Origin of the sequence: Bacillus sp. FJAT-42315 (assembly GCF_002797375.1) — a bacterium.
Lineage (GTDB): Bacteria > Bacillota > Bacilli > Bacillales > Domibacillaceae > Bacillus_CE.
The window spans coordinates 2,038,731-2,080,333 of record NZ_KZ454941.1 but is presented as its reverse complement, the minus strand read 5'-3'; the positions used below and the strand labels follow the sequence as shown (position 1 = coordinate 2,080,333).

51 protein-coding genes, 2 riboswitches and 1 other annotated feature are annotated in these 41,603 nt (G+C 38.8%); of the genes, 21 read left to right on the top strand and 30 right to left on the bottom strand.

All coding sequences use genetic code 11. From position 1 onward, the window contains the following. The coding region (locus CEF22_RS10315) for a response regulator transcription factor (RefSeq protein WP_157843279.1) at nucleotides 1-181 on the top strand (181 nt) is incomplete at its 5' end. A 39-nt stretch (nucleotides 182-220) separates the two neighbouring features. Here CEF22_RS10315 and CEF22_RS10310 read toward each other — a convergent pair. From CEF22_RS10310 to CEF22_RS18695, 4 genes are all read right to left on the bottom strand, one after another. Continuing rightward, nucleotides 221-571 (bottom strand): CZB domain-containing protein, encoded by a 351-nt coding sequence (locus tag CEF22_RS10310; protein ID WP_269799381.1) that lies wholly within the window; start codon nucleotides 569-571, stop codon nucleotides 221-223. A 102-nt stretch (nucleotides 572-673) separates the two neighbouring features. Further along, nucleotides 674-757: riboswitch (cyclic di-GMP riboswitch) on the bottom strand. A 143-nt stretch (nucleotides 758-900) separates the two neighbouring features. Beyond that, entirely contained in the window at nucleotides 901-1,026 is a 126-nt protein-coding gene (locus tag CEF22_RS10305; RefSeq protein ID WP_100402795.1) for a small acid-soluble spore protein P, read from the bottom strand. Between the two features lie 15 nt (nucleotides 1,027-1,041). Further along, the gene (locus tag CEF22_RS10300; RefSeq protein WP_095479080.1) at nucleotides 1,042-1,239 is read right to left on the bottom strand and encodes a DUF3813 domain-containing protein; all 198 of its coding nucleotides are present in this window, start codon (nucleotides 1,237-1,239) and stop codon (nucleotides 1,042-1,044) included. After that, nucleotides 1,240-1,404 (bottom strand): hypothetical protein, encoded by a 165-nt coding sequence (locus CEF22_RS18695; RefSeq protein ID WP_198508054.1) that lies wholly within the window; start codon nucleotides 1,402-1,404, stop codon nucleotides 1,240-1,242. It lies immediately after the preceding gene. A 688-nt stretch (nucleotides 1,405-2,092) separates the two neighbouring features. Between CEF22_RS18695 and CEF22_RS19120 the strand changes: the two genes are divergently transcribed. The 3 genes from CEF22_RS19120 to CEF22_RS10290 all read left to right on the top strand — a co-directional run bounded on the left by CEF22_RS19120 (nucleotide 2,093) and on the right by CEF22_RS10290 (nucleotide 3,307). Then, nucleotides 2,093-2,173, top strand: coding sequence for a putative holin-like toxin (locus CEF22_RS19120; protein WP_442857405.1), 81 nt, complete (start codon nucleotides 2,093-2,095; stop codon nucleotides 2,171-2,173). Nucleotides 2,174-2,530: 357 nt separating this feature from the next. Then, a complete protein-coding gene (locus CEF22_RS10295; RefSeq protein ID WP_100403977.1) occupies nucleotides 2,531-2,866 on the top strand; it encodes an ASCH domain-containing protein in 336 nt (111 codons plus the stop codon). Nucleotides 2,867-2,872: 6 nt separating this feature from the next. Further along, entirely contained in the window at nucleotides 2,873-3,307 is a 435-nt protein-coding gene (locus CEF22_RS10290; protein WP_100402794.1) for a hypothetical protein, read from the top strand. A gap of 45 nt (nucleotides 3,308-3,352) precedes the next feature. On the opposite strand, the gene CEF22_RS10285 is transcribed toward CEF22_RS10290, so the two are convergent. Then, complete coding sequence (locus tag CEF22_RS10285) at nucleotides 3,353-4,576, bottom strand: MFS transporter (RefSeq protein ID WP_332849169.1); 1,224 nt, start codon at nucleotides 4,574-4,576, stop codon at nucleotides 3,353-3,355. Nucleotides 4,577-4,696: 120 nt separating this feature from the next. Here CEF22_RS10285 and CEF22_RS10280 point away from each other — a divergent pair, with 120 nt between their 5' ends. Continuing rightward, on the top strand, nucleotides 4,697-6,649 hold the full coding sequence (locus CEF22_RS10280; RefSeq protein WP_100402792.1) for an S-layer homology domain-containing protein: 1,953 nt from the start codon (nucleotides 4,697-4,699) through the stop codon (nucleotides 6,647-6,649). Nucleotides 6,650-6,721: 72 nt separating this feature from the next. Continuing rightward, nucleotides 6,722-6,960 (top strand) — a binding site (T-box leader). A 55-nt stretch (nucleotides 6,961-7,015) separates the two neighbouring features. Further along, a complete protein-coding gene (gene ileS, locus CEF22_RS10275; RefSeq protein WP_100402791.1) occupies nucleotides 7,016-10,105 on the top strand; it encodes an isoleucine--tRNA ligase in 3,090 nt (1,029 codons plus the stop codon). A gap of 56 nt (nucleotides 10,106-10,161) precedes the next feature. On the opposite strand, the gene CEF22_RS10270 is transcribed toward ileS, so the two are convergent. From CEF22_RS10270 to CEF22_RS10250, 5 genes are all read right to left on the bottom strand, one after another. Continuing rightward, nucleotides 10,162-10,938 carry an ABC transporter ATP-binding protein gene (locus tag CEF22_RS10270; protein WP_100402790.1) on the bottom strand — a complete coding sequence of 259 codons (777 nt, stop codon included), beginning with the start codon at nucleotides 10,936-10,938 and terminating at the stop codon, nucleotides 10,162-10,164. A gap of 27 nt (nucleotides 10,939-10,965) precedes the next feature. Then, nucleotides 10,966-11,988: an ABC transporter substrate-binding protein gene (locus CEF22_RS10265; protein WP_100402789.1), complete on the bottom strand. Its 1,023-nt coding sequence runs from the start codon at nucleotides 11,986-11,988 to the stop codon at nucleotides 10,966-10,968. Nucleotides 11,989-12,006: 18 nt separating this feature from the next. Next, nucleotides 12,007-12,816 carry an ABC transporter permease gene (locus CEF22_RS10260; protein ID WP_100402788.1) on the bottom strand — a complete coding sequence of 270 codons (810 nt, stop codon included), beginning with the start codon at nucleotides 12,814-12,816 and terminating at the stop codon, nucleotides 12,007-12,009. Next, a complete protein-coding gene (locus CEF22_RS10255) occupies nucleotides 12,788-13,078 on the bottom strand; it encodes a thiamine-binding protein (protein WP_094836338.1) in 291 nt (96 codons plus the stop codon). Before CEF22_RS10255 ends, CEF22_RS10260 begins: the two co-directional genes overlap by 29 nt. A 104-nt stretch (nucleotides 13,079-13,182) precedes the next feature. After that, nucleotides 13,183-13,292, bottom strand: a riboswitch (TPP riboswitch). A gap of 70 nt (nucleotides 13,293-13,362) precedes the next feature. Next, the gene (locus CEF22_RS10250) at nucleotides 13,363-14,484 is read right to left on the bottom strand and encodes a tyrosine-type recombinase/integrase (RefSeq protein WP_100402787.1); all 1,122 of its coding nucleotides are present in this window, start codon (nucleotides 14,482-14,484) and stop codon (nucleotides 13,363-13,365) included. A gap of 305 nt (nucleotides 14,485-14,789) precedes the next feature. Here CEF22_RS10250 and CEF22_RS10245 point away from each other — a divergent pair, with 305 nt between their 5' ends. The 4 genes from CEF22_RS10245 to CEF22_RS10230 all read left to right on the top strand — a co-directional run bounded on the left by CEF22_RS10245 (nucleotide 14,790) and on the right by CEF22_RS10230 (nucleotide 18,019). Beyond that, nucleotides 14,790-15,509, top strand: a complete 720-nt coding sequence (locus CEF22_RS10245) for a 3-ketoacyl-ACP reductase (protein ID WP_157843218.1) — start codon at nucleotides 14,790-14,792, stop codon at nucleotides 15,507-15,509. Between the two features lie 165 nt (nucleotides 15,510-15,674). Continuing rightward, a complete protein-coding gene (locus CEF22_RS10240) occupies nucleotides 15,675-16,943 on the top strand; it encodes a sensor histidine kinase (protein ID WP_100402785.1) in 1,269 nt (422 codons plus the stop codon). Between the two features lie 72 nt (nucleotides 16,944-17,015). Beyond that, a complete protein-coding gene (locus CEF22_RS10235) occupies nucleotides 17,016-17,792 on the top strand; it encodes a DUF3959 family protein (protein WP_100402784.1) in 777 nt (258 codons plus the stop codon). Between the two features lie 98 nt (nucleotides 17,793-17,890). Further along, entirely contained in the window at nucleotides 17,891-18,019 is a 129-nt protein-coding gene (locus tag CEF22_RS10230; RefSeq protein WP_095479092.1) for a YuzL family protein, read from the top strand. Between the two features lie 55 nt (nucleotides 18,020-18,074). On the opposite strand, the gene CEF22_RS10225 is transcribed toward CEF22_RS10230, so the two are convergent. Further along, the gene (locus CEF22_RS10225; protein ID WP_157843217.1) at nucleotides 18,075-18,428 is read right to left on the bottom strand and encodes a YxeA family protein; all 354 of its coding nucleotides are present in this window, start codon (nucleotides 18,426-18,428) and stop codon (nucleotides 18,075-18,077) included. Nucleotides 18,429-18,618: 190 nt separating this feature from the next. Here CEF22_RS10225 and CEF22_RS10220 point away from each other — a divergent pair, with 190 nt between their 5' ends. The 5 genes from CEF22_RS10220 to CEF22_RS10200 all read left to right on the top strand — a co-directional run bounded on the left by CEF22_RS10220 (nucleotide 18,619) and on the right by CEF22_RS10200 (nucleotide 23,139). Further along, nucleotides 18,619-18,990 (top strand): helix-turn-helix transcriptional regulator, encoded by a 372-nt coding sequence (locus CEF22_RS10220; RefSeq protein ID WP_232726100.1) that lies wholly within the window; start codon nucleotides 18,619-18,621, stop codon nucleotides 18,988-18,990. Nucleotides 18,991-19,032: 42 nt separating this feature from the next. Further along, nucleotides 19,033-19,521 carry an AraC family transcriptional regulator gene (locus CEF22_RS10215; protein ID WP_100402782.1) on the top strand — a complete coding sequence of 163 codons (489 nt, stop codon included), beginning with the start codon at nucleotides 19,033-19,035 and terminating at the stop codon, nucleotides 19,519-19,521. Nucleotides 19,522-19,786: 265 nt separating this feature from the next. Next, nucleotides 19,787-20,566, top strand: coding sequence for an LAGLIDADG family homing endonuclease (locus CEF22_RS10210; protein ID WP_157843216.1), 780 nt, complete (start codon nucleotides 19,787-19,789; stop codon nucleotides 20,564-20,566). Between the two features lie 24 nt (nucleotides 20,567-20,590). Further along, nucleotides 20,591-20,962, top strand: coding sequence for an rRNA methyltransferase (locus tag CEF22_RS10205; RefSeq protein WP_100402780.1), 372 nt, complete (start codon nucleotides 20,591-20,593; stop codon nucleotides 20,960-20,962). A 554-nt stretch (nucleotides 20,963-21,516) separates the two neighbouring features. Beyond that, nucleotides 21,517-23,139 (top strand): DUF2339 domain-containing protein, encoded by a 1,623-nt coding sequence (locus CEF22_RS10200; RefSeq protein WP_100402779.1) that lies wholly within the window; start codon nucleotides 21,517-21,519, stop codon nucleotides 23,137-23,139. A 23-nt stretch (nucleotides 23,140-23,162) separates the two neighbouring features. On the opposite strand, the gene CEF22_RS10195 is transcribed toward CEF22_RS10200, so the two are convergent. Genes CEF22_RS10195 through CEF22_RS10160 form a run of 8 tightly spaced genes read right to left on the bottom strand, consistent with a single transcriptional unit; the run spans nucleotide 23,163 to nucleotide 30,005 of the window. Beyond that, on the bottom strand, nucleotides 23,163-24,059 hold the full coding sequence (locus CEF22_RS10195) for a sulfite exporter TauE/SafE family protein (RefSeq protein WP_100402778.1): 897 nt from the start codon (nucleotides 24,057-24,059) through the stop codon (nucleotides 23,163-23,165). 27 nt (nucleotides 24,060-24,086) lie between these two features. Then, on the bottom strand, nucleotides 24,087-24,836 hold the full coding sequence (locus CEF22_RS10190) for a sirohydrochlorin chelatase (protein WP_100402777.1): 750 nt from the start codon (nucleotides 24,834-24,836) through the stop codon (nucleotides 24,087-24,089). Then, nucleotides 24,833-25,609, bottom strand: a complete 777-nt coding sequence (gene cobA, locus CEF22_RS10185; protein ID WP_100402776.1) for a uroporphyrinogen-III C-methyltransferase — start codon at nucleotides 25,607-25,609, stop codon at nucleotides 24,833-24,835. The genes CEF22_RS10190 and cobA overlap by 4 nt, the downstream gene beginning before the upstream one ends. Nucleotides 25,610-25,625: 16 nt before the next feature. Then, nucleotides 25,626-25,835, bottom strand: a complete 210-nt coding sequence (locus CEF22_RS10180) for a DUF3906 family protein (RefSeq protein WP_095479101.1) — start codon at nucleotides 25,833-25,835, stop codon at nucleotides 25,626-25,628. A 15-nt stretch (nucleotides 25,836-25,850) separates the two neighbouring features. Next, nucleotides 25,851-27,473, bottom strand: coding sequence for a nitrite/sulfite reductase (locus CEF22_RS10175; protein ID WP_100402775.1), 1,623 nt, complete (start codon nucleotides 27,471-27,473; stop codon nucleotides 25,851-25,853). Beyond that, a complete protein-coding gene (cysC, locus tag CEF22_RS10170; RefSeq protein ID WP_100402774.1) occupies nucleotides 27,463-28,077 on the bottom strand; it encodes an adenylyl-sulfate kinase in 615 nt (204 codons plus the stop codon). Before cysC ends, CEF22_RS10175 begins: the two co-directional genes overlap by 11 nt. A 12-nt stretch (nucleotides 28,078-28,089) precedes the next feature. Continuing rightward, nucleotides 28,090-29,238: a sulfate adenylyltransferase gene (gene sat / locus CEF22_RS10165; RefSeq protein ID WP_100402773.1), complete on the bottom strand. Its 1,149-nt coding sequence runs from the start codon at nucleotides 29,236-29,238 to the stop codon at nucleotides 28,090-28,092. A gap of 59 nt (nucleotides 29,239-29,297) precedes the next feature. Next, nucleotides 29,298-30,005, bottom strand: a complete 708-nt coding sequence (locus CEF22_RS10160; RefSeq protein ID WP_100402772.1) for a phosphoadenylyl-sulfate reductase — start codon at nucleotides 30,003-30,005, stop codon at nucleotides 29,298-29,300. Between the two features lie 233 nt (nucleotides 30,006-30,238). On the opposite strand from CEF22_RS10160, the gene CEF22_RS18520 reads away from it, so the two are divergent. The 5 genes from CEF22_RS18520 to CEF22_RS10145 all read left to right on the top strand — a co-directional run bounded on the left by CEF22_RS18520 (nucleotide 30,239) and on the right by CEF22_RS10145 (nucleotide 33,445). Continuing rightward, nucleotides 30,239-30,415, top strand: a complete 177-nt coding sequence (locus CEF22_RS18520; RefSeq protein ID WP_157843215.1) for a hypothetical protein — start codon at nucleotides 30,239-30,241, stop codon at nucleotides 30,413-30,415. Nucleotides 30,416-30,431: 16 nt separating this feature from the next. Continuing rightward, nucleotides 30,432-30,593: a hypothetical protein gene (locus CEF22_RS18515; protein ID WP_157843214.1), complete on the top strand. Its 162-nt coding sequence runs from the start codon at nucleotides 30,432-30,434 to the stop codon at nucleotides 30,591-30,593. Between the two features lie 121 nt (nucleotides 30,594-30,714). Beyond that, nucleotides 30,715-32,343, top strand: a complete 1,629-nt coding sequence (locus CEF22_RS10155; RefSeq protein ID WP_100402771.1) for an ABC-F family ATP-binding cassette domain-containing protein — start codon at nucleotides 30,715-30,717, stop codon at nucleotides 32,341-32,343. A gap of 305 nt (nucleotides 32,344-32,648) precedes the next feature. Continuing rightward, nucleotides 32,649-32,957, top strand: coding sequence for an arsenical resistance operon transcriptional regulator ArsR (arsR, locus tag CEF22_RS10150; RefSeq protein WP_100402770.1), 309 nt, complete (start codon nucleotides 32,649-32,651; stop codon nucleotides 32,955-32,957). Between the two features lie 62 nt (nucleotides 32,958-33,019). Next, nucleotides 33,020-33,445 (top strand): ArsI/CadI family heavy metal resistance metalloenzyme, encoded by a 426-nt coding sequence (locus CEF22_RS10145; RefSeq protein ID WP_100402769.1) that lies wholly within the window; start codon nucleotides 33,020-33,022, stop codon nucleotides 33,443-33,445. A gap of 181 nt (nucleotides 33,446-33,626) precedes the next feature. On the opposite strand, the gene CEF22_RS10140 is transcribed toward CEF22_RS10145, so the two are convergent. The 11 genes from CEF22_RS10140 to CEF22_RS10090 form a co-directional block, all read right to left on the bottom strand. Next, nucleotides 33,627-33,902, bottom strand: coding sequence for a hypothetical protein (locus CEF22_RS10140; protein ID WP_100402768.1), 276 nt, complete (start codon nucleotides 33,900-33,902; stop codon nucleotides 33,627-33,629). A 94-nt stretch (nucleotides 33,903-33,996) separates the two neighbouring features. Further along, entirely contained in the window at nucleotides 33,997-34,503 is a 507-nt protein-coding gene (locus CEF22_RS10135) for a GrpB family protein (RefSeq protein ID WP_100402767.1), read from the bottom strand. Nucleotides 34,504-34,611: 108 nt separating this feature from the next. Then, nucleotides 34,612-34,863 (bottom strand): hypothetical protein, encoded by a 252-nt coding sequence (locus tag CEF22_RS10130; RefSeq protein ID WP_100402766.1) that lies wholly within the window; start codon nucleotides 34,861-34,863, stop codon nucleotides 34,612-34,614. A 719-nt stretch (nucleotides 34,864-35,582) separates the two neighbouring features. Next, on the bottom strand, nucleotides 35,583-36,143 hold the full coding sequence (locus CEF22_RS10125) for a GrpB family protein (protein ID WP_100403975.1): 561 nt from the start codon (nucleotides 36,141-36,143) through the stop codon (nucleotides 35,583-35,585). 152 nt (nucleotides 36,144-36,295) lie between these two features. Beyond that, nucleotides 36,296-37,231: an SDR family NAD(P)-dependent oxidoreductase gene (locus CEF22_RS10120; protein ID WP_100402765.1), complete on the bottom strand. Its 936-nt coding sequence runs from the start codon at nucleotides 37,229-37,231 to the stop codon at nucleotides 36,296-36,298. Between the two features lie 51 nt (nucleotides 37,232-37,282). After that, nucleotides 37,283-37,858, bottom strand: a complete 576-nt coding sequence (locus CEF22_RS10115; protein WP_100402764.1) for a TetR/AcrR family transcriptional regulator — start codon at nucleotides 37,856-37,858, stop codon at nucleotides 37,283-37,285. 219 nt (nucleotides 37,859-38,077) lie between these two features. Beyond that, nucleotides 38,078-38,500, bottom strand: coding sequence for a DUF3995 domain-containing protein (locus CEF22_RS10110; protein ID WP_100403974.1), 423 nt, complete (start codon nucleotides 38,498-38,500; stop codon nucleotides 38,078-38,080). A 13-nt stretch (nucleotides 38,501-38,513) separates the two neighbouring features. Next, nucleotides 38,514-39,104 carry a TetR/AcrR family transcriptional regulator gene (locus tag CEF22_RS10105; protein ID WP_100402763.1) on the bottom strand — a complete coding sequence of 197 codons (591 nt, stop codon included), beginning with the start codon at nucleotides 39,102-39,104 and terminating at the stop codon, nucleotides 38,514-38,516. An 88-nt stretch (nucleotides 39,105-39,192) separates the two neighbouring features. Beyond that, nucleotides 39,193-39,747: an HPP family protein gene (locus tag CEF22_RS10100; protein WP_100402762.1), complete on the bottom strand. Its 555-nt coding sequence runs from the start codon at nucleotides 39,745-39,747 to the stop codon at nucleotides 39,193-39,195. Between the two features lie 119 nt (nucleotides 39,748-39,866). After that, entirely contained in the window at nucleotides 39,867-40,451 is a 585-nt protein-coding gene (locus CEF22_RS10095) for a CGNR zinc finger domain-containing protein (protein ID WP_100402761.1), read from the bottom strand. Between the two features lie 118 nt (nucleotides 40,452-40,569). Then, complete coding sequence (locus tag CEF22_RS10090; protein WP_100402760.1) at nucleotides 40,570-40,992, bottom strand: DUF2935 domain-containing protein; 423 nt, start codon at nucleotides 40,990-40,992, stop codon at nucleotides 40,570-40,572. Between the two features lie 134 nt (nucleotides 40,993-41,126). Here CEF22_RS10090 and CEF22_RS10085 point away from each other — a divergent pair, with 134 nt between their 5' ends. Continuing rightward, nucleotides 41,127-41,294, top strand: a complete 168-nt coding sequence (locus tag CEF22_RS10085; RefSeq protein ID WP_157843213.1) for a YozQ family protein — start codon at nucleotides 41,127-41,129, stop codon at nucleotides 41,292-41,294. The last annotated feature ends 309 nt before the right edge of the window (nucleotides 41,295-41,603 follow it).

Below are 41,603 nucleotides of genomic sequence, written 5' to 3'. Positions count from 1 at the left end.
GAGAGAAAAAGATGTATTAGCTCTTGTGGCTGACGGGAAAAGCACAAAAGAAATTGCCACAGAGCTTCATATTACGACAGGGACGGTTCGGAATTATATTTCAACTATTTTTGATAAGCTAGAAGTGAAAAATCGAATTGAAGCGATCTCCCAATCAAAGGAGAAGGGCTGGTTTAAATAAGCAGAGGGCTACATGAAGAAGTAGCCCTTTTATTAATGGTTAGATTTCTTTTTCTAACTGAGATAATAAATCCATTACGTGCTCTGATGCCTTTTGCAGCTCTTCAAAAGCAGATTGAGCTTCATCATTATTGCCTTGTTCATAATGTTCCACGGCTAATTTTGCATAATGATGAACTGCTTGATGAGGCTCTTCTAGTTGTTGAAAAGCTGGTTTCTTTTTGATCGATGGATGTAAGTCACTATAGTACCATGCCCCAAGTCGACATGATTTATAGGAAGTGACTTGTTTAGAATCAATCTCTTCTAAATTGAGAAGCATATTATATATTTTCCATTTCCAAAGAAGATGATCGGTTTTGGCTACTTTAATGATATCTCTAGCCGTCAATAATGAAATTTATTTATTTGAATATATAGAATTTTTAAAATGATAAATAGGAACTAATGTCTTATCACTTTTTTATAGATAAAAGATTAATAAAAAACCGACTCCAAAAAGAGTCGGTTGCACTAGTAGCTCCGAGTCATTCAAGTGCCCAAATACAAATGACTGTTCATTGCTTCCATCATATGATTAGTATAAAAAGTGATAAATGACTGATTGAATATTGTTGTTATAAAGTGATTGTAGTCATTTTTACCTATAATGTCAATAAGGAAATGTCGTTCATTTAATATGAAGAGAAAGCCACTCGTCCATCACGAGTGGCTTGTATTTTACATATCGTGGCTACTGTGCTTCTTCTGTCGGGAGTGATTTTTGTTTTTTACTTTGTGGGAGCCACTTAACGGTTGAGGTTGAGTGGATTCCGTTTTTTCTAACTTTGAGGCACTTTTTGTCATGCTTCCTTCGCCCCTTTACATAGTTTGATGACTGTCATCTTCAACTTGCCTTAGATCTTCTTGCATTTGGCTTAACTGTTCTTGCTGGGCCAATGTAGAATTGGCAAAAGCGGAGACGAGACTATTTTTCGCCGTTGCGATATTTTCTTCTGTTGAGTCCGTCAGTGCTTGATTAACAAATCGCCTCGCTTCTCGAAAAAGCTTTTGTCCCATTTAAAATCCTCCAAGTGTTAGATCAGGATTTTCTTCTGTCTGTTCATTCGTATAACGAGCCTCTGATTCCGAGAAGGTTGTCCGATAAGGGAAGCGTTCATCATGTTTAGAAACGGCATCCTTTCCTTGTTGGACAAAACGTTTCGATTTGCTGTTTTTTCCCATTATGAATCCCTCCGAATAATGAGTTCACAGAAGATGTCTGTGTCCTTATTATTGTGACTTTAAATGAATGGATTATGAACAAAAAAATTTTGTTTTTTACGTATAAATGTTGAATCAAGTGGCTATTATAAATAAGGCAAGGGACGAAAAACTCCAAATGGGGTGATGGCTTTGGACAAATATTGTGCTAACCCAGATTCGGGAATCTCGCTATACATCATCATGTAAATGAGGTGTTTGTCGGAGAGCAGGTACATGTTGTAGAAACCATTTGAATTTCTTGCATAATGACGGTGCGCCGAGTGGCGTGCCGTTATTTTTAATTTAGAGTAATCATTTTTTGTATAAAATTTTTAAAATGGAGCATGATAAATAAGGCAAGGGACGAAAAACTCCAAATGGGGTGGTGGCTTTGGACAAATATTGTGCTAACCCAGATTCGGGAATCTCGCTATACATCATCATGTAAATGAGGTGTTTGTCGGAGAGCAGGTACATGTTGTAAAAACCATTTAAATTTCTTGCATAATAACGGTGCGTCGAGTGGCGCACCGTTATTTTTTAACGAAAAAAGCGAACTGATGTACGAATTTGTGTTATAATAAAGAGACAATAGAACAGGTTTCTCAAGGGTGGTCGGCGCACTCCTCTGTAAGATGAATTTATATGAGGAGGGAGGTGCTGCCGAATGACAGTGTATGAAACATTAACGTTAATGATCTCGTTTGCGGGACTTGTTGTACTCATTCTGTCTACAAAAAAAGACTAAAACCGCCCTTGAGTTTTGGCCAGCTCAGGCGGTTTTAGTTCGTCTTTGCGTCGATCCCCGATAGGGAACCTGCTATTGTATAGCCGTTTTCGATGTTACCAGCATTGAAAACGGTTTTTTTAATATATGTTTATTTATTTGTATTATACCTGATAATGAAGGGTTTGAAAACATAAACAATATTGAATCCGTGTTTATCTGTTTCTTGAAGTGGCATTTGTCTGTATTCTTTTTACGTTGTCACTATTATTATAACATAAGAAAGGATATAATAAGGAAGCAATTTATCCGGTGTTAGTGGAGAAGATCTTCCCTCGATTGAAATTTCACTTTATAGTAAAGGTGGTTTTTATATTGATGAATGAACATGAAGTTTTGCCTCCGAAGACTTGTACGATTGAACGTCTTGTGACGATCAAAGAAGATGTAGAAAAGGTGATGAACGGACAAAAAACAGCTACACGCCGTAATGGTAGATATGCGGACGTTGGGGAGATCATGACGTTAGAAAATGTTAATTTTGTTGTTGAACGTGTGTATCGTCAGACGCTAGGGGAATTGACAGATGAGCATGCTAACCAAGAAGGATATGCAACTGTCGAGGACTATAAACAATCGATTTTAGCGATTCATCCAGGCATGCCTTGGCTTTCTCATATGAAAGTATGGGTTCATGAATTTCGCCAAGTGTAAATTTAGATGATATATCAGCTTCTCGTATATATCCATATTTTTAGTGTGATCTTATCGGTCGGTCCGTTTTTTGTATTATTTCCTCTGTTAAAAAAATTACGTCAAGCAACAACTGAGACAGAACAAGCTTGTATCGAAGTCTTTCAATCCGCGATTCGTCTCGTCAAGCATGCTGGTCATGTGCTAGTCGGATCGGGGATCTTATTAATGTTTATAGGCTCGTGGCCGTGGACCACTTCTTGGGTCGTGATGACTATTGCTGTCATGGTCAGTTCAATTTTTTTCCTAGCACGAGCCTTTACGCCAACATTAAAACAGTTTAATAAGCCATCAGCTAAAAAGCAGATGCTTATCGACAAACTTTATCGCTCGGTCTGGATTTATATTACTTTATTAATGATGATGTTATGGTTTATGGTTGTGAAACCGGTGTTATGGTAATAGATTCATAGAAAAAAGCAGGCATATGTCGCCTGCTTTTTTCATTCATTCAACTTGTTTTTCTTTCATTACAGGTGGCTCTACTAAAAGACTGCCAGCCGCTGCAATGATTAATAAAACACCAGTAAAGAGAAAGCCTTGCAATGGAGTGAAAGCGAATAAGCCTGTTAATCCCGATCCGACCACGACACCTAAAGAGAAAAAGGCATAGAAGTAACCGTATGCTTTGCCTCGGTGAGCGGGAGCAATTGCTTGAACGAGTAACGAATTGAGCGATGGAAAAAGAAAGGCAAATCCAACGCCATATAAGATCATGCATGCATATAGAAGAGACGTAAGATCCAATTGACTTAGTAAAACTAAACTTAGTCCCATCGCGCTCATACCAAATGCTAACGTCCATGTCGGTTTAATTAGATCAAATAACCGATTGGTTGGTAACAAGAAAATAAGAATAGCCGTTACACCAAACGTACTTAATAGCATCCCGCTTGTTCGCGCATCGAATCCTAGGTGGATCACTTTCAGCGGTAACATATAAGCAAGAACACCTTGAGAGAACATCAGCAAAAAAGCGCCAATAAAAGCCTTTACCACGTTTGCTTGTTGAAAAAAAGCACGTATAGGCATTGTTTGCTTTCCTTCTCCCTCTTCAAGTGAAGTGGGGACATTATTTCGCAAAAGAAAGAGGGAAACCATAGCTAAAATGAGCATACAAGCAGCTGTTACTGTCAATACCGTCACTTCGTTTGTTTTGCTAGCAACAATCCCACTAAAAGCAGGCCCAATTACAGCGGCCAATCCCACGAAAGCTCCAGAAATTGCGGAGCTTTTTCCTTTTTTCCCTTCTGTCGCTACATTTGCCAAATAAGTAAACGCAGCAGGGACAATCAATCCGGCAAGAAAACCATGTAAAAATCGAATAGCTAGTAACGACCAAGCATCGACAGCCAATCGATAAAATAAAAGCGAAACACCCGTTAAGATTAAACCGATCACTAAAATTCGAAAGGGTCCTCTTCTATCTGTGAGAAACCCAGAGATTACATTTCCAATCGTGTTAGAAAAGGAATAGATGCCAACGACCAAGCCGGTTAATAAAGGTGTGGCCCCTAGCGATTCCGCAAACGGACTCATAATCGGTAGCTGAGTAAATAAGTCAAAAAAAGAGAAAAATACAATCAAAAACACAAGAGCGCGCATATGAGTTAATAGCCTCCATCTAGTTGTCTTGCTTTCTATTGTTTGTTTTATTGAAGCATTTGTCAACGACGATTCGGTGAATAATCATGGATTATTCATCCATTTAAAAAGATTGTCAATAGAAAGAACCTATAATACTATTAAATTAACAGGTATTTTCCTGAAATAGAAGAGTGGAGGAAAAATATGAAGAAACAAAGAAGTTGGAAAAAAGTTAGCCCTGCTTTGTTTGCTGTGTTGATCGGTGTAAGCGGAATCATGGTACCGACCGATCATGTGTCTCATGTACAAGCACAAGAAAAAGTGAACACTATTGCTCCTGTGAATGCTGAGCAAGTAGCGGTTTCATTTATGACAGCGGTTACTAATGAAAAGTGGGCTGAGGCGTATGAGTTATTAAATGAGAATTTGAAAAAGCATATATCTCAAGAAGAGCTTTCACAAATTTGGAAAGCAAAAATCGCTGCATTTGGTAACATCGGAAAACAGTTGACCACAAAAAAAGTGGTGAATAGTGTTCATACAAATATAGTGATGACCTATGAAGGAACCATTTCCCCGATGGATATTACAATTAATTTAGATCAAACAGGAAAAATTGATGACTTCTTTATCCCTTTCTATTATTCGCCACCGAGCCAATATAAGAAACCTACATATGAGAAAGAAGACAATTACATCGAACAACAAGTGAAAATTGGCGAAGGGGAATTGGCTTTACCTGGAACTCTAACTATACCAAAAGGAAAAGGACCATTTCCGGCGGTCGTTCTTGTCCATGGATCAGGACCGAACGATCAAGATGAATCATTATATTCTACGAAAGCTTTCCGTGATATTGCTGTCGGTTTAGCCAATGAAGGAATCGCTGTTCTTCGCTATGAAAAAGTGACGAGAGAGCATCATTTAAAAACAGGAATGGATTCGAAATTTAGTATTCAAGAAGAAACGATTGATGATGCAGTGAAAGCCGTTCAGCTTTTAGGAGATCACCCTGAAGTGAGTAATCAAATTTATGTATTAGGCCACAGTCAAGGTGGATATGCAATGCCGCGTATTTTAGAAGCAGATAAACAGAAGCAAATTAAAGGTGGTATTATCGTATCAGGACCAAGTGGGAAATTTCAAGATTTAATGTTAAAGCAGCAACAAGATGGATTGGAAAGAGCGAAGGAACAAGGTCTGCCTCCAGAACAACTAGAAGCAGCTAAAGCGAACCTAGCCTTTTGGGAACAGCAAATCGCTTTAATTAATAATCCTGCTTATTCGAAAGATAATATCCCAAAAGAATTTCAACTTCCAAATGCGTATTGGTGGTTTGAACTTCGTGATTATGTACCAGCCCAACTAGCGGCTAAACAAAATATTCCGCTGTTAGTCATGCAGGGAGGGAAAGACTTGCAAGTACCACCTTCTGATTTACAGGATTGGAAGGCTGCTTTATCGAATCGGAAAGATGTTTCCTACAAAATGTATCCTGATTTGATTCATTTGCTTGTTAACTACAAAGGAGAACCGAACTTTTCTGAGTACGCCATTCCAGCGAATGTGCCAGAAGAATTCATTAAAGATATCGGTAATTGGGTGGGAGATGGAAAAAATCCTGTGAACTTTACGGATGTAAGGTCTGATTTTTGGGCTTATAAAGAAATACAATTTATCGCTGACAAAGGATATATTAATGGCTACAAAGATGGAAGTTTTCAACCGAATAAAGTGGTCACACGAGCGCACGCTGCTAAACTTTTAGCCAACTCCTTAAATTTTGATCACAAGCTAGTAAAGGATTCTACAGAATTTAAGGATGTAGCACCCGACAATGAGTTTTTACCCTATATTCGCTTTTTAAAACAAAAGGGCGTGCTGTCAGGATTTAAAGATGGAACATTTAGACCGAATGACGAACTCACTCGCGCTCAATTAGCCAAACTATTGTCAATAGCCTTTGATTTAAAAGGTCATTCTCCAAAACCATTTAAAGACGTAAGTAAGAATTATTGGGCCGCTCCATATATTGATGCTCTCGCAGCTAACGGCATTACCATTGGAAATTCCAATGGCACATTCGCTCCAGCACAAAAAGTAACCCGTGCACAAGCGGCTGTCTTTTTATATCGGACGGTTAAGCTAGAAAACTAATTATCTTGATAATTTTCCAATTAGTTTGACATGTGATTTTATTCAAGTTATAATTATTTCCAATTAAAGCACACAAATTCGATGAAGAGAAAAAGTAATTTATGTCGCTGTTCCACAGAGAGCCGGTGAGTGCTGAAATCCGGTGTTCAGTTCATAAGTGAAAATCATCTCTGAGAAGTCAAGCTGAACAGTAGTAGGCTTGAACGGGTGTCTACCGTTAAAAGGAACGCGTATGATTGTACGTGACTAAGTGCTATTGAGAAGTGTTTCAATAGAATTAGGGTGGTATCGCGGTTAAACCCGTCCCTTTCTTTAGGGGCGGGTTTTTTGTGTGCTTTAATAAAAACTATTAGGGGCGATATCATTATGAAAAAAGAACAAACAAAAGAATTGGTTCATCAACGTGAAGAACGGATTCGAGAACAATGGTTACAAGATCACACATTTCAACAATCGATTACAAAAAGAGAAGGTAGTCCTTCATTTGTCTTTTATGAAGGTCCACCGACAGCCAACGGGTTGCCTCATGTCGGTCATGTATTAGGTCGTACGATTAAAGATGTAGTCGCAAGATATAAAACGATGACGGGACATCAAGTGATTCGCAAAGCCGGCTGGGATACGCATGGATTACCTGTAGAACTCGGGGTAGAAAAGCAATTAGGAATCTCTGGGAAAAGTGGAATTGAGAACTATGGTGTAGAGGCTTTTATTGAGAAATGTCGTGAAAGTGTATTTATATATGAAAAACAGTGGCGGGAATTTACAGAGCAGCTAGGCTATTGGGTAGACATGGATGATCCTTATGTTACATTAAATAATTCGTATATTGAAAGTGTGTGGCACATCCTTGGTACGATTCATGAAAAAGGGTTGCTCAATAAAGGTCATCGTGTGTCTCCTTATTGTCCGAGTTGCCAAACGTCTCTTAGTTCACATGAAGTGGCTCAAGGGTATAAAACAGTCAAAGATTTGTCTGTCACAGCAAAGTTCAAAATTCAAGATCGTGACAATGAATATTTTCTTGGTTGGACGACAACGCCTTGGACTTTACCTGCGAATGTGGCATTAGCTGTTCATCCAGAAACGATATATGTGCGGGCGAAGCAAGGAGAAGAGATCTTTGTTGTAGCTGAATCATTAGTAGAGGCTGTTTTACAGGCGGATTACGAAATTTTGTCTGTTCATCAAGGAGCGGACCTGATCGGTCTTTCTTATGTGTCTGTATTTGATTTTGTTGAAGTAGAGAAGGGACATCAAGTTGTCGCTGCTGATTATGTAACAGACAATAGTGGAACAGGTATCGTTCATATTGCACCAGCATATGGTGAAGATGATTATAAGGTCGTACAAGAGAACGGTTTATCGTTTGTCAATGTTGTCAATGAAAAGGGAGAATATACAGAAGAAGTACCGCTATTTCAAGGGCGCTTCGTCAAAGATTGTGATGTCGATATTATTCGTGTGCTTGCTGAAAAAGAGTTACTATATAGCAAAGAAAAATACGAACACAATTATCCTCACTGTTGGCGTTGCGATTCACCGCTTTTATATTATGCGAATGAAAGTTGGTTTATTAAAACAACTGCATTAAAAGATCAATTCATCAAAAATAATGAAGAAGTTACTTGGTATCCAGATCATATTAAACACGGTCGCTTCGGCAATTTTTTAGAGAACATGGTTGATTGGAACATTAGTCGTAAGCGCTATTGGGGCACGCCGCTGAATGTGTGGCAATGTGACGCATGCAGTCATCAACATGCACCAAAAAGCATAAATGAATTAAAGCAATTATCTATCCATCCGACTAATGAAGACATTGAATTGCATAAACCTTATGTGGATCGGGTGAAACTTCGTTGTTCCGAATGCGAAGGAACGATGACACGAACACCAGAAGTGATTGATGTTTGGTTTGATAGCGGGTCGATGCCATTTGCTCAGTATCATTATCCATTTGAAAATCATGAGTTTTTTGAAAAGCAATTCCCGGCAGATGTTGTTATCGAAGGAATTGACCAAACGCGTGGCTGGTTTTACAGTCTACTTGCTGTATCAACGTTATATACAGGAAACGCGCCCTATAAACGGGTGTTATCCCTTGGGCATGTGTTAGACGAAAAAGGACAAAAAATGTCTAAAAGTAAAGGGAACGCACTAGATCCAATGGATTTAATGAAAAAATACGGAGCGGATGCGTTACGATGGGCGCTATTAGTGGATAGCTCTCCATGGAACCCAAAACGTTTTTCGGAACGAGTGGTGCAAGAAGCCAAGTCGAAGCTAATCGATACGTTTATGAATGTTCATAGCTTTTACAATCTTTACGCCGAGTTAGATAGTTTTGATCCAAAGCAGGAGTACACTAGCAAGAGAAACAAATTAGATGAATGGATTCTTTCTAGATTAAACAGTACGGTGAAAGTAGCAAAAGTTCATTTAGAAGATTATCAACTGACGAATGCTACGAGGGAAATCGCTAAATTAGTTGAAGAGGTTAGTAATTGGTACGTTAGACGATCTAGAGAACGTTTTTGGTCGAGCGGCATGAATGCGGATAAGGTAGCTGCTTATCAAACTCTGTATGATGTACTAACAACCATTAGTCAATTATTGGCCCCGTTCACTCCTTTCATAGCGGAAGAGGTCTATCAACATTTAACGGGAGAAAGTGTACATTTGGCAGACTATCCAACTTATGATGAAAAAATGATCAATGTACAATTAGAAAAAGAAATGGGAGCGGTTTTGCAGGTGGTGGAACTAGGGAGAAGTATTCGAAATACGACTTCTTTGAAAGTGAAACAGCCGTTAGCCAGCCTTTTCTTGTTAAATACAGGTGAAGAAATCAATTGGTCCCTCTATCAAGACATTATTTTAGATGAATTAAATGTGAAGCAGTTTCAAGAAGTGGAGAAAGAAGAGCAATTTTCAATAATCAAACTAAAATTAGACTTTAAAAAATCAGCGGCTAAGTTTGGAAAACAAGCAAATGTAGTGAATACATGGCTCCAGCAATTAACCGATGAAGAATCGAAACAATTTTTAGCAGCAGGCAGTGGAGAAATATCTCATGAAAACATTCAAGTAATGACGGAAGACGTGATCGCTGAAAAAACGACGAAAGAAGGATACGCTTCCGCTGCCAATGGAGAATATACAGTCACTTTAGATATCTCTTTAACGAAAGAGCTTATACAAGAAGGAATGGCGCGAGAATTCATTCGAGCGATACAAGATTACCGGAAAAAACTGAACTTACCTGTCAATATGCGTGTCGATATTGTAGTAGGTGCCGATGCAGAGCTAAATCAAGTGCTTCAAGTTTATCAATCGATGGTGCAAGAAAGCTTGTTGATGCGGAACTTACACTTACAAGCGGATGTTTCAGAGGGGGCAGAGGTGAAGGTAGGAGATCATATAGCAACTGTCCAACTTGTACCAACAACTTGAGTGACTGATTGTTGCGAATAGGTGAAATAAAATAAGGAGGCCAGCCCCCCAGTTCTTTAAGATACTGGAGAGTTGGCCTCTTGAAGATGTTGAAACAATGTTCGTTTCATTTCGTTAAATGTTTGTGTGGTCATGACTTCAGGATCTCTCGGCCGTGGCAAATCGACGGTTAATTCATAAATGATTTGACCTGGTCTACTAGACATGACATAAATGCGGTCAGACAATAGCAACGCTTCATCGACATCATGTGTGACGAGTACGACGGAACGCTGAAATTGTTGCCAAATCGAAAGTAGCCATTGTTGTAATTGCCTTCTCGTCAATGCATCCAATTTACCAAATGGTTCATCTAATAGCATGACTTCCTTTTGACAAAGATGAGTGCGCAAAAATGCAGCCCGTTGACGCATCCCACCTGAAAGCGTATGCGGATACGAATCCGCAAAACTTTCAAGTCCGAATAATGTGAGCAATGTTTGGGCTTGCTCTCGAGCTTCTTTTTTATTTACACCGGCTACCTCCAGCGGAATAATGACGTTATCTAGTATCGTCCGCCAAGGGAACAGCACATCACTTTGCGGCATATAACTGACATGCCCTTTTTGGTTCGTAATGTCAGTTCCATTCAACGATACTGTTCCTTCATCAGGACTCGTTAACCCAGCAGCGATATCTAAAATCGTACTTTTCCCGCAACCACTTGGTCCGATTAGTGAAATAAATTCCCCATTTTTTACTTCAATGCTCGCCGTGCGAACAGCCTCAATTGTATTTTTAGTTGTATAAAACGTTTTTGAGACATTGTTTACGAGCAACTTGGCTGTTTCCATCACACAATCTCCCTTATAGAGGTGTTTTTATTTCTTTGGCAAAAATTCGTTCGTAAAGGCATCCTCTGTCTTTAATTCTTTATCGATTAATTTTTGCTCATACATCCAATCGGCAAAACGTTGCCAAACGTCTGCTTTTTGTACGCCCCATTGTGTAGCATCTGCTTGATATTGTTCACTTACCCATTTCTGACTTGCTTTCACTAGATCAGCATTCAGTTCAGGCGCGTGCTTTAATAAAATATCTGCCGCTTCATCAGGACTTTCGATCGCAAATTCATAGCCTTTTGTTGTGGCATCCATGAATTTTTTGACCATTTCATTCTGTTCAGCTATGTGCTTTTCATTCGTGACAATTACAGGTGTGTAATAATCTAATGCAGGATCAAGATCTTTTAACATCATATAATTTACATCCATGTTGCGGCGTTCTGCTTCTACACCGTCCCAACCGTAATACACCCATTCAAAGTCAGCATCTTTGCCGATAGAAGTGAAGAAGTCCGTTTGACCTAATGTAATGTTTTCCACTTTGTTATAATCCGCATCGTTTTTCTTCATGACGGCTTTAATCACAGCTTCTTCAATTGGCGCGCCCCAACCACCGTAACGCTTACCTTCAAAATCTTTCGGTGTGTTAATGTTCGCTTCTTTTAACGAAGCGAGCGCGGATGTGTTATGCTGAATCACTGCTCCGATCGATACGAGCGGGATATCATTGACTCTTGCATAGGTCACGCCTTCTTGATAACTTACACCAAAATCAGCTTTTCCTGATGCCACTAATTGATCAGCTGTCGATCCTTCACCTGGTTGAACAATCTCGACATCTAAACCTTGTTCTTCATAAAATCCATTTTCTTTTGCTACATAAAAACCGGTATGATTCGTATTTGGGAACCAATCAAGCATTAGTGTCACTTTTTCTAGTTCTTTATTTGCCGTATCTTTCGTTTGTTTATTGTCCTTTGTTTCTTCTTGCTGTTGGTTGCAACCGACTAGCAAGATGAGTAATAACATCGATACGATTGGCCATTTTATCCATTTCATATAGTTGGTTCACTCTCCTTAAGATTCTTGTTGATAGTGCCAGGAAATCAGTAGCCTTGCGATGACTTCAATGAGAAAATATAGCAACAAACTAAGTACGATCACAACAAAAATCGTGGCGAATACTTGAGCCGTTAAAAATGATTGCGTTGATCTCGTCATTAATATTCCTAATCCTTTGCTCGCTCCTAGCCATTCACCGATCACAGCACCCATGACACTATACGTGCCGGCAATTCGCAATCCAGAAAAGAAAAACGGAAGTGCTCCTGGAAGCTTCACCATACGAAAAATTTGTCGCTTCTTTGCTCCCATCGATTCCATCAATCGAATCATATCGCGATCAACTAAACGATAACCGTCAGCTAAGTTGACGGTTATCGGAAAGAAGCAAACGAGAGCAACAACAATCACTTTCGGTAACAATCCGTAGCCGAACCACATCATAAATAACGGGGCAACAGCAATAATCGGTACGGTTTGCGAAATAATAAGCAGGGGGTAGATCGACTTTCGCAGCCAGTCATTGAGATCGATGACCGTAGCAATCGCTACACTTACGATGACCGCTACACTAAAGCCGATCATCGTCTCATAAATCGTTTGACCAGCATGCATCCAAATCAGTTCTCGTGCCTCCCATAGTGCCTGCATGACAGCGGAAGGACTCGGCAAAATCCACTGCTCAATTTGGGAGATGCGAACACCAACTTCCCATAAAAGTAGAAGGATGACAAGTGTAAGCGCAGGAAGAAATAAAGATGACCAGCGCTTGAAGAAAATGGTCACGCCTGCTCGCTTATTTTCTGTATTTTGCTGTTTTTTCATCCATTGTTACTCCTTCAGGTCGGTAATGGATTTTAATATTTGTTAGCACTTCAATCGCTCCAGCATCAAGACAGGCTTGTTGCGCTTTTTTGACAATGTCTAACAGCTCGTCTAATTGACCTTCCATTACAGTTTCCATCGGACCGACTTCATACTTCACACCTGATTGTTGAACGACTTCAATCGCCTTATCAACTAATTCATATGTATTTCGCTCCGTTGACTTAGGGATGACTTGAAACCCGACATTTGTTATAGACATAATTGTTCCTCCTCTTATGTAATGGTGTGATGAGTGATGAGTTACGCTATGAAAAACGAAAAAAGCTGCCTATTTTGGTAGGCAGCGAGTTTTTATCGAGCGTCATTCATCTTTCACTCATTCCCTACGCTGGCATTACCCAGATCAGGTTCAATGGTCGATGCGTTTGAAGCATCCTCTCAGCCGGACTGACCCAGCTCCCATATATCACTATTAAATTAACACTTATCCTACTATAGCAAACAAACGATGGAAAAGTAAATAAAAATACGGGTGGAAATTATTTATCTGAAAAGATTCACTTTCTGCAGATGAACATGCGTGTTATCTTGATTGATCCGTTCTAAGTACATATTCGTCGTCGAAATATCAGAATGTCCAGCCCAATCTTTCACAACGGCAAGTGGCACATCATTTTCAAGCAGCATCGTCACAAACGTATGCCGAAACCAGTGAGGAGAGACGAGCGAGTTTTTCCCGGCCAAATGAACGGCTTCCTTTACTATTTTATAAAGGCTTGGGTACGTTAATCTTTTTTTATTCGCATGCGGTTCTTTCTTATTATATAGAGCGAAGAAGAGCGGAGTCGTGTCATCCGGATCAATCTCTACAGACTCCCCAAGACATTTTCTATAATCGAACAATAATTCACTCGTTTCTTCTCTGACCGGAATTGTTCGTGCTTTTCCCCCTTTCCCGATGACATCAGCAAATAGAAACCCTTGACGATTGTAACGAAAACTGCCCCAATTCAAACTGAGTAACTCATTTGCACGAAGACCCGTCGTGTAGAGGAGATAACCAATCAATAGATTACGTTTTTGTAGCTGTTCGCGATTTCGCTCCGCCTTGACGATTTTAGGAAAGCAAGCCAGAAGGTTCTCTGCATCTCTCTGGTTTAATTCCCTTACTTGAACCCGCGTTTGCCTCGATTCTGGACGAGTTTCTTCTATTATATAGTGTCCTTTTTTCGCTGTTGGTTTCGAGATCCAAGTCGAAAGGTGAGCTTTGTAAAATTGCGTTTCATATCCAAAGTCTAATAATCGGCGAAAAAACTCCAATTTCCGAATCGCTGACTTAGCGGCATACTTGTCTTTAATATATTTATTGTAGGCTTTCACTTCCGGGAAGCCGATGTCTCGAAAGGAGAGAGAATGCTCCATTAAAAAGGTGAGCAGCGTTTTGGCATCTGAACGATAAGCTTTCAGCGTATGTGGAGAAAGATCCCGATCTGCCGAAAAGATTTTCTCGAGAAAAAACACTTCAATAAATTCTTGCTCCGAACAATCTGCTAAGGAAAGGTTGCGATGTTCATCCAAAAGCTGGCGCTGTTCTAATTCCGTTTTCAATTGCGATAAATATTGTTCACTCGTTATCTGATTCAAAAGGGTCAAATCATTCATCATGAAGCACCTCTATTAGTTTAAAATAATATTATTATGTATAGTAAAGATAACTACTAATTATCTTTACTTCTATTCTATCATAGAATGCTTGTTCTATATAGTGGGATAGAACATAAAAACAAGGGAATTATCGTATGCTTCTGAGAGGCTCTGTGGCACATTTAACTTTCTTTTTGTGTATGATAGGTCACTCGATTTATTGTAGAGGCTATGGCGAATGAAGTGCTAGATATAAGCATTTCAATTGTCTTTTAAATGAAATCTAGCTATAATAATCATCATCAAATAGATGAGGAGTGTTCAACTTGGCACAATCATTACAAGGAAAAAATGCGATTATTACTGGGGCAGGAAGAGGTATTGGTCGCGCGATTGCAATCGCTTTAGCGAAAGAAGGCGTAAACGTCGGCTTGTTAGGACGTTCTGAAGAAAATTTAAAAAGAGTAGCGAAAGAAGTAGAAGCAGAAGGTGTAAAAGCGGCTGTTGCTGTGGCAGATGTTGCTTCTAATGAAGATGTGGTGACAGCTGTTGCTACATTAACGAACGATTTAGGTTCAGTAGATGTGTTAATCAACAATGCAGGGATTGCAGCATTCGGTAAGTTTTTAGAATTAGATGTTAACGAATGGGAGCAAATGATTAAAGTTAATTTAATGGGTGTGTATTATGTGACGCGTGCGGCGTTACCTGGCATGATTGAACAACAATCTGGAGACATCATTAATATCTCGTCAACAGCGGGTCAAAAAGGCGCACCAGTTACAAGTGCTTACAGTGCATCTAAATTTGGCGTTCTCGGCTTAACAGAATCATTAGCGTTAGAAGTACGTAAACATAATATTCGTGTGAGCGCATTAACGCCAAGTACTGTTGCGACAGACTTAGCAATCGAGGGTGGCTTAACAGATGGCAATCCAGAGAAAGTGATGCAAGCGGAAGATATCGCAGAATTTGTTGTCGCGCAGCTGAAATTAAATAAACGTACTTTTATTAAGTCAGCTGGATTATGGTCGACTAATCCATAAAATAAACATAGCGGATAGACGTTCTTAGAAAGAGCGGATGTCCGCTATTTTTTTGTTATAACGTAGTAAGGAAATAGCAAACGGATTTTTCATACACTATCCTCATGTTTTGTGATACGATCAACATGGCATCATGATTATCTTGTTTGAAAGTCAGGTGAGTGTATGGGATTTGCATCAAAAGAATTGTTGATTAACGTTTTGTTCGTCCTGCTCCCGTTATTCTTTGTTCAAATGTTTTATTTAATAAAATATACACACCAATCGAAAAGATTGAAAAACTGGATGGTTGCGATCTTTCCAGTTATTTCTCTTGTGCTATGTATGTTATTCCCGGCGCCGCTAATGGATGGATTTGTGATGGACTTTAGGCGAATTCCTCTCGTTTTAGGGGTGTTATATGGAGGACCTTGGTTCGGATTGCTATTATTAGCCCTCATTTTAGTGATTCGTTTTTTTCAAGGGGGAGATGGCTTTGTGATTACGTCGATCATGTATCCGTTATTCACAGTCATTCTCATTTACTTATCTAAATCCTATCATATGATGTCAGTAAAAAAGCGATTATTAGTGGTCGGTCTTGTGTTGCCAGCTAGTGAAGCGGTCTTGTTATTTATGATTACTCAATTATGTCCGATCAAGATCCCTGGCACGATACAATTACAGCTCATCTTGCTGAATATGACGGCTGTCTTTATTGCCATGGTCATTTGGGAAATCATTCGTCAAAATTTTGAACTGATGCAGAAAGTCGCGAAAGCTGAAAAGTTGGAAGTAGTGAGTCATTTAGCTGCAAGTATGTCTCACGAGGTGCGTAACCCTTTAACTGTGACAAAGGGATTTATGCAGTTACTATATGAAGATTTACCTAAGGATAAACAGAAAGATTATTTAGACCTAGCCATCAGAGAGTTAGATCGTTCAGTTGAAATCATTAATGACTATTTAATGTTTGCTCGACCATCCGTTGAAAAAATGGAGAAAATAGATATACGTCTGGAGACACAAAACTCGCTGAATATCATGACTCCCCATGCGAATATGCACGGGATTACAATCGTGTCTGTTATCCCGCCAGCTCCTATTTATGTAATGGGGAAAACATCGCAATTCGAGCAGTGCCTGGTAAATATCATCAAAAATGCGATTGAAGCTATGCTTGACGGTGGTGAAATAAAGGTCACCATCCAAAGTGATCGTTCGACCGTCTCCTTAATGATAGAAGACAGCGGGGAAGGGATGACGATGGAACAAATCAACCGCTTAGGTGAACCTTATTTCACGACAAAAAGTAAGGGAACCGGCCTAGGAATGATGGTTTCTTACAGTATCATTCAAGGCATGAATGGTGAGATGACTGTTAAAAGTGTCAAAGGAAAAGGAAGTTGTTTCACGATCACCTTGCCGATTTATTATGAAAGAGAGAATTCTTGACTTTTGAAAAACGAAGAGTATGATAAATAGAAACATAGCAATGCTACAAAAAGCTGAAAGGAATAAATAATAATGAAGAAACTAGACGTACTGCTCATGGTACTAAGTTGTCTCTTCCCGGTTGCTGGTGTGATGAAGTACATGTCTCTAGAACTGTCCTTATTCATAGGTGGCTTGTTATTTTTAACGAGTGTAGGAAGCTATTATGCTAAACGATGGCATTCACGAATATTCAGCTGGATCGCGTATACAGGGTTTGTCACCTTTTTGCTCGCGATTTGGGATCAATACGCTACAATGATCTCCATAACGGCAAATGTAAAAATAGCGGCATGTGTGGCAATTATTCCGCTCGCATTTCGATTTCGTACCTATGCGATTACGACTGGGCTGCTTGGATTATGGGCAATACTGTTGTGGGATATAAAAGAAATGCAATCACTAGCGGTTTTGCAACGGGTGATGAACGTATTCAAGACAGAACCATTGTATCTAATCATTTTTGTAGCGGCGTTCCTGCTCGGCGGATGGTTAGCGAGAGCATTTCATCGTGGGAAGAACAAGGAAAAACAAGAGAAACCTAGCCTATTTAAGCAAAAAAAGAAACCATTTAAACCTACATTTAAGCTCCCTATACCGAGCTTACCAAAATTAAAACTGAAGATGTTAAACTTCAGCAAAACATCGTCAAAAGCAAACGAACAACGCCGATATGAACCGATTCAAGAAGAACAGACAACTGCTTTTTATACAGATATAGAGCCGCAACATCATGAATTGGAATTCAAACCAGAACCAATACAAGGCGAAACAAGAATGGAGCGACGAAGAAATCGTTTGAAGGCATAAATATAACCCAGCAAAGCTCCTTGACAACGGGAAGTTTTGCTGGGTTTTGTTATGTATAAATAGGTGAAGAAAGACCATATTAAGATCGAGGTGATCAAATGAGTAAACGGAAAAAAGACCCATCAACAGCAGGCTTAGGTTCACCAGAAGTAAAGGGTCAAGGAACAACGAACATAGAGACGGGAGAGAAAGCGATCTCATCAGCGCGTCATAAGAAGCGGAAATGAAGTGTTGACCTCTCATTTTGTTGGAGAGGTCGCTTTTTTACGTAAACCTCCGTTTTTAATTGATCTTACTTTGAACATCGGCAGGCAGATCGTTATATTGAATCTCTTCCCAAGCTTTTACATAAGTTCTTTTTGTATTAACTTTTAAATAGGCGCCCTCACGCAATTGTTTACTAGCTGTAAACGTGACTTTCGTTTCTTCGCCATCTTCATCAATCCCTTTCAAAGTATATTCAAATGTACTCGCATCAACCTCTTCTCCCGATCCCTCAACTTTAACGAAAACATCCTTTTGAGGAACTAAAGGGTTTAACATATCCGCCAACTCATTCTTCACGAAAAATGTTAACGAAATCATAATGATCGCTGCAACTATTAGACTTCCCATTAAAACCTTAAATACTTTCATGGTTTTGTTCCTCCTCATATTGCTTTTCTAATGCTTATTTTATAGGGAGGAGACGATGGAATCCTTCGATTAAGATGACAAATAGATAAAAGGATGTGACGATGTTGTCACGTTTACGTCTTTTTAAAACTAATAACAGTAATTATAGTGGGAGCGGTTCATTTCCTGTAATCTCATAGTGTTTGTTATAATGAATAAAAGACTTGATTGGCGTGAAGACATGGATGAATACATTCGATTGGTGAACAAAACCGAAGATTATATTGAAAGCCATCTGAGCGAAAAAATCTCACTAGATGACTTAGCAAATCATGCAAATATGTCTAAATATCATTTCCATCGTATGTTTAGTAAATACAGTGACGAAACGGTGAAACAGTTTGTTACTAGAATAAAGGTGGAGCGAGCAGGGATATTCCTCGCAGTCCGCAATGATTTGAGCATCACAGATATTGCCCTCCAATATGGCTACAATGATGCGAGCACCTTTAACAAAGCTTTTAAGAAGTATTTAGGAATGTCTCCATTAGAATACAGGAAAGCAAGAAACGACAAGAAATAGCAGATCATCTCCCCTATACTTAAGTTAAGGGAGATGATATTAATGGAAAAACCAACGATCACAGTAGAAAATATTGAAATGAAAGTAATCTATGTACGCTTCAAAGGAAATTATGTCGAGTATAGAAAAAATAGTCGTAAGATGTTCAATGAACTATTCAACTTCGCAAAAAAATATGACCTTATCAAAGATAATGTCACAAAGGTAATGACTATATACCATGACAATCCTTTCGTAACTGATTCAGAAAATTTACGAACTAGCGTAGCAATGACGGTTCCATCAGATACTGCAATTGAAGAAGAAGGACAAATCGGTACGATGACTTTTGGCGGAAAATACGCAGTACTACATTATGATCTAACGCTAGGTGAGTATGAAGAAGCTTGGACATATGCTTATTCTGATTGGTTACTGAGTAAAGATGAATACACACCGAGAGATTCATTCCCATTTGAATTATACGTTACTGAGCCGCCAAAAAACTTCAAAGCCAAGAGCAAGACAGATATTTATATTCCGATTGAGTAAAAATATAATTTTTTGGTATCCTTTTGTTGTTAATTAAAGGTTGTAGAGAACTTTTTAATATGTTTAAGGTTTTAGGAGTAGAATAATGAAAAGCGGCTGACCTAAAAGAGTGTTAAAACACAACTTTAGGTCAGCTTTTTTGTCTATTGATGACATCGAGTGAATGTTTTCCAAATATATCTTATTTCAATACAGAACAAATGTTCTTTTCAGGGTATAATAAAGCAGAATGGATGAATCATGTTATTATTTGGAGGGAAGTTGTATGCCAAGAAATCCGGGAATAACAGATGAAATGATTATTAAGCTGTACAAGGAGGGGGTATCTTATAAGGAGATGCTGCCTATCGTCGGTCTTTCTGATCGAGCGATTCGTAATGTGTTGCATAAACATGGAGTCAAAGTAAAATCCTCTGGGCAGCCTCGTAAGCATAAGGTCAATGAAGACTTCTTTAAAATGTGGACTCAAGAAATGGCATGGGTATTGGGGTTGTTTGTGACAGATGGAACAATTCATAGTAACACTCACAGCATTTCACTTACCCAAAAAGATGAAAGAATTCTTCGTTTAGTTGCAACGTGCATGGAAGCAGACTACGTATTAGCACCAGCGGCTCCAACAAGATCTACTCCAACGTTGATTATTAATTCCAAAGAAATAAAACAAGATCTAAAAAAATTGGGTATTACCCCAAATAAATCATTAACCATTCCATTTCCTAATGTGCCAAATGAATTTTTACCGTCCTTTATGAGAGGAGTTGTTGATGGAGATGGTTGGGTACAAAAAACTGGATATGTTATGAATATAACAACCGGAAGTAAACATTTTGCTGAAGGGCTTGGTGATGTATTTAAGAAATGGAATTTGAATACCGAAACTACTTTAACAATTAGTCAAACTGAAAAAACTATATATCGGGTTTGGATAAAAGGGAAATATGAACTTCCTAAACTAGCAGAAATCATATATGCTAATGCTGGTGATCATTATGTCATATATAAACGAGAACGCATGATACAGCATGCGTTTAAAAACGAATAACAAGAGCAAGGAGCGGTTTTTTATATGTGGAAATTATACAATGATAGATCCGTACACACGACGGACCCGTCAAGAATCAAGTTTCGGACGAATATTAGCCAGTCGTTATTGGAGCGGCTCAGTGAATTAGCTGATGAGCATGATACGCATGTGAATTATTTGTTAGAGAGCGGATTAGAAAATGTGTTGGCTGAAGGTGTGATTACCTTTGATAAAAAAACGAGACCGAAAGATCGGGTTCAATATAAAACAACGTACGATGAAGAGTTGCTAGATGATGTGAAAGAATTTGCGAAGGAGCATGGTTTATTTATTAATGATGTCATTGAATACAGTGTTCAATTTATTGATTTAAAGTCGATTAAAAATAAAAGTTATAGACATCGGATAGAGTAGAGGCTGAATACTCTATCTTGTTTTTAAAAACAACGCCCCCGACATAATATACATTATGAGAAGTTAATTAAAATATTTTTATTCCGTCTCATTTCAGAAGAATACTACTAATAATGAGACGGGATAAAAATTTTAAGTACTGGTTCATTTGAATCAATGATTTTACGAGCTCCATGACCAGCTCATTATTAAATGATCTCAGCGTGTTCACACAAAATTCCAGCATATTATTTGTTGTGTATGAATTTATTAAGATGTTCATAATGGAAATGCTAAATTTAAAACCCTGACTAATATTTGCATGTTTATCCGTATATCATTCTATAAACCCCGTGTTTTTTGGAATAATATTATTTTATATGAATAAAAATTCTAAACTACCTTATTATGTTTGCTGAACCCATTCTAATGTTTTTTGAAAAAAACTATATTTCATTACCTGTATTCCCTTATAATGAGTATTAGTGGAAATTTTAGTTAGTATTTAGGAGGTGTTCTGTCTGAAGTCATCTAAGCATCCTTTAGAGGAAAAGGTTCTTCAGTTAGAATCGCAAATGAAAGAGATGCAAGCTCGAATTGAAGTGCTAGAGAACAATGATCCTGTGAAGCAGCCGCTCCCGATCGAAACAAAAACAACAACAAATAAAAAAGTGGTCACTACTTCCCCACCATCAGCTACCCATCAAAATAAAGAGGTTGATTCGGTCGATTGGGAAAAATTCTTATTTCAAATATGGCTGCCGCGCGTGTTTATTTTTGTGTTTATTATCGGAGTTTTATGGGGATTCAAAGCCGCTTCCGACTATGGATTAATGAATGAAACGGTGAAAGTGACGTTAGGCTTTATCGTCTCTTCCCTTTTACTATTGATTGGTCAGCAACAGATGGAAAATAATCGTGAAAAGTTAGGATATGTATTGTTAGGCGGCGCTGTACCGTTACTGATGCTGACGACGTTTGCCATGCATGTGTTATATAGTATGGTTGGTCCTTCACTTGCCTTTATGTTGAATGTGTCTTGGATTGCAGTCGGTCTATGGCTGACTAAAAAGCATCGATCAGAAGTGCTGGGCTTTATTAGTATGGTTGGTGGCGTATTGGTTCCTTTCTTAATTGAAAGTGAAACACCAAATATGTACGTCTTTTTAGGATATGAAACGCTGTTATATGTCTTGTTTTTGTTTCTATCTGCGAAGTTTCAGTTTAAAGTCATTTATTATGGTTCCACTATCTTATTAAATCTTGCTTTATTTGTATTCTATATTTCTAGCTATATATTTGTGGAAGATAAGTTTGCGACTGAGTATTATGTCGCCTTTCCTATTTTAATCCAACATGGATGTTTACTATATTTTTATATAAAGGAAAAAAAGCAGATCGATCAGCACGCAAGTATGGTGTTTGCTAGTTTGCTTGTGACATCGGCTTGGGTCTATTCCACTTTTTCTGAGCACTGGATTTCGTTATTTTTTGCGATGGTTGCGGTGATGTATGTTCTGTTATTGATCAAGTATCAGCAAGATGTAAAGAAGCGCCCGATATTTTTAACGAATGTCATCATCGCGCTCACTTTCTTAATTTTGCATGCGGTCAATGAAGATCTGCAAATGAGTTTCTTGTTAATTGAAGGGCTTGCCGCTTATTATGTCTCTTTAAAATATGGAAATGATTTAAGCAAAGGAATCGCGATCCTTGTTTATGTTTTTACCGGTTTAGTGCTGATTGCGACTGAGGTTATCACTACTCCGTTATCTAATGAAACCGTCAATTGGCTTATTTTCTTAACGACTTTTGTTTTAGGAATGAGCATAACGTATCAGCTTCACGCATCAATGAGAGAGCAAACATTGAAATATGGTAGTGTCTTGTTGACGATATTAGTGCTTATATTCTCTACGGAATTGACGATGGCTGTCGTCGAAGGTTGGTCGGATAATAAGCAACGACTAGCGGTCAATGTCGTTTGGATCGGCTTAGCCGTTGTGACGATTGCCATTGGTTTAAAGAAAACATTCAATTATGCGAAATATATAGGGGTTTCACTTTTAATTTTAACGTTATTGAAAATGGTTCTTTACGATATGCCGTATATTCCATTGGCGATTCGAGCTGGTCTCTTTATTGCTCTAGGCTTTGTCGGTTTAGTCGTTTCAAGAACATTTTATAAGAAGAAATAAACGAAAACATCCTGATTCCACTGTCAGGATGTTTTTCTTGACTTTAGTTGTTGAACCGACAGTTTTGTTTTCTCCTCCTTTTGAACGGTAAGCAGGGCAATGTATCCCCAAATGAGGGCGATCATGATATAGATGATCGTCATTGTGTGACTTTGAAGTGTCATGTAACTGAAGATCGCTCTGACGTTTGTAAAAATCAGCATACCGCTCACGATCACCGCTAATACTTTCGTTGGCAGGCTTTTGACGATCCAAGCAGCGATAGGAGCGGCAATGATTCCTCCAGCCATAATTGCTCCGACCCACAGCCAATTTATTTGAGAGGGACCTAAAGAAATCATAAATCCGATCGTGGCAGATAAGGCAACTGCAAATTCACTCGTATTGACCGTACCAATGACTTTACGTGGGACCATTCCTTTTTGTGAAAGTAAGGCAGGTGTCGCGATCGGTCCCCACCCTCCTCCACCGCTTGCATCAAAGAAGCCAGCAACAAAGCCGAGTGGTACATAAAAACGATTGGAGAGCGCCTTATGTTCCTGTTTTCTAGCATCTTTCAGCCAAAGAAAGCGAAATAAAATATAGAGACCGAGCACAACTAAAAAAATCGATACATATAATCGGACATAGTCTCCTGTTAAATGACTTAAAAACGTCGCACCGGAAAACGCGCCGATTGAACCAGGGATAATCAATCGTTTCAGCATCTGTTGATCGACGTTTCCAAATTTGATGTGGGAGGCACCTGATGCTGCGGTGGTGACTACTTCCGCCATATGAACAGAAGCAGAAGCAACAGCTGGAGCGATGCCTGCCGTCAATAATAAAGTAGTAGATGTTAATCCATATCCCATGCCAAGTGCCCCATCCACAAGCTGTGCCGCTAAGCCAACGAGCATTAAAATGATAAAACGTTCCATTGCCGCTTCCCTCCATTTTTCATCATATCAAGCATGGCGCCATCCTTCTTTCCTCTCCGCTTCTTGAATGCAGACCGCCATAATATCGCGTAATCGTGGATGATAACCGAGATACTTGCATAAATAAATATGCTCGGTCGTTCGTAACGATTGAATTTCTTTTTCCATCGACTTCATTAAAATACCGGTGAATAATAAATAAGGAAGCACCCATAATTGAGACGTCTTTTTATTAGCTAGTCTCTTTAATTCCGTTGAGAATTTGGGTGTTGCTGCTGCTAAATAGCAAATATTCACATCGTTTAACTTGGTTTTAGAGCGGAACAATTGCACAACCCGTGTGAAATCCGCCTTTGTTTGTGGATCGCTACTTCCACGACCGACAATTAGCACGGTTGCATCGGATTCGATTGGCAACTGCTTTTCCTTCATCCGCTCGATTAAAATATCAACAATGGCTTCATGGACACCTAGCGGATCAGCGTAATGTATCCGTACTTGCGGAAACTGAGCTTGAATTCTATTTAGCTCCAATGGAATATCTTTTTTTGCGTGTCCTGCTGCCAGTAGCAAAAAAGGAAAAACAATGATTTCTGTTGCACCTTGCGCGATACAGCGAGCAAATCCTTGTTCCATCGTCGGCTCAGCTAGCTCTAAAAAGCAAGCTTCTTGTATGGGCATATCGATCAACGGCTTCGATTGTTCAATAAAAGCAAGTGCTTCCTCTCTTCCTTTTTTGACTCGGCTTCCATGACAAATATAGAGAACGGCTTTCATTGGACTGCACCTAAAGAGCGGGAAGTATGGTCAAACTCTTGAAACCATTGAATTTTCTCTCGTAGTTTGACAACATCGCCAATAATAATCATGCTTGGATTCGTCATCGCCGCTTGTTTGGCCACTTCATCGATCGTTCCAAGTGTACCAGTTACCGTTCGCTGAATCGCAGTCGTTCCCCAATGAATCAGTGCCGCAGGTGTGTCGGTTGATTTGCCATTAGCTAGTAGTTGCTCTTGAATGTACGGTAAATTTTTGACTCCCATATAAATCGCGAGCGTATCAATGCCTTTCGCTAATGCCGACCATTTGAGCTCTTCTTGTTCTCCTTCTTGGCGGTGGCCTGTGACGATCGCAAAGGAGGCACTGTGATCGCGATGAGTGACGGGGATTCCTGCGTAAGCGGAAGCAGCGATGCCTGATGTGATCCCAGGAACGACTTCAAAAGGAATATGATGTTTCGCTAAAAATTCTGCCTCCTCCCCACCTCGGCCAAACACAAACGGGTCGCCTCCTTTTAAACGCGTCACTTTTTTTCCTTTCTTGGCATGTAGGACGAGTAAGTGATTAATTGTTTCTTGCTGCAGGTGATGATGATTCGGTCGTTTCCCACAAAAAATCAATTCCGCTCCTTCTTTTGCCTCCTGCAACAACTCTTCATTGATGAGACGATCGTATAAAATGACATCCGCTTCTTGAAGCGCTCGCAAGCCTTTCACTGTAATCAAATCTGGATCACCTGGCCCCGCTCCTACTAGCCAAACCTTCCCCATTCTCTCCACCTCCTATTTATTTAGAAAAAGCGGGCAGTACATACCCGCTACCATTTCCAATTCGTTTCTTCTCAAATAATACGATTTCTTCATAATCGGGCAAGGCTAAAAAATATTTCTCTAGTTCGATATCCACTTGCTCAAACGCTTGTTGGTCATCTTTTGCTATGACGATGACAGGGGTTATTTTTTCTACATCTATCACTTCAAATCGATATAAATACAAAAGAGTCCCACCTTTCTATACGGAGGATTGAGCGGACAGCCATTGATCGAGTTGCTGTTGGAGATGCTCGGTTCCAGTTCGGTTAATATAATCATAAAATGTTTCCGCTGGTAATTTCGTTTCTTTAAAATACTCAAGGAATTGCTTTAAAATGGTCGGAAGGTCGTCACCTGTCACTTTTCCTTTTAGTTTTTGGTTAAATACCCCGTCATTCAGCAGCGTCCCACCTACATTGATCTCAAAGGCCTGCACCATTTTTTTGTCTTTATTCCGCACCATCACGCCTTGTAAACCGATATCGGCAATTTGCCGCTGGCCGCAGGAGTTTGGGCAGCCAACCATATGGATTCGAATCGGCACGTCGATTTCCACTTCTTCATCAAGATACTCAGCAATTCGCTTCATTCGTTCCTTTGTTTCCGTCAAAGCAAGGTTACAATATTCGATGCCTGTGCAGGACACCGAGTAAGCAGTAAACTTCGGTGCATCGACGCGAAGTCGCTTGAGAATCGGCTCGTTTAACACCGCCTCGATAAACTCTGTTTTCACATTTGGGATAATTAAGTTTTGCGAGCCACACGTGCGAATTTCGCCATTGCCGAATTGTTTAGCAATGCGAGCAATATCAAGCACTTCATCTGCTTGGAGCCGACCGACCGGCACATTGACGCCGATATAATGAAGCCCTTTCTGTGTTTGTGGTTTCACGCCATAAAAGTAGCCCGCATTCCAGCCCTTCGTTAGATCGGTTCCTGTTTCTGGTAGCGGTCCCGTGTATTCAAGCAGCTTCTCTTTAAACTTTTCTACGCCCCAGTCCTCTACTAAAAATTTCAAACGAGCGCGATGACGTTTTTCACGATAGCCGAAGTCGCGGAAAATCGTCGCCACGGCGATGGTGACGTTCAATACTTCTTCTGGCAAAATGAAGAGATCTAATTTTTGTGCCAACTTTGGCGCAGAGGATAATCCACCGCCTACTTTTAAGTGAAAGCCAATTTTTTTCTCCCCATCGATTTCTTTCTCAGCAGGTAGGAAAGCAACGTCATTAATTTCAGCATTCCCAGCATTGTAAATATTGGCGTTCACCGACATTTTAAATTTACGAGGCAAGTTGGAAAAATCACGATTGCTTGTAAAAAAGTCGTCTATTTCTTTGACGAGCGGTCGAGTATCGTATACTTCATCTGGATCAATGCCAGCAAGTGCATTGCCGATGACGTTTCTTGGCACATCGCCGCAAGCATTCGTGGACGATAGGCCAACTCGTTCTAATCGTTCAAAAATGTCAGGGATTTGTTCAATCGTTAACCAATGAAACTGAACTGCTTGCCGCGTCGTAATATCAAACACGTGTCGGCCGTAGTCTCTTGAAATTTCCGCTAGTGTGATTAGCTGTTCATTCGTTAAAATGCCTGTCGGAACTTTCACTCGCATCATAAAATAGCCGTCTTCTTTCGGTCGCTGCAAATAGAGACCTGCCCATTTAAATCCGTCCCATTCTTCCTTTGGGATCGAAGCAAAGCCATTCGCTGCATAGTAAGGGATGTCATTGAAAATATCAAGCCCATCCGTCACTAATTTCTTTTGTTCTTGTTTACTTAATTTTGGGTTATCGGCCCAGCTTTTTTCATATGCCATTCTCATTCCCCTCCTTCAGCCAGTTTTTCCTTTTAATAAATGCCAATAACTGTTCGACACATTCATCGACGGTATTTTGATCCGTTTGCAACATAAGTTCAGGTGTTTTCGGTGCCTCATAAGGGGAAGATATGCCAGTGAATTGTGGGATATCACCGCTCCGAGCTTTTTTATATAGTCCTTTCGGGTCACGCTCTTCACACTCATCGATCGGGCAGTTGACGAACACTTCCACAAATTCATCTGGCTGCAAGAGTGTGCGAACGATGTCTCGATCTTCTTGAAAAGGAGAAATAAAGGCTGTAAAGACCAGTTGGCCGCTATCGACAAACAGTTTCGCCACTTCCCCAATACGGCGAATGTTCTCTTTGCGATCTTGATCGGAAAAACCAAGGTCTTGATTTAAACCGTGGCGAATGTTATCGCCATCTAGGACATACGTTTGAACGCCTAACTCGTATAGTTTTTGTGCCGCCGCATTAGCGATGGTCGACTTTCCAGAACCGGAAAGGCCGGTGAACCAAAAGACGGCGCTATGATGGTTATTTTTGTGCCGCCGTTGTTCTTTTGTTAATGATTGATCATGCCAGACGATATTTCCCATGTGAATTCCCCCCTATTGAACCGTTTCTTTTTCTTTTAATCCACGAATTAACACTTCGATCACTTCTTTGCGGCTAAAGGTGGAAGGCGGAACTTCTCCTGCTCGCAGCATTTCCCGTACCTTTGTTCCTGAAAGAATGACATGATGCTCCTTGTCATGTGGGCACGTTTTCGATGAAGCCATTGCTTCGCATTTTGTGCAGTAGAAGCTATGTTCAAAGAAAAGTAAGGTGATCCCGATTTCTTCTTCAGTAAATTGGTCAAATATTTTTTGGGCATCATACGTGCCATAATAATTGCCAACCCCTGCATGATCGCGGCCGACAATAAAGTGAGTGCATCCATAGTTTTTACGGACAATCGCATGGAAGATCGCTTCTCTCGGCCCGGCATAGCGCATCGCTGCTGGAAAGACAGCAAGCTGCACACGGTCGGCTGGATAATAATCTTTCAACAACACTTCATAGCTTTCCATTCGAACATCCGCTGGGATATCATCGGCTTTTGTTTCTCCGACAAGCGGATTCAACAATAGGCCATCGACGATTTCTAAGGCTGTTTTCTGTATGTACTCGTGCGCACGATGTACAGGGTTTCTTGTTTGGAAGCCAACGATCTTCTTCCAGCCTTTTTCTTGAAATAATTGTCTCGTTTCTGTTGGATCAAAATAAAAGTCAGCAAATTGAGTGCGTTCAATCCGGCGAATGAGTTGAATCGGTCCGCCTAAATAGACCGAACCTCGTTGCAATAACTTCTGTACTCCTGGATGAGCGGCATCCGTTGTTTTATATACTACTTGCGCTTCTTTTTGCTGATCTGGTCGGTATATATCTTCAATCGTTAAGATGCCATAAGCGACATTGTTATACGTTAATACAACCGTCTCACCGATAGAATAATGAACGGCCTCTTCTTCGTGTAGCGGAAGCGTGATCGGCAAACTCCAAACTGTTTCATTTGCGAGTCGCATATGAGCGACAACGTTGTCATAATCCCTTTGAGTCAGGAAGCCGGTGAGCGGACTATACGCCCCAGTAGCAATGAGCTCTAAATCACTTAAAGCGGTTAAGTCGATCGAAAGTTGTTTTTGAATCGTCGTGAGATCGAAATCAGGTTGATATAAGTTAATGAGTGTACCACCATGTGGCAAAATTGTAGACATCATGAAAACCTCCTAGTTTATTATTCATATATAATTACTTGGTTTTAGCGATAAAAAAATTAATCACCATGTAGGCCGCATTCGGTCTTTCCAGAACCAGACCATCTTCCTGAACGTACATCCTCGATCGAAATCGCTGGTTTTGTACAAGGTTCACAGCCGATACTTGGATAGCCTTGATCGTGAAGTGTGTGATAGTCAAGTTGCTGCTTCGTAACGTAACGCCACACTTCTTTCCACGTCCAATGAATTAATGGACAAATTTTGATCTTTTTAAATTTATGATCTTGGTTGATATAATTTGTATGCTTTCTCGTTTCAGATTGTTCTCGACGCAAGCCTGAAATCCACGCAGTTGCCGGTTCAAGAGCTTCTTTTAACGGGATCATCTTTCTTAGTTTGCAGCACATATTCGGATCGTGTTTCCACAAGTCCTCTCCGTATGTTTCTGTTTGCTCCTCGATTGTGAGTGCAGGCTGCTGCAAATGAATGTGAAGCGCTGGATATCGTTTTTTTACTTTGTCAATGATGTCATACGTTTCTTGAAAATGATAACTAGTATCGAGAAACACAATCGAAGCATCAGGACGAATGCTTGCAATCAAATCGATAAGAACAATCCCTTCGATCCCAAAGCTACAAGCATACATAAGTTGATCGCCATAATGGTCGTATGCCCATTGCAATATTTCTTTTGCTCCTTTCGTCTCGCTCGTCGATAGAATGTCTGGCAATGGATGGCGTTCCCATTGTTCATACGTTATCATATTTAAAACCTACTTTCCTTATAGGAATTAATAATGTTTTATATTTTATCAGAAAATTCTTTGAAGTCAATCATATTTTTCAGATAGGAATAGTTAAAATATATGCAATTTTTCTCCTATATGTGAGAAAAAGACCGAATTATATTAATTTTTTACTCATTTACGATTGAATTTGCTTGTTTATGGGTATAATAAAATAAAGTGTGTCTAAAAAGAAGCAAAGGAGGAATCGAATGGCCTATAGACGTATTTGTGAAGATTGTCATGGTGTAGGACGAGTTCCTCTTATTCGAGGCATTCACATGAAAAAAGTGTGCAAGCATTGCAATGGAACCGGAAGTCAGTTTAGTTATCGGCTACAAGAATTCCGGATCGGCTGGGAGATGGGAGAAGAATTGATTTTTAAATAAAGAGAGGTCGTTTACAGTGAAGGAACAGGATGTTATTTTATACAATGACAAAGAATATCAAATTATTCGTATCGATCAGGCTGGCTATTGTGATATTCAACAAATCGCTCCTCCTCACCAAGTGGAATTGACTCACATTAAACATATAAAAGATTGCCCGACTATTTCTCGAACATAAATGAACCAGACGCCTCACGTCATTGGTTCTTTTTTTATGAAGTTCGCGGTTGTCTCTCCCTTTTGTCGTTGTGAAATGGTATAATCAAAGGCGATTATGTATATATGGAGGACTGTGCACATTGATTACAGTACAAGACGTTAGCTTACGTTTCGGCGATAAAAAGCTATTTGAAGACATTAATATTAAATTTACACCAGGTAATTGCTACGGATTAATCGGAGCAAATGGCGCGGGGAAATCTACGTTCTTGAAAATTTTATCAGGAGATCTTGAAGCGCAAACCGGTCATGTCTCTATGACACCAGGTGCTCGTATGGCCGTGTTAAAGCAGAACCACTTCGAGTATGAAGAGCATGAAGTGTTAAAAACGGTCATCATGGGTCACGCTCGCCTATATGAAGTGATGCAAGAAAAAGATGCGATCTATATGAAAGAGGATTTCTCTGATGAAGATGGCATGAGAGCTGCTGAACTTGAAGGTGAATTTGCGGAATTAAACGGTTGGGAAGCGGAATCAGAAGCCGCGATTCTTTTAAAAGGTCTTGGTGTATCAGAAGACCTTCATACAAAGAAAATGGCTGAGTTAACCGGTTCTGAAAAAGTGAAAGTATTGCTTGCTCAAGCTCTATTCGGTAAGCCGGATGTATTACTTCTCGATGAGCCGACCAACCACTTGGACATTCAAGCGATTCAATGGTTAGAAGAGTTTTTGATCAACTTTGAGAACACGGTTATCGTTGTTTCCCATGACCGTCACTTCTTAAATAAAGTATGTACGCATATTGCTGACCTTGACTTTGGAAAGATCCAAATTTATGTTGGTAACTACGACTTCTGGTATGAGTCTAGCCAATTAGCGCTAAAAATGGCGCAGGATGCGAACAAGAAAAAAGAAGAAAAAATTAAAGAGTTGCAAGCCTTCGTTGCTCGCTTTAGTGCGAATGCATCGAAATCAAAGCAAGCGACTTCTCGTAAAAAGTCATTGGAAAAAATTACGCTCGATGATATTAAACCTTCTTCTCGTAAATATCCATACGTGCACTTTAAACCGGAACGTGAAATCGGAAACGATCTTCTACGCGTGGACGGCTTAACGAAAACGATCGATGGCGTGAAAGTTTTGGATGACGTTAGCTTTATTATGAACAAAGATGATAAAATCGCGCTTGTTGGGACGAACGAATTAGCGAAAGCAACATTGTTTAAAATTTTAGCTGGCGAAATGGAACCAGATAGCGGCACGTATAAATGGGGCGTAACAACAAGTCAGTCTTATTTCCCGAAAGACAACAGCGAATACTTTGAAGGCTCTGAATTAAACCTTGTTGAATGGTTGCGTCAATATTCACCTGAAGATGAAAGTGAAAGCTTCCTTCGTGGATTTTTAGGACGTATGCTCTTCTCTGGTGAAGAAGCACTGAAAAAAGCAAACGTCTTATCTGGAGGCGAAAAAGTTCGCTGTATGCTTTCGAAAATGATGTTATCAGGAGCGAACGTTCTTCTTATGGATGAGCCGACGAACCACTTAGACCTTGAATCGATTACAGCTGTCAATAATGGATTAGACAATTTCAAAGGGTCGATGATCTTTGCTTCTCATGACCATCAGTTCATTCAAACGATCGCTAACCGCATCATGGACATTACACCAAGCGGTTTAGTTGATAAAGAAATGACGTATGATGAATATTTAGAAGATACGGAGCTGCAAAAGCAAGTGAAGGAAATGTATCAAGTAGCGAAATAAAAACGCTCATTAAAGTCCAATTTCGACTGATATACACCCAAATTAAAAACCCAAGAATGTTGATTTAGCAGCATTCTTGGGTTTTAGCTTCTTCATTTTTGAGGCTGAATCTTCCTTTTTCGGACAGCCTCATGCGTGTTTAAGCCTAAGAGTTATTTTTTTAAAAAACTAAGGAAGTTGAGAATTTATATCTTTAATTTCATTAAATCAAAAAAAATTGATTTATAAGTTGCGTTATAAAAGTCATTTCGTATATACTATTATTAATATCAAAAAAAGTTGATGAAAGGAAGCATATTATAAAAATGCAATCGCAACAGTTCCAGCAATATGAGAAAAAATTTAAGGCTTTAGCTGATCAAAGACGTTTAGAGATTATGTATGAACTTTGCCAACGAAGAAAAACATGTGTATGTGATTTAACAGAGATATTCGAAATACCTCAATCCAAGCTATCTTATCATTTAAAGATTTTATTAGATGCAGGATTGATTATAAAAGAAACAAAAGGAACATGGAGTTATTATGATTTAAATGATGAAGAGGTAGACAGTTTACTTTCAGAAGAGTTGTGTTGTATTTTTAGAAAAACTGAAAAAGGTAATTGTTGCTAGTTTTTTGTATTATTTATATCAATTCTTTTTGATTTAATAAAACCGGTAAGGAGGAATTAGTTATGAAATATGTACATGTAGGAATCAATGTTACGAATTTAGAGAAATCAGTTGAGTTTTATGCAAAAATGTTTGGTGTATCACCAGTTAAAATGAAAGTCGATTATGCAAAATTCTTATTAGAAGTTCCAGGACTTAACTTCACGCTCAACGTGAGAGATGAAGTTAAGGGAAACCAGATAAACCATTTTGGTTTTCAAGTGGAGACAGCTGAGGAAATTACAATTCATAAAGAAAGATTAGAAAAAGAAGGTTTTTTTGCCCGTGATGAGATGAATACAACTTGTTGTTATGCAGTACAAGATAAGTTTTGGGTAACAGATCCAGATGGTAACGAGTGGGAGTTCTTTTATACAAAGGCAGATAGTGATGTCCGTAAAATTGAAGATACACAATGTTGTACGACTTCGAGTGTAGTTTTGAAATAAAGTGTGATCAAAAAGTACATTATAAACGCTGACTGTGTAATATAGAAGAACCCACGCATTTTGAAAAAGATTGATCAAAATGCGTGGGTTTAGTTTTCATAAATAATACTATTTTTTGCAATATAGTACCTGCTTTTATCACCTGTTTTGAATAGCCAATCAGACAACTTTTCTAACGATTTTATTTTATCTGTTTATAAGCATCAATAAAATGGCTTGGGCTTGTAGTAATGATATAAGAAAACACCCCGCGAATCGTATGCAAATAGAAAAATCCGTAATTAGCAGACAGCAAGCGATACGACATATCGTGAACTTCTGTAATCGTGAACTCATAGGAAGCACAGGTCACTTTATCTTGATATAAATGGAGATATTCTTCTGTTTGTGAAATCTTTTGCTGCTCCCATTCGATTTTTCGACTAGTGACAATGTATGGTTGAATTGCGTGAAGCATGGGTCCCTCCTTTTGAGTTTCCGTTTTTTAAACAGTGTAACAGAAGGTGGAGGAAAGGGCCAAATAAAATTTGAATATTGTATAGAACCGCTTATCACTTAATTTTAGCTAGAATATCCCTTACAAAATTTGTTTTATCAGCTGCATACTTATGTTTATTATTCGAATTTGCGTTAACTAACTGAATCTTTAACTGTTCATACTCAGTTCGAGCTGTATTATTAGTCTGTAAGTAATCTCGAAAATTCAATTGCTCAATTAAATATTTATTTCCCTTTTCATACATATGAATTTGATGTGTTCTCGGTTCACCTTTATTAAAGTAATATCTTTCGGGGAGTACTCCCTCTCTATACTCATAGTTTATTTGTTCTAACCCTACAATACATTTCAAACCATCATCAAAATGATTTAATTCAATAGCGATATCGATAATAGGTTTGGCTCTTAAATATGGAACGGATGTACTTCCAATATGATGTATTGCTATAATATATTTTCCAATCTGAGCCTCAATTAATTGCTGCTCATTTATAAATTCCTTTTCCCATTCCTCGGTCCAAGGTACTAAAAAAACTTTTCCACGAGGTAACCCTAACATTTAATCTCCCCATTCTGCATAATATACAGGACAATAATACTCATCTGTTAAAATAAACAAAAAGCCTTTTTGGCATCTGACAGGTTCATGCTAAAAAGGCTTGGAAATTTAATTCATATAATAATCTTCAATGGCTTCAAGGTCATTGTCTTTCGTTAACAATGTTAATGCCCAATTGTTTGGAGAATCATGCAAAAGAACCGGATGCTGCAGGAGTGTGTCCTTTACATCATATTTGACAATGAGTTCATTCGCTTCTTTTTGACTTTTTCCGAAAATAGCTACTAATTCGCGGGCAATTAAACTGGTTAGAATGGTCGTTTCTTTTTGAATCATGTCACGATTGAATTCTTTTAACACGAAATCACCTCCACTTTTTCGCTTGGTAATAATGATTTCCTTGCAGATCAAGTATTTGTTGCGTGGTAAAAGTAACTGTATGGTTCAAAGATCAAAGACGCCCCACCTTCATTCGCTCCTGCCTTCAATTTTTCATTTGAATACTTTATTATATCATGATTTTAGATTAGCATATGACGTAACGGAGGGAGTAAGCCAAAATACCACCTTTTCAGATAATTTTTTCATATCCTCACAACCGGACTCTTTAATGGGGTAATTTATTGCGCAAATGAAGAAGATTTGAAATAATTGTTATTAAGTTAAAGGTAGAATAGAGGAACCAAAAAAGGGGGATTTCTTTGTATTCTGTAATTTATTTCTCAGTAGCATTAGTTATAATCATTTTCTTGGCTATGGCAAAGACAATTAAAGATAGTCAACAACGTAGAGACAAAAATAAGTAACACTTTATCTTTGGAATTGAACTTTCTAATATCGTAATTTCCTTAACCTTGTAAATCTGCATTTCTCTGAAACCCCGCCCTTCTCTTCCTTGTTCTTATACAGGGCAACAATACACATATACCAAAATAAACCAAAAGCCTTTTTGATATCTGATCGGTTCAGGCTAAAAAGGACTGGGAGCAACATTTGAACCTAACATCCTTCAAATATTTTCTTCACTACGTTCTGCCCACCAGTTTCATGATTATAAAGTTTTTTAAATAGAGTTTGGATCAATCAATAGGTTGGTCTTTATGTAATTTATAAAGACAATTAGTCATGTTGGTTTCACTTCTGGCTTTTTGGATAATATTTGTTATGAATGGCGCTTTTGCCTTTGTATATGCAACTTTGTCAGAATGATACTTTTCGGCTAATTCTTTTTTTAGTTTATAATACTGATGAAGTATCTCAGGTTGGGTTCTTAGATAATCTCGAAATAAGATGTTATTATTCCACTCTTCGCTTTCGTATTTATAAACGTGTAAATGATGTGTTCCTGCTCTCCATAATCCTTTTCTAAAAAACCTTCTATTTGGAAACTCTTTATGGAATACATATTCATATCTAATCTCTTCCAACGGCTTAATGAATTCATCTACTTCTTTTAGATCACGAACTCCAATCATAATATCCAATATCGGTTTAGCTCCTAGCCCTTCAACGGATGTACTTCCAATGTGTTCAATGGCAATAGCTTTATCACCTATTATACTTTTTAGAAGCCTTTGCTCCTTTTTAAATTGTAATGCCCAATCTGGTGTATATTCCTCAATAACAACTGGTTGGTCCATATTCTTAATCCACAAGAAAAACCGAAATCTCTTCTTTAAAGAGATAGGAAATTAATTTATTCATCGGTCGATCCCTTTCTTCGAATAATTAGATTACTCATATCATAACATAAATTACCAAATTAGGGATAAACCCTGAACACTTTATATGCTCAGGATTCTTTCATCATAAATTGAATGGTTTCGGCTAAGCCTTCCTCATAAGGAGTTTGTGGCAAGGGACCGATTTCTTTTTCGTACGTTTCCCCAGATAAAATAACAGGATCTTCATATAAATACATCATTTCGACCACTTCTCGCATATTGCGGCTAAATAAAGATAGGAAGCGGATCATTCCTTTATTCACTTGGGAAAAAGCATGCGGGCGATCCGTGATTTGTTCGAGTATCTGTTTTAATTGTTGGCCGCTGAGTGTTCCGGTCCCTGGAATGTTCCAGTGTTTATGATAAGCATGGTCAAGAGTAGACAATTCGATTAATGCTTTCGCGCCATCTGGCGTATAAATAAATTCACGTTGTTTGCGAATGTCTCCTACATACATCGCTTTTTTTCCTTTAATAATATTTTGAAGCGTTGTATGCATGACTGTACTCGTTGCATTTGGACCATAAAAATCAGGGAAATGAGCTTGGACAGTCGGCACTCCCGAATGAGCGTATAATTCTTCGAGTTGAAGACGAATTTTTCCTTTTTTCGTATGTGGATGTTTTGGAGTCATCTCAGTAATTTTATGCCCGGGATTTCGTCCGTAGGCGTAAATATTGTCAACTACAGCTAGCTTGCAATGATTCGCTTTCGCTGCCTCTATAATATTTTTATTCAGCATCACGAGCTTTTCTTCCCATAACTCATAAGGAATATTGATCGCATGATAAATGATGTCTACTCCGTTGGCCGCTTTTTTCAAATCCTCCAGGTGAAAAACGTCACCTGCTATGATTTGAACGTTTGGTAATGCCCCGAATAATTGATCCAGTTTGGGTTTCGTTCTAGCAAAGGCAATCGTTTCAATTCCTCTTCTACTAAGCTCTTTTACAATCGCATACCCCATTCCACCTGTTGCACCTACTACTAATGTTTTTTTCATACTCTCCACCTCCGAATTAATTAACCACTGTTCAATAAAAGGATAAAAAAATTAGTTTGATTGGATTCCTTTTAATAAAAATTGCACATGAGCTTCTGCTAGGTCTCGGACATCTGCCATCTTTTGGCCGCTGCGGCAATACATCGTCACAAATCCATGAAGGCTAAGAAACAGTAGCCAAGTTTCTTTCAAAGTAATTTGTCCAGGAGAGAGTTTCATGATTACAGTCGCAAATCGTTCATAGCTGACATCTGGCGCATTTTCTGTGTAGCTTTTTAATTCTTCATCCTTGATCAAAAACATGATTTCATAGTCACTCTGATTGTTCATACCATACTCGATAAAGCTAAGTAGTACTTTTTCTAGCTTTTCCTCTGAAGAAAGCGGAGAAGCGATCACCTCTTCAAGCATTTCATTTAGTTTAGAAAAATTAGCTTTCACTAAGGCAAAGAATAATTCTGCTTTATTTTTAAAGTGATAATAAATTGCTCCGTGACTGTAATTTAGCTTTTTCGCGATTTGTCGCATCGAAGTATGTTGGTAGCCATTCTCTACAAATAAATCTCTAGCGGCTTCCATAATCATTTCGCGTGTTAATTCATTCTCTACGGCTTTTCTTGGTGTCATCTACATATCTCCTTCTTTTTATTGACCACTGGTTAATAAAAGTATATATAATTATTTCACGCTCGTCAATCAGAAACTAGCCTTGTTACTGCCCTTGAAACTGATACAACTCATGCGCTTGGAGTATTTGATGATTAAGAAGTGGCACGATACCGATATCTGTTAACAATCGAAAACCGTTACTTTGCTTTCCGATGCGGATTAATTGATCCGCATAATCTATCCTCCATATATAATCGCTACGATAAAAGCTAAAGATAAAAAGGCACAAAGCGGGATATAAAAATACGTATCCATCATCGAAAATTTTGTTTTTCTCTTTTTCTTACTGATTCCAAAATAATCAAAATCACCAACGACTCTAAGAGCAAAAACAATCGCACAAACCCAAGCGCCTACTCGAACGATCAAATATGTTTCAGATAAGTGAATGTGATTAGCTTGCATAAGGAGAATAAATGCTGCCGCACTTAACAAAAAGGCAACAACAAGAGTAACGATGACATTCGGAGAAAAGGTTCGTTCCCCCTCTTGTTCTGGGAGAACAGCGGCTGTTCCCCACTTTCCACCAAATGCCCAAAAAACGTGAAGCAAGCTAACAGCAAACAATATACATGCAGCTAATAAAGTGATTGTCATCATCATGTTTTCTCTCCTATTCTTGATTAATTCCTTCCCATAAGACATCCAAATGTTGCTGAAATAGCTCTCTAATATCGGATGTTTGAGGTTGTAATAACGACGATGACATCATTGTGTGGAAATAGGTGCCCATGATGGTAGAAGCAATGATATCCGTATCCCATTTACTTTCTAGTTGTCCATTTTGTTTTGCATGATCAATGATGGAGGCGATTGTTTCTTGTAGCTGACGGATACTTTTTGATTCGTTCTCAACCACATAAGCTGATTTTACGATTTCCACTAATACATGTTTCATCAGCTCCCCTTGTTCGATATATCTGAACAATAAATCGCTTAAAATACATTGAATTTTCTCTTTAGGATGTTGAAGATGTTGGTGCTTTTCCATGCTTTCCTGTAATAATTCGATTTGTGAATCCCCTAAATACAATAAAATCTGTTCTTTCTTTGCAAAATAATTAAAAAATGTTCCTTTAGCAATGCCACATGCAGAAGCAATTTCTTGAACGGTTACATTTTCATAGCCTTTTTCTTTAAATAGTTGGACGGCTCGCAGAAAAATTTGTTCTTTTAGTTCTTTTTTTCGACTTTCTCTCAGCATACGATCGACTCCTAACTAAAAATAACCTTGGTCATATTTCGACTAAGGTCATTTTAAAGTATATTTTCTTTTCTGTCAATTGAAGTGTTTACACCCAAAAACTTGGATATTCTCGATTGCTACGTAAATTATTGATAATTAATGCGAAGAGAACGATCACAATTGAGCCAATTAGTACAGGGGTAATTAAGTAACTCCATTGGTGTTCACCTAGCATGACAACAAGTGGGTTAGCTCCAGCTGGTGGATGCGTTGTTTTCGTTAGCATCATCATCGCAATGGCTAAGCCTACAGATAAACCGATTGCCCAAGGTTCATCTCCCAACACATGATAGGTAGCTAAACCAATAAAGGTTGCGATGAAATGGCCGCCAATAATATTACGCGGTTGTGATAATGGCGCGTTCCAAACGCCGAATGCCAGTACGCAGCTTGCTCCAAATGGCGCCATTAACCATCCGGTTGAAGTCATATTTGTTAACACAATTAAAGTGAAAATAGTGAGAAATCCGCCAATCAGTCCGGTTGCTACATCTTTTCCATGAACTTGTAGTGGACTTCTCCCCTTCCCTCTCATTTTAGATAAATAACGTACACGAAATGAAGGTAGCCCTTCTTTGTTTGCTATAGTTGTACGATCCATTATTTCTCCTCCTTTTTAATTACTATTTACTTTACACGCAACAAACTAACCTGTCAATTATATTTTTAAAGGTTATTTTGTGGGTTCGTAAAAAAAGAACTAGCTTAAAAGCTAGTTCTTCATTCATCATCAGGTTGCCGATGTTGAAATCGAGCAACCTTTTGTCTATTTCCGCATATTTTCATTGAACACCATTTACGTCTTCCGCTCTTATCCATAAATAACAGCACACAATCTTGGTTGGAGCATCGTTTAAGAGAGGTTAGTTTGTTCTCCGCTATTAAAGATAACGCATCAAAGGCAATCAATGATAGAAGGACATTTTCTATCTCACCAACAGGAATAGGCACCAATTGTTGATTCCATAATTGATAAGTGAAAGGGGCTTTTTCGATCGTTTCTTCTAAAAAAACAATAAACTCATTTGGAATGGCTTGTCCATCGGCTATTAATTCATATTGATGCCTTAAAACAGCACGAATATCTAGAATACGAGATACTACTTGTTCGATCCGCTCTTCTATTTTTAAAAATAGCTGATCATTCCAAAAGAGGTTTTCCTCTTTTACGACATGTAGCCAATCGAGTACATCTTTCCCTGTCAGCAACAAATCATGTCGCTGTCCGCGTCTTACTAGCTCTGTGTTGACTAAATCTATAGAAAGATGCCCTGATATTAGTGGGAATTTTTTCGTCTCTGTCATTACGCATAGCTCCTATTTTAGATTTATCATTATTATACCTTGTTTCCGTACCTTTCAATAATTTCTCGTTTTGAATGCTTTGAACATGCAAAAACGAGACCCAGACACAGGTCTCGTTTTATACAGAAAGTAACGCTTTCGCAATACCAATGAAGTATTCAGATTCGCGGATGATATGATTGATGACTGTTTTTGCTACGGGATTTTTTTGAACAGCGGCACTGTTCTCTTTAATTTGTCGGCATAATTCAATGAATTGTTCGCTTTGCTTTAGGCAAAATTCAGTTAGCTTTAATACTTCTTGATAAAGTATCGCTGGAATATAGCTAGTTGAGCGGTTGATGGCTTCGATGACTCCGACGACCTTTTGGTGCGTTTTTGATAAGGAGGCTTCCCATTTTTTTAAGGCTTCTACGTATTCTTTCTCTAAGTCCGGCAATAGTTCTCGAATGACGACGGTATGTTCTTCTTCTTGATGCTTCCAAAATTCAGCCTCGTCTAATATGCGCAGCGGCATTTGCGGTCCGTAATAAAATTGCACAAAATTCACCCTTTCATCGCTTGTTTAGTACATGCTATGACTGCGAGTAAAGAAGTATGAATACCTTATCCGCATACTTTATGCAAAGGCGGTCAGACTAACAGAGAATGCTGTTGAAAAGGAGAATGATACTGATGAAGCAGAAAAAAGAGCAAGGCATGGGATCTAGACTGATGAATGAAGAAGAAGCAATTCAAGCTGTACAGAAAGCAGACAGCACAGATAATGGGATGAGTATCACTCAGGAGCAAATAAACGATGTGTATAATGAGGGAACGATTGATCAGAGGCAAGAACGCTGAACTGATGAGGCTGTCCAGAAAGTCAGTGAAAACTGACTTTCTGTGACAGCCCTTCTTCATTTATGGAAAAAATCGCACAAAAAAATCGCCCTTTATAGTAAAATGAAGTTACCACACAACATCTCAAAAAGGAGCGATTTTTTATGAGCAATCCAAAGATTACTACTGCCCATTATAGCACGCAAATGAGCCTTCCTCTAGAGGTAAAAGAAGAAACTTCCGTTTCTAAGCGAACGTTTTCTCCCACATTTAAACCGTATGATCCCTCTCAAAGCCAAGCAATCCTAGACATTGAAACTTGGATTCCTG

Coding starts and splice junctions, on each gene's coding strand:
- CEF22_RS10115 (WP_100402764.1), bottom strand. CDS start 37,858: ATGACACCAAGAAAAGCCGTAGAGAATGAATTAACACGCGAAATGATT.
- CEF22_RS10300 (WP_095479080.1), bottom strand. CDS start 1,239: ATGGGACAAAAGCTTTTTCGAGAAGCGAGGCGATTTGTTAATCAAGCA.
- CEF22_RS18520 (WP_157843215.1), top strand. CDS start 30,239: ATGGCCTATAGACGTATTTGTGAAGATTGTCATGGTGTAGGACGAGTT.
- arsR (WP_100402770.1), top strand. CDS start 32,649: ATGCAATCGCAACAGTTCCAGCAATATGAGAAAAAATTTAAGGCTTTA.
- CEF22_RS10225 (WP_157843217.1), bottom strand. CDS start 18,428: ATGAAAGTATTTAAGGTTTTAATGGGAAGTCTAATAGTTGCAGCGATC.
- CEF22_RS10220 (WP_232726100.1), top strand. CDS start 18,619: ATGAATAAAAGACTTGATTGGCGTGAAGACATGGATGAATACATTCGA.
- CEF22_RS19120 (WP_442857405.1), top strand. CDS start 2,093: ATGACAGTGTATGAAACATTAACGTTAATGATCTCGTTTGCGGGACTT.
- CEF22_RS10215 (WP_100402782.1), top strand. CDS start 19,033: ATGGAAAAACCAACGATCACAGTAGAAAATATTGAAATGAAAGTAATC.
- CEF22_RS10125 (WP_100403975.1), bottom strand. CDS start 36,143: ATGGACCAACCAGTTGTTATTGAGGAATATACACCAGATTGGGCATTA.
- CEF22_RS18695 (WP_198508054.1), bottom strand. CDS start 1,404: ATGGGAAAAAACAGCAAATCGAAACGTTTTGTCCAACAAGGAAAGGAT.
- CEF22_RS10135 (WP_100402767.1), bottom strand. CDS start 34,503: ATGTTAGGGTTACCTCGTGGAAAAGTTTTTTTAGTACCTTGGACCGAG.
- CEF22_RS10145 (WP_100402769.1), top strand. CDS start 33,020: ATGAAATATGTACATGTAGGAATCAATGTTACGAATTTAGAGAAATCA.
- CEF22_RS10105 (WP_100402763.1), bottom strand. CDS start 39,104: ATGCTGAGAGAAAGTCGAAAAAAAGAACTAAAAGAACAAATTTTTCTG.
- CEF22_RS10260 (WP_100402788.1), bottom strand. CDS start 12,816: ATGAAAAAACAGCAAAATACAGAAAATAAGCGAGCAGGCGTGACCATT.
- CEF22_RS10265 (WP_100402789.1), bottom strand. CDS start 11,988: ATGAAATGGATAAAATGGCCAATCGTATCGATGTTATTACTCATCTTG.
- CEF22_RS10270 (WP_100402790.1), bottom strand. CDS start 10,938: ATGGAAACAGCCAAGTTGCTCGTAAACAATGTCTCAAAAACGTTTTAT.
- CEF22_RS10255 (WP_094836338.1), bottom strand. CDS start 13,078: ATGTCTATAACAAATGTCGGGTTTCAAGTCATCCCTAAGTCAACGGAG.
- CEF22_RS10110 (WP_100403974.1), bottom strand. CDS start 38,500: ATGATGACAATCACTTTATTAGCTGCATGTATATTGTTTGCTGTTAGC.
- ileS (WP_100402791.1), top strand. CDS start 7,016: ATGAAAAAAGAACAAACAAAAGAATTGGTTCATCAACGTGAAGAACGG.
- CEF22_RS10240 (WP_100402785.1), top strand. CDS start 15,675: ATGGGATTTGCATCAAAAGAATTGTTGATTAACGTTTTGTTCGTCCTG.
- CEF22_RS10200 (WP_100402779.1), top strand. CDS start 21,517: ATGAAAGAGATGCAAGCTCGAATTGAAGTGCTAGAGAACAATGATCCT.
- CEF22_RS10085 (WP_157843213.1), top strand. CDS start 41,127: ATGAAGCAGAAAAAAGAGCAAGGCATGGGATCTAGACTGATGAATGAA.
- CEF22_RS10280 (WP_100402792.1), top strand. CDS start 4,697: ATGAAGAAACAAAGAAGTTGGAAAAAAGTTAGCCCTGCTTTGTTTGCT.
- cysC (WP_100402774.1), bottom strand. CDS start 28,077: ATGGGAAATATCGTCTGGCATGATCAATCATTAACAAAAGAACAACGG.
- CEF22_RS10235 (WP_100402784.1), top strand. CDS start 17,016: ATGAAGAAACTAGACGTACTGCTCATGGTACTAAGTTGTCTCTTCCCG.
- CEF22_RS10305 (WP_100402795.1), bottom strand. CDS start 1,026: ATGACAAAAAGTGCCTCAAAGTTAGAAAAAACGGAATCCACTCAACCT.
- CEF22_RS10210 (WP_157843216.1), top strand. CDS start 19,787: ATGCCAAGAAATCCGGGAATAACAGATGAAATGATTATTAAGCTGTAC.
- sat (WP_100402773.1), bottom strand. CDS start 29,238: ATGTCTACAATTTTGCCACATGGTGGTACACTCATTAACTTATATCAA.
- CEF22_RS10290 (WP_100402794.1), top strand. CDS start 2,873: ATGATATATCAGCTTCTCGTATATATCCATATTTTTAGTGTGATCTTA.
- CEF22_RS10120 (WP_100402765.1), bottom strand. CDS start 37,231: ATGAAAAAAACATTAGTAGTAGGTGCAACAGGTGGAATGGGGTATGCG.
- CEF22_RS10095 (WP_100402761.1), bottom strand. CDS start 40,451: ATGACAGAGACGAAAAAATTCCCACTAATATCAGGGCATCTTTCTATA.
- CEF22_RS10295 (WP_100403977.1), top strand. CDS start 2,531: ATGAATGAACATGAAGTTTTGCCTCCGAAGACTTGTACGATTGAACGT.
- CEF22_RS10205 (WP_100402780.1), top strand. CDS start 20,591: ATGTGGAAATTATACAATGATAGATCCGTACACACGACGGACCCGTCA.
- CEF22_RS10160 (WP_100402772.1), bottom strand. CDS start 30,005: ATGATAACGTATGAACAATGGGAACGCCATCCATTGCCAGACATTCTA.
- CEF22_RS10190 (WP_100402777.1), bottom strand. CDS start 24,836: ATGAAAGCCGTTCTCTATATTTGTCATGGAAGCCGAGTCAAAAAAGGA.
- CEF22_RS10140 (WP_100402768.1), bottom strand. CDS start 33,902: ATGCTTCACGCAATTCAACCATACATTGTCACTAGTCGAAAAATCGAA.
- CEF22_RS10230 (WP_095479092.1), top strand. CDS start 17,891: ATGAGTAAACGGAAAAAAGACCCATCAACAGCAGGCTTAGGTTCACCA.
- CEF22_RS10250 (WP_100402787.1), bottom strand. CDS start 14,484: ATGATGAATGATTTGACCCTTTTGAATCAGATAACGAGTGAACAATAT.
- cobA (WP_100402776.1), bottom strand. CDS start 25,609: ATGGGGAAGGTTTGGCTAGTAGGAGCGGGGCCAGGTGATCCAGATTTG.
- CEF22_RS10100 (WP_100402762.1), bottom strand. CDS start 39,747: ATGGATCGTACAACTATAGCAAACAAAGAAGGGCTACCTTCATTTCGT.
- CEF22_RS10195 (WP_100402778.1), bottom strand. CDS start 24,059: ATGGAACGTTTTATCATTTTAATGCTCGTTGGCTTAGCGGCACAGCTT.
- CEF22_RS10175 (WP_100402775.1), bottom strand. CDS start 27,473: ATGGCATATGAAAAAAGCTGGGCCGATAACCCAAAATTAAGTAAACAA.